Genomic DNA, 41349 nt, shown 5'->3' on the forward strand with positions numbered 1-41349 from the left:
TCCAGAATGCTGCGTCTCGATATTCCATTCCTTGATATGTGCAAGCAGCACCGACGGCACCTATCAACCCGTCCAGGCGTTTACCCAGAACTGCGGAGAACGTTCTCTGAAATCCATCCATTGTCTGTCGTGACGGAGCAAAGCAGAGGATCAGATCTATCTTGTCTTGCATTAGTAATTGTCTGGCCAGCTCCGCTGCCATTTTGGTCTTGCCGGCACCGGGAGTTGCTTGGCAAAAGAAATGAGGTTGCTGAGTGTAGTGCTGCATAGCCAACGTAATGCAGTCGTGTTGCCATACCCTGAGATCGGTGTTCATGCGGCAGAAATCGCCTTAAGCGTATTCTCAATTGCACGAACGTGCCCCAGGAGCTTTGAGCTCCTGTCACGGACTTCCAGATATACCCCTTCAAAACGCCCCTTCAGGTGAGGAATTTCCTCAAACAACTGCTTGTACCGCTCGGTCTCGCCCAAGGATGAAAGCAGATCAAGCCGGGTCTCTTTTAGCATCGCTTGAAGGCGGACCTGGTCGTCTTGCTCATCCTTTGAGCTAGGCACAGGGCATGGTGTTTCTCTTCCCTCATCTGCTGGACCTTCCAGAGGATCGACACTCATGGAGAAGTTCCCATCTACCAGTACGAGCTGCAGCCGTTGCGGCATCTCCAGCATACGAAACACCTGTCCCCGCTTTTGACGTTGCACTGCCATCTCCACCCAGCCAGCGCGAATTAACCTTCGGATCTGTTCATAAACATAAACGCGCACATCCGCGAGCCGAAAGCTTGAGGGAGGAAGGAGTGCCGCATACGCGTCTCTCAACTGATGGGTCGTGAACCCCCCAGAAAAATGCTCGCAAAGCAGCGAATGGAGCTGCCTGTCGAATTCGAATAAATCTTGTTTCATGCAGGCACCTCAATGATTTTTAAACAAAAATACGGATTATAGTCCGTGGCCGATTCGTCCGCAAACGCTCGATAGTCCTTCCTCATGTGTGTCGAGGCGGCTATGGGGAATCTGGCGGAAGAATTGGGGAAAAAGATCAGGCAAGCGAGGAAAGCGAAAGGTCTATCGCAAGACGTCTTCGCTCTAATTTGCCAAGTAGACCGTAGCTATATGGGGCGAATTGAGCGGGGCGAAGTCAATATTACGGTGGAAAAGCTGTACCAGATTGCCGAAAGCCTTGAATGTGGCCCAGCAGAACTTTTACCGTAGACAAATTATGAATGACGATGTGTTGGGCGATAAAACAATTGTTTAATTCATGCCAACTGAATCATCCAGGCTTTCTTAAGTAAAAATTCCGCCGCACTCTAAAAACAACCAGAAACCGAGGCAAAAAAAATGAAACACTTTATATTAGTTTTTTTGTATCTCCTCAGGCCTCAACTTAACTAAAGCATGAAGATCTAGATTGGGAATTGTGCTTGCATTCAAAAGCATTCTTTCAATCATTCGAAGTTGTTCAGCATTATTTTTTCTTAGTACTTCAACCTCAGCTCTCAGGTTCTCCATCTGTTCAACCAATTTTATATCAGAAGCCGTGATTTTTGTGTACAGCGAGGGCGATGCGCCTCGAAGTTGTGCTTTCTTATTCTTGTATGATGTAGCTATCCCAACATAAGTGCAGAGAGTTTGTCTTGTCGTTTTTATTGCGAGCTCTAGCTCAACCCTTGTTACCAGCGCATCCCAAGTAAGCTTTCCTGTCCATTTGGTCAGCATAATCTCTATCTTTCGTTGTGCCTGAGCAGAAATTTTTGGTTCCACCACGTCATAACTCCTTATTTGCTAAACCGAAAGACGACAAAAGAGAACGTAACTGAGGATTGGTATCAGTCGCAACGTTCGTACTTTTATCTTCAATCAAAGCTTTTAGGCGTTCCTCAAAATTTGGGAGCGCACACGCGACTTTTTTTATGGCCTTCGTGCTTAAATCGATCAGGTTGAATTCTGAACTTCTGTTGGAGTAACGAATCGTGATGCCTGCGGAAGAACTTTTCATCAGATCAATCAGCATCGAAAGAAGATGAACATTCCGAGAGTGCATAACATACCATTGCCTCATCGCCTGGGACGTTGGTAAGCGCAGGTCTCCTGCAACTGACTCTAACCTCATCACTTGAAATGATAAGTCTTTGGAAAGAAGTTTTAGAGCATCCTCATCCCCAGCAACGTGACAACTTTCTGAACACAGGAAGCACTGTGAGACAAAGTCATTCAAATATCCACATGGAGTTACGTTTAGATTTTGGGTGCAAATGCCCGTTGAGGTGAGCGACGCCGGTTGGTTAGTTGTTTTCGCAAGCTGTTCTTGTGAAAAAACCCTGATTGATTTTTTGTCAATTTCGGGTGGATTCATTATCGCACTCACTCGACCCGATTTTTCCTCTTCACTCGTATGAATATAAGTATGAGTTTGTTCAGAGCTTTTCCTCCCCGACCATGCAGTTGTTATTTCAACTGGAATATTACTTAGATCCGCGAGGGTGTTGGCAAAGTGTCGCAAACTATGCGGTGACAGGCTTAACTCTGATGAAAATCCGTAACTTTGAAAAATTGATGTGACATTTTGACTCACGCCAATACGCGTTAGAACAGAACTCCCTATAGACGAAAGCGGTACAACAGAAAAATTTGATTTTTGAAAAGTTTTCCCACCGCTCACTCCTTTCTTGGAGCCCCCATATAGCCAGCTCCCCAGGAAGCAAAACATCGCATTTTTCAGCTGAATACTTGCCTCACCACTAGCAAACGACAGCGGAAACTCGGGAAGAATATTTTTTTTATAGTATGAAATCCACCAATCTTGTACCTCTCCAACCGTGACAGAGATTTTATCGGAGAATACTTTCGGAATCTGGGAGTATCCGAACAAAAATGGCAATGCCGACAACGATGTAGACCCAATAGTTGAAGCCGATAGTCGGTCTTCAGACCGCAAAGACCAAATTGGTTTTCTTTTAAAGCACTTTCCTCTTTGAGTCAAATGAAAGGACGCCAAGTCAGCACCTTCCTTCATTACCGGAACACAATCATTAACCCCATAGAATCCCAATGCGTAACCCAAAGTAAAAAGGTTGGGGATGTGGTTTAAAGATAAATTGCGCTTTAGGTCCGGCGCTATCTCGAATTTTCCGAGCAGTACCTTAAAGCTCTGAGACGGCTTTTCGTAAAATCTACATAACACTCTTGCCGGCTCGCATGCTTTAAAGAAAAAGCTCATAGCTTTCGTGAGTGGTTCGGCAAGAGCCGAAAGCACATGGTTTTTTTTGTTCCCGTAGCCTTTACTTCCAGTCCAATCGAGGTAATAAACGGGCGCTCCGTTTCCTTCGGAATGTGAGTTAAGCTTCTGCTTGGGTAGGAGTGGTATTTCAGCGGAAGTACGATTTGGTGATGCTAGAGACAATGTGGTAAACGTAACAACTAGGGCATCACGCATTATTATTTTTCCACCTGGAAGCAGCGCTCCTTTTTCATCCACGTGCTCAAACACACTTGAAAAAATAGCGCCTAAGGCAAGTACTGTCGTAATATCAGGAAGCTTTTCCAGCGCGTTGTCCAAATACGCGTGCCCCGTTCTATCTCTGTTGTCATTTATCTTTAAGTCAATCTTTCGCATGACCCCATTTTTGGTACAAAAATTAAAAAAACGGCGTAAGCGAGCAACAGACCGCGCCCCAAGGTTAAGATTGTTTACTGTGGATTCTGTTTGGGCATAGAGGTCCCCGTCCATAAGTGACAACATTTTTCTAACTGCCGATGTCTCAGCTTGCTTTTCGTTAGCGGATAAATTTGTATTTGCTACTTCGATAATCCACACTTTTACCAGATAACTATAGGGATAAGGGAAAGCGTCAGAAGGTAAGCTACCTGCACTGCCTTTTCCTTTTCGCCCATGCACTCCGCATAGATACCTAGTTCGGCGCCCGGTATTAGGATCAATGTGGTACCAAATCAAATCATCAAATTCAGCTTTTTTGCCAGCCCCCTCAAATTGATTTAGTTCTGCGTCACGATATGTGCCGATGAGTGACTCTAGCCGATCGAAGTATTTGTTAATCTTCAATTGCGTTCTGCCTTGAAAGGTTTTCATCACAAACGCTGATTGTCAGCTTAACCCAAGCAATCTGCCGCTCCAATTTTTCAATGCTCCGGGCGTGAAGAGGATTGATTAACGAACTGCGATTGACCGCAAGCTTGTCCTCCGCGAGCTCCAACACCGATCTGTGATCGGCCTCAAGCATTGGACGAAAATTTGGACATCCATAGCAGCCCAACGGTCTCCCCATTACTGTTGAACAAGTAGTACACGAGCGCTTGTTCCTAGGACTTCCGACAGGGTTAAACTTGCTGTCAAATATGGTCTCGTCACCCTCCGAACCTGCTATTAAAGCACTGTTAAACGCTTTTTTTAGAAACTCATTGCCGATATATTTTGAGTCAATCTCCTGCCTGGACTTATAATCCAAGTCTATATAGTGCCTTGCGGCAGGCACAGTAACGCCGGTTATTCTTGCCAACTGAGCAGCAGGAAGTCCATCTTGGGCGCCGCGAGTTAATACAGTATGACGAATCCGATTGGAACTGACTACGCAATCAGCTGATCGATCAGAGGTAACCGAAACCCATCTCATGGCTCTTGTCACAGCCGCCTCAGAAACGTGGTAGGCAGTAGAGCGTGATGTAAAGAGACTCTTAAAATAACCTATAGAGCCAACATGCATTTCAAATAGACTAACATGTGGAAACATAGGCATATCAGCCATTAAACTCAAAAGCTCGGACTCTTCTAATTCGATCCCCGATGACTGCATCAACATCGCAACCCCCTCCAGGATTACCTTTTTATAATCTACAAGTACCTTTGAAAGATTATCGGAAATATAGATAGGGTAACGCTCGGGGCACTCCCTCGAGAAGCTCATCCCTGTAGACTTTGCGACGAACACTCGTAGCTGCAGGGCTTGCCCGCAAAATGCACCAATTTCATCTGCTGCACGGACCCCTGCATCGTTAAAACTTGTACCTACGGGGATCAGGTCGGACCACTTTAAAAGAGAAATTTGAATCGGCCGCCGGACAATTGAAAGCAATAATTTGTTAGTAACTAAATTTCTTAGGCGCCCATAAAGGCTTGAGGACTGATAAAAGGAAAGCTCTCGATCACCGGCCCACTGAAACTCTTGAAGGCAAATATTAATTTGCCTTGCCAGTGAATCAAACTCACTATCGTTTAACGCCCCACTGGAAGAATCAAGTGCGTTTACACGAATCTTATCCAAATTCTTAGAGGTAAACGAATGAACCTCCTTAAACCTCTTGTGGCCCTGTTTTGAGAGAGTTCCAAAAAATTGATTAAGCCCTTTCTTTTGGTTTGTTTTGAGTCCACTCCATATTACCTTTAGTCTGTCTAACGAAGGAATTCCACCGGACATAAATGGCTTTACATTGGTATTTATACCGGACGCTGTGCTAGCAGCCTTGGTTCGAACGTAGTATATAAAAACATTTAAAATCAAATCTTTGTCGTCTTCCCGTATATCCGATGAGCGTACCCATCCTACGTTAAGGCTATGTCCTTTTCCATTATTTGGAAGTAGTACCCATACATCCTCTTCTGTATTTACCTCCAGGCCAGATTTAGCCGTAACCAAAAAAGCTTTTTTATTGCTAACTTTTGCTTGTTCCCGTTTTTTGTTTCGATTCATTTTTCTCGATCTACTTTATGCTGGTGTGCCAGTGATAACTCCCTAGCTTTCAATGCAAGTCTTTTGTCATTATAAATATAATTCATAGTAGTATTTTGCGACCAACCCATAGCATACTTCCTAATATCCTCAAGTCGAGCAGGATCGACACCTTGCCGCTCACCCTTTTCATCGAATATCTCATTCCATTTGTGACGCAACATATGAGGATGTACATGAACCCCCAGTACTTTAGAGATTTTCTGAAAGAGTGAATTGACTGATTTCAAGGACAGCGGTTTACCCGCGGTACCTTTTGAATCATTTTCGCTAATAAACACGAAATCATGATATTGAGCACGAGCAAACGCTGTGCGCACGTGATCAATATAGAACTTAACTTGATGCATTATATTTTTATCAACCGTAGCCATGTGCGCTTTTGTCTTCTGGTTGGGTTTTTCAGCTCGTGGATCTGTTGGATCGTTCCCAGATCGATAGATAGATATCTGATCAAAAGTACCGTGGAAGTTGAAATCTGAAATTTTCAACTTCCCCAGGGCACCTCTTCTGATGCCGCTTTGTGTTAGCAAATTTACAATCAGATAATTTCTGACTCTTGACGCTTTGAATGGATTATTAGGAGAAGAAGGCATTATCAACTCTAACAACTTCAAGAAGATTTCATCAGGAAGGACTGACTCCTCAGCACCGCTTACTTGTTGACCTCCATTTCTGCCAAGCGCATCTTCATCTAATTTTATTTTAACAATCAACTTATTGAATTGCTCTCCTATCACATCGTCAATCTCAAGCGCTGCGTGAAACTGCTCAAACAGCCAATTAAGAAAGCACCTAAGACGCCGAATGCGACCTACCAAAGTCTCGTTAGATACCTTCGCCATACCTTTCTGATTGGCGACTATGACATTTCTCAGGTGTTTATCATCTATCCTAAAGTGTTTTACATTTGAAGCCGCATCCATTGCTCCTTTATTCAAACAACATCTATCATAGAACTGCATATACTCTTTCTGCGAAATAAACTTTCCCGATGCAACTCGTGCGGGCAGGTCGATATTCTTTTCAGAAAAATACTGCAACACGAACAACAGTTCATTCGCGTATCTAAATCTCGTATTCGCCGAATTAGCAGATAATGGGCCATTGAGATAACACGATACATATGGATCGATAGGACAATCCGCGTCATCCACTATGGTCACGAATGGCAACGAATTGAATTGGTATCGTTTGAGCTTCATGTTTGACAAAATACTTAGTCCAATAACTAGTTTATGAATAGACTAGGACAGAAGCGTGCTTTGTCAAACGAGAGGGGGGAGATGATGCTTTAGAACGGGGCTTAGAGAGATGAAGTGCAGAGTTTTCTGCATTACAGAAATTTTGTTGCTTATAACTTGCCACCGGACAGGCAGACCATGACCTTGTCGCCGTCTTCAATCATGTTGAAATCGGCAACCGCCTCACCGGCCTGGCGGCGGAGGCGCTTTTGCAGTTTGTTCTGGTTGACCGTGAGAGTGCCCATGACGCGAAATCCGTGAGGTGTGACGAAAGGCGGGCATTTTACGCAAAAAATCGACCTGTAGGAGCTGCCGAAGGCTGCGATCTTTTGATTTTGATCTTCGGTGGCGCTGAAATCACCAAAGATCAAAAGATCGCAGCCTTCGGCAGCCCTTACAGACGCAACCGCGATTAGGCCTAGTGTTTACAGCGCGATTTGCTCTAAAGCCCCTGCTCCACCCATGGAAACTCCTCCCTATACTGCGACATAAGGTCGCTTACATATTTCAGACCTGTGACTTGCTTGGCCGCATTGGCCCGTAGGCGCTCCACTGGGGGGCGACGGTAAAGACAAGAGGAGTGACTGGCATGATCCATCACGTAGTGGGGCTCTTCACCCACCCTGACCAAGAATGGAAAGAAATCCGTGGCGACCAGGAGGAAAGCATCAGCCACATGTACCTGACCCATACGCTGATCCTGGCGGCCATCCCCGCCGTGTCTGCCTTCATAGGCACCACACAGGTCGGCTGGGTCATCGGCAATCGGCCTCCCGTGATGTTGACCGTAGAAAGCGCGATATGGATGACGGTCATGTCGTATCTGGCGATGCTCGGGGGTGTAGCGGTAATGGGCGCATTCATTCACTGGATGGCCCGCACCTACGACGCCAACCCAAGCCTCGCCCGCTGCATTGCGTTTGCAACCTACACCGCGACCCCCTTGTTCATCGGCGGCCTCGCGGCCTTGTACCCGCACCTGTGGCTGGGGATGATCATCGGCACCGCAGCCATCTGCTACACGGTGTACTTGCTGTATGTGGGCTTACCGACGTTCATGAACATTCCATCTGACGAGGGCTTCCTGTTTTCAAGTTCAGTGCTCGCCGTAGGCCTGGTGGTGCTGGTCGCCATCATGGCGTTCACTGTGATTGTCTGGGGACTCGGCGTGGGGCCGGTCTACACCAACTAGCCGCTCATCACTGAAAATCAGAAATGCCGATAAAGGCCGCCGCGAGGCGGCCTTTTCATTCTTCAGCAACGAGAAAGCCCATGACCATTCGGCAACCTGGTGATTCGCAAGGCCCGAGGGTTGCGGCATACTCGACCGCTCTGGAGATCCATCAAGCATGCCCGAGCAACTCAATTCCCGCGTCGAAGACTGTTTCCAACTAGCCGAATCCTTTTTCAAACGACCTTTCAAACGCCCCGTGGTGAGCCTCAAGCTGCGCGGACAAAAAGCCGGTGTCGCGCATTTGCACGAGAACCTGCTGCGCTTCAACCCGCAGTTGTACCGGGAGAATACCGAGGATTTCCTCAAGCAGACCGTGGCCCATGAAGTCGCGCACCTGATCGCCCATCAGCTGTTCGGCGACCGCATCCAGCCCCATGGCGAAGAGTGGCAATTGATCATGCGTGGCGTGTACGAACTGCCGCCCAACCGCTGCCACACCTATGACGTCAAACGCCGCAGTGTGACCCGTTACATCTACAAATGCCCGTGCGCCGACAGCGACTTCCCGTTCTCGGCCCAGCGCCACAGCCTGGTGCGGCAAGGACGGCGGTATCTGTGCCGGCGGTGTCGCAACACCTTGGTATTCAGTGGGGAGATGCGGGTCGAGTAGCGAGATTTGCGATGGCTGTACTGGCCTCTTCGCGAGCAAGCCCGCTCCCACACTGGATCTATGCCATACCGGAGGTCCCCTGTGGGAGCGGGCTTGCCCGCGAAGAGGCCAGTACAAACACTAAAGAATCACTTTGTTACTCCGCAGCTCTTCAATTCGCTCAACGTTAAACCCCAACTCCCCCAACACCTGATCTGTATGCTGCCCCAGCGCCACGCCGATATGCTTCGGCTCAGGCAACCCCTCTGAAAACTTCAGCGGACAAGCCATCTGCGCCTGAGCCGAACCATCGCCCCGCGGCACATCGGCCACCAACTCCCGCGCCTGCAACTGCGGATGGCACAGCGCCTCTCCCAGGCTCAACACCGGTTCGACGCACGCATCCAGCTCAGCGAACAGCGCACGCAACTCGGCAAAATCATGCTTTTCGAATTCGACCCTCAGCGCGTCTTTCAGCTGTTTCTGATGCGCCGGTTGCGGTGACAGGCCGAGGCCAGCCAGTTCCTCCAGCCCCAACGCCGCGCACAACTGCTTCATGAACACCGGCTCCAGGCTGCCCACCGACAGCCAGCGCCCATCCCGGGAGCGGTAGTAATCGTAAAAGCTGCCGCCATTGAGCACCTGGTTTTCCGGCCCCGGCTCGACGCCACAGGCCAGATATCCCGCACCCGCCAGTGCATTCAGGCTGAACGCGCAGTCGGTCATGCTGACATCCAGGTGCTGGCCCTGACCGGTTTGCTGCCGGGCGATGACCGCCGCCAGCAGGCCAATCACCCCGTGCAGCGAACCACCGGCCACATCCGCCACTTGCATGCCCAACGGCAGTGGCCCACTGTCGGATCGGCCGGTGTAACTGGCCAGCCCGGACAAGGCCAGATAGTTGATGTCGTGACCGGCGCGGTCCTTGTAGGGGCCGGTCTGGCCGTAGCCGGTGATCGACACATAAATCAGTTTTGGGTTGATCGCCTTCAGAGCCTCATACCCCAGCCCCAGTCGCTCCATGACACCGGGGCGAAATTGTTCCAGCACGATGTCGTAGTCCTGCAACAGCTGCTTGATGACATCCAGCGCCTCAGGCTGCTTGAGGTCCAGGGCGAGGCTGCGTTTGTTGCGATTGAGGTAGGCATGACTGGCCGACACCCCTTGATCGTGGGGCGGCAACACCCGCAGCAGATCCAGGCGGGTGGGTGATTCGATGCGCAGCACTTCGGCGCCCATGTCCGCCAGCAGCAACGAGGCGAACGGCCCCGGCAGCAGCGTCGAGAAATCCAGAACCTTGAGTGATACCAATGGACCGAGCATGAACGTTCTCCGTTAACAATGCCTCCAGCCTAGGCAGCCAACGACATTGCAGCAATTACCTTATGTGCCACTTGCAGTGACCGTTACGCTCAAACGCCGGGCATGAAAAAACCCGCCGAAGCGGGTTTTTCATTACAACGAGGCTTACTTGGCGTTCGTCGGGGTTGCTCCTTCGACGTGGCCCAACACATCGTCTTTAGGCTCGTCGGCGATGCCGCGACCACCCGAGGCCAGCTCGGCCTGCAGCACATCGGTGTCCAGTTCCTTGACCCACTTGGCCACAACGATGGTCGCCACGGCGTTACCGATCAGGTTGGTCAGGGCACGGGCTTCGGACATGAAGCGGTCGATACCGAGGATCAGCGCCAGGCCGGCAACCGGCAGGTGGCCAACAGCGGACAGGGTGGCTGCCAGTACGATGAAGCCCGAACCCGTCACACCGGCGGCGCCTTTGGAGGACAGCAACAACACCACCAGTAGGGTGATCTGGTGCGTGATGTCCATGTGCGTATCGGTGGCCTGGGCAATGAACACTGCGGCCATGGTCAGGTAGATGGCGGTACCGTCGAGGTTGAACGAGTAGCCGGTCGGGATCACCAGACCCACGACGGATTTCTGCGCGCCCAGACGCTCCATCTTGATCAGCATGCGTGGCAGTACCGATTCCGAAGAAGAAGTACCGAGCACGATCAGCAGTTCCTCACGGATGTAGCGGATCATTTTCAGCACGCTGAAGCCGTGCATGCGAGCGATGGAGCCCAGCACGATCAGGATGAACAGCAGGCAAGTGATGTAGAAGCACGCCATCAACTGACCCAGTTGCACCAGCGAGCCGACACCGTAGGCACCGATGGTGAACGCCATGGCACCGAAGGCACCGATCGGCGCGAGCTTCATGATCATGTTGATGATGTTGAACATCACGTGGGCGAAGCGATCGATGAAGTCCAGCAGCGGCTTGCCGTAGGCACCCAGGCGATGCAGGGCGAAACCGAAGATCACCGAGAACATCAGTACTTGCAGGATGTCGCCGGTGGCGAAAGCGCCGACGATGGTGGCCGGGATCACGTTCAGCAGGAAGCCGACGACGCTTTGGTCAGCACCGGCTGCAACATAAGTGGCAATCTTGGAGGCATCGAGGGTGGCGACGTCGATGTGCATGCCATTGCCCGGCTGCACGATGTTGACCACGACCAGACCGACCAGCAGGGCGATGGTCGATACGATCTCGAAGTACAGCAGCGCATAGCCACCGGTCTTGCCGACCGACTTCATGTCCTGCATACCGGCGATACCGCTGACAACGGTACAGAATATGATCGGGGCGATGATCATTTTGATCAGTTTGATGAACCCGTCACCCAGTGGCTTCACGGCCACACCGAGCTGTGGGTAGAAGTGACCGAGGGCGATACCGATGACAATTGCAACGATCACCTGGAAATACAGGGATTTGTACAGTGGCTGACGAGTCGTCATTGCAAAGTTCCTCAAGGGTGCCCGGTGACAACATCCATCTGTTGCCCGCAACACCGCAATTGCGAACCCTCCTGCACTGGAGGGATTTGTTTTTTCGAGCTGCGCAACGGCAGGCATCTGCTCGTTGTATCGCAAGGCCCGTGCCACCTTCCGTAAAGTACCTGCGAGCCTTTTGATATCAGGGGTCGCAGCAAATTCCCTGTCACCAGACGGTTACATGCATGTGGCGGATTTCCGCCCTTCCACTAAAAGTCGTCCTGCAATTTGGCGGATATCCGCCCTGTTCATGCCCGCAGCGCGCAGCTACCATCCGTCGTTCAACGGTCAGGCCTGCTGCCATGCGCGAACGCACCATTGCCAGTCATTTCGCCCGCGCCGTTCTCGGCGGGGCACGTCGACACGGCTACGACTATTCGAGACTGCTGCAACAACTGGGAATCAGCCCCGAGCTGCTGGACGAACCGCGGGCGCGCATCGCTCCGGAACAGTTCACCCAATTGATCAAGGCCTTATGGCTGGCACTGGATGACGAGTACCTGGGGTTCGGGCAAGCCCCGAGCAGACCGGGCAGCTTCGCGATGATGTGCCATGCCGTGATCCACTGCCGCAGCCTGGATAAGGCACTCAATCGCGGCTTATTGTTTTATAGCCTATTCCCCGGGACTCCGCGTTTGACCCTGACTCACGAGGACGAATGGGTCCGTCTGAGCCTGGACGACTCGCAGCTTTGGGACCCTGACCACTTTCTGACCGAGGCTTTGCTGGTGATCTGGCACCGTTTTGGCAGCTGGCTGATCGGCCAGCGCATTCGCCTGGAACAGGCCACGTTCAGCTACCCGCGTCCGGAACACGGCGCCGAGTACGACCTGCTGTTTTCCTGCCCGCTTGAGTTTTCACGCCCCCAGAGCAGCCTGTTGTTTCACAGCCGTTACCTGACCATGCCGTTGTTGCAGGACGAGCGCACCCTCAAGCATTTTCTTGAGTACTCCCCGGCCAACCTGCTTTCGCGTCCGGATGACGGCGACAGCCTGAGCAGCCGCTTACGCCGCTTGCTGAGCCGGGACAGTTCTCGCTGGCCCGACCTGGAAGCCGTGGCCGCACACCTGCACATCAGCCCGCAAACCTTGCGCCGGCATTTGCGCGAAGAGGGTTCGAGCTTTCAGGAATTGAAGGACCAGTTGCGCCGGGACATCGCGATTTACCACCTGAGCCGCGCCGACCTGTCGCTGCAACAGATCGCCGAGCAATTGGGGTTTTCCGAACCGTCGGCGTTTCACCGGGCATTCAAGAAGTGGACCGGGCTGACGCCGGGGGCTTATCGGGCGCAGGAGCACTGAAATTCAAGGCCGATTTTTTTGCTGTCTTCACTGACCTCTTCGCGAGCAAGCCCGCTCCCACATTTGGCCCTGTTCCGTCAGAGGGAACGCGGTCGAATGTGGGAGCGGGCTTGCTCGCGAAGAGGCCAGTAGAAGCACTATCAAACTCCCGGTTAAACCACCGGAAAATGAATCCGGAACGCCGCCCCGCCCATCGGTGAATCCCCCAGGGTCAGCTGGGCGCTGTAGCTCTCGATGATGTCCTTGACCACCGCCAGGCCGATGCCCTGCCCCGGATGCTGACGGTCCAGGCGCTCACCGCGCTCGAGAATCCGTGCGCGCTGATCCGGCGGTACACCGGGGCCGTCGTCCTCGACACACAACTCGGTGCCGCTGAGGGTTTCACGCACGCTAATGCGTATTTCGCCGAGGCACAGGCGATAGGCGTTTTCCAGCAGGTTACCCATCATTTCCAATAAAGCGCCCTGCTCGATCGGTACATAGCAGGGGTCGGGCAGGTCGAACGCAACGTGCACGCGCTTGTCGCGATAGACCTTGTCCAACGTGTCGCACAGACTTTTCAGCACCGGGTGCAAGTGCACCTGATGACGTACCAGACCGCTCTTGCGCAGGCTGGCGCGCTGCAATTGGTAGCTGATCTGCTGGCTCATGCGCTCGATCTGGGTTTGCAGCACCCAGGCCTGATCGCGATCCTCGGGACGCTGGGCCATGTCTTCACTGACGCCCTGCAACACCGCCAGCGGCGTTTTCAGGCTATGGGCCAGGTCGTCGAGGGAATCACGGTAGCGACTGCGCTGCTCACGTTCACTGTGCAGCAGACGGTTAAGGGAGCCAGTGAGGCGCAGCAATTCCCGGGGATGTTCCTCGCTGAGGCTTTCACGGGTGCCACCTTCGATCTGGTCCAGCTCCTGGCTCAAGCGCCGCAATGCCTGCAAGCCCCAGGTCAGGCCGATCCACAGCAACGCCAGCAGTACCAGCAGTGCCGCCCCAAAACCCAGATAGAGATTTTCCCGCAGACCTTCGAGGGTCAGTTCGTACTCGCGAACCGGTTGCAGGGCCACGATGCTGAAGGCTGCACTTTTGCCGCCGAGCAACTTGACCTCGACGTCGTAGACGAAGAATTCCTGGCCATTGGCTTCGCGGATCCGCGCAAACTCGTTACCACGTCCGTCATAACGTGGCTTGTAATTGATGCGCTCTTCCCGGGTCGCCTTCGAGCGCCAGACCAGATGCCCTTCGCGGTCATAGATATAGCCGAGCAGTCGGCTGTCGGTGAGGTTGAAGCGCTCGTCGGGCAATTGCGCCGGCATCTGCAGGCTGTTGTTCTCCACCCGGGCGGCGGAGATCAACGTGGTCACGTCCGATGCCAGACGCTGCTCGATGGAGTCCTGCAACGCCAGGCTGAAGGCACCCTGCATCGCCGGCAGCAACGCCAGCATGAACAACACCGCCAACAGTGTGGCGGCGAGCATCAAGCGAATGCGCAGCGAACGGATCAAGTGCAACGCTCATTGAACAGATAGCCCAGGCCGCGCACGGTGTCGATCGGCTTGAAGCCGCCAGGCCCCTCCAGTTTGCGGCGCAGACGGCCGACCAGCACCTCGATCACATTCGGATCACGCTCGTCGTCATCCGGGTAGAGCTGTTCCATCAAACGGTCCTTGGGCACCACTTGCTGATGGTGGCGCATCAGGTATTCGAGAATGCGGTACTCATACGCGGTCAGTGCCAGCGGCTGTTCGTCGAGGGACGCCTGCTTGCGATTGAGGTCCAGCAGCAAGGGACCGGCGACGATGGTCGACTGGGTGAAACCGCTGGAGCGGCGCAGCAAGGCATTCAGGCGAGCTTCCAGCTCTTCGAACTGGAACGGCTTGACCACGTAATCGTCGGCGCCGGCGGCCAGGCCCTCGACCTTGTCCTGCCAGTTGCCGCGCGCGGTGAGGATCAGGATCGGGAAGGTCTTGCCACCTGAACGCAACTGGCGAATCAGGTCGAGCCCGCTCATGCCCGGCAGACCGAGATCGATCACCGCCAGGTCAAAGTTGAATTGCGCGGTCTGGTACAACGCCTCCTCGGCGTTGGCCACGGACTCGACCACGTGGCCGCTCTCCGTCAGGCGGGTTTTCAGGTGATGACGCAGCAACGCTTCATCTTCGACGACCAGCAGTTTCATAACGCTCTCCCGGGCAAATCAACATCTCCAGAGGCGCAACCTCGCACCTCGATAGCTAACATGGCAACGCCGGATCGTCACTCGGAACGATCCGGCGCAGGCCGCTCACGAAACGCTTGTCAGAAAGCGTAGTTGGCGGACAGGTAGGTCTGGGCGCTGCTGGTCAGGTCCAGCGAACCCTGCTTGCTGCCACCACGCTCACTCATCTCGGTGCTGGCGTTGCTGCGCAGGTAACGGTAACCCAGTTCAACCGAGGTGTTCTGCGAAACCTGTTGCAGCACACCCACCTGGCCACCAATGGCGTAGCCGATATCGCTGTCGCGACTGAAGCCTGGCGACTCCTGGGTCATTTTGGTCAGGCCCGCCGTGGCGCCGCCGAACAATTTGGTGCTGCCGCCCACCGGGTAGAACAGATCGTAGCTGCCCAGGAGGTTTTCCTGACGCAGTTTAATGCCGTTGTGCGAGCCCGACACGTTGTCGTAAGTGGCGTAGTAACGGCCCTGGCTATTCTGCTGGCCCAGACGAACACCCCAGGTGGTGTCCTTGCCGATCACACCATCGGCGTTCGGGTGATTGAGGTTGTCGTTCAGTGCGTGGGATTTTTTGACCTTGTCGCTGGTCTGTCCAAGAGTAAGGCTGGCGAAGTTGTCGTCGGAGGCGAGGGCTGCGGTGCTTGCGCCCAGAACCGTGAATGCCAGAAGCAGTTTTTTGAATGCAGTCATTGGGGAGTTTCCTCATGTGCCGTTTGTTTTTTGGGTACGAGGCAAGGTTACGCACCGCGCCCTGAACTCCCCCTGAACGCACTCTGAACCTGGGCTGAACCGCCCCTTCCCGAATGTTTCGACACGTTTCAACAGGAGTTCCGACCATGCGCATGTTCTTCGCTGTCCTCCTGCTGGCCTTGAGCGGGCTCAGCCAGGCTGCCATCCAGACCCGGGAAATCCCCTACCAAAGCGCCGATGGCACAAAAATGATTGGCTACTTCGCCTACGATGACGCCCTCAAGGGTCCGCGCCCCGGGGTCGTGGTGGTGCATGAGTTCTGGGGCCTGAACGACTACGCCAAGCGCCGCGCCCGGGATCTCGCCGGCCTGGGCTACAGCGCCCTGGCCATCGACATGTACGGCGACGGCAAAAATACCGAGCACCCCAAGGACGCAATGGCCTTCATGCAAGCCGTGGCAAAAGACAGTGCCGTATCCAGCGCGAGGTTTCAGGCGGGGCTCGACCTGTTGAAAAAACAACCGCAGACCGATCCGCATAAAATCGCCGCCATCGGCTACTGCTTCGGCGGTGGCGTGGTGCTCAATGCCGCCAGACAGGGCGTGCCATTGGCAGGCGTGGTGAGTTTCCATGGCGCGTTGGCAACCAATACGCCGGCAACGCCAGGCAGCGTCAAGGCGAAGATTCTGGTGGAACACGGGGCGCTGGACAGCATCGTCACCCCGGAAAACATCACGGCTTTCAAAAGTGAGATGGACAAGGCCGGTGCCGACTACACATTCGTCAGCCTCGACGGCGCCAAGCATGGGTTCACCAATCCGGATGCCGATCGGTTGAGCCATGGCGATCATGGCGGGCCGGACATTGGTTACAACAAGGCGGCGGATGAAAAGTCCTGGGCGGACATGCAGGCTTTCTTCAAAAAGATCTTTGGTTGAGACACAGCAATTGAAGTCGAGCAGTGCTCCCCGTGGCGAGGGAGCTTGCTCCCGCTCGGCTGCGAAGCAGTCGTAAATCCTGCAACCACGCCCTGTCTGACACAATGCGATTGCAGGTTATGGGGTGGCTTCGCCACCCAGCGGGAGCAAGCTCCCTCGCCACAAAAGCTATCGGCCACTACCCAGTCTTGCTGCTTAACTGCAAAATGCCGACATGAATCCAGCCCTGCCCATCTGCTGCACCCCTCTCGATGACCACTGGCCGCTGCCGTTCGTGCTGCCCGATACGGTCCTGTTGAGCACTCACTTCGATAGCACCCGACTGGCCAGCGATGACTTTCAGCGCAGCGCAGTGGAGGTGCCGGCGAGCATTCAGCGCTCTGTCGCCAAACGGCAGGCGGAGTTTCTCGCCGGGCGGGTGTGTGCCCGGGCCGCGTTGCAGCGCCTGGAAGGTTTGAGCGTCATTCCGGCCATTGGTGAAGACCGGGCACCGGTCTGGCCTGCTCATATCACGGGCTCGATCACTCATAGCACGGGCCGGGCCGCGGCGATTGTCGCGAACAAAAGCCATTGGCGCGGCCTGGGCATGGACCTGGAAAACCTGCTCAATGTCGAACGCGCCGAACGCCTGGCCGGGGAAATCCTCAACCCGCCGGAGCTACAACGCATGGCGCTCGGTCCTCGCGAGCAACGGGCCTTGCTAGTGACCCTGACGTTCTCGGTCAAGGAAAGCCTGTTCAAGGCACTCTATCCGATCGTTCAGCAACGGTTTTATTTCGAGCATGCCGAAGTGCTGGAGTGGCGTGAATCCGGTGAGGTGCGGTTGCGACTGCTCACGGATTTGTCCGGCGAATGGCGCAACGGCACCGAGCTGGATGCGCAGTTCGGGGTCAAGGATGGGCAGTTATTGAGTCTGGTCAGCATCAAGGCCTGACGATTTTCGGTGCTTGGTATGGCCCCTTCGCGAGCAAGCCCGCTCCCACAGTTGACTTGTGTACGACACACAACCTGTGGGAGCGGGCTTGCTCGCGAAAGCGGTTGAACATTCGCCGGAAGGCTCAACGCTTCTCCTGATTGCGCGGCCAGCTCAGGCTGAAACACGCCCCACCCAGACTCTTGCTCTTGCCGATCAACGCACGCCCGTCGTGCCAATGGATGATGCGCCGCACGATCGACAACCCCAGCCCATGCCCGCCAGACGCACGGGTGCGGCTGTCGTCCAGACGCAAGAACGGCGTGAAGATCTTTTCCCACGCCGATTCCGGCACCCCCGGCCCGTCGTCCTCGATATCCACTCGGCAGCGCTGTTGCCCCACCTGATAGCTGATGGTCACCCGTGATTGCGCATGGCGCATGGCATTGCTCACCAGGTTCTGGATCGCCCGGTGCAGATAACGCGGTTCGGCCTCGACCCAGGCATCGTCGTTATCGGCGGCCGACAGGCACAAACCCCGCTGTACCGTGACGTCGGCACGCAACGGCGCCAGCTCCTCAATCACCTGGTTGACCAAGGCATCCAGATCGATTCGCTGGAAATTCAGTGCCGGAGAACCCTGTTCGAGCCGCGCGTAGGTCAGCATCTCGTCCACCAGCCGGTCGAGATCCTCGATGTCGTTGTCCATGCCCTGGCAGTATTTTTCCAGGGCTTGCGGCGTGGTGGCCGAGCCGATCATCTCCAGGCCAAAGCGCAGGCGCGCCACCGGCGTGCGCAATTCGTGGGACACCGCGCGCACCAGTTCGCGCTGGATCGCCAACAACTGCTGCAAGTGCTCGGCCATGCCATTGAACGCCGAAGCCAGCCGTCCCACCGAGTCCGCGCCGCGCGCCGGCACGCGGGTTTCCAGGCTGCCCTGGGCAATGCGCGTGGCGGCGGCCTCCAGGCCACGCAAACGGCGCTCGAGCTGGCGCACCAACAGATAAACGATCAAACCGATCAGCGTCAGGCCCAGCGCGGCGATCAGCACCAGCCATTGCGGGGGATAAGGATTCATCTGATACAACGGGCCGATTTCCAGGACCCACGGCGTGCCGACCATGCCGGCAAACACCCGGATTGAATCGCCCTCCTTGCCCAGCGCCATCACGGTGTCGCCCTCGGACACCCGGCGGCTCTGGTCTTCGTCCATGTCCGCCTCGTCAACCGTGACCAGCCGCAGGTCGAAGCCAAAGCCCTTGTCTTGCTTCAATTGCGCCAGACGCATGGGCTGATCGGCTACGGGGGTGCGCACCAGCTCATCGGTCAACAGGTAGATGGTCGCCCGGGCCAGTTGCTCGCTGATCTGCTGCACTTCCCCGGTCAGCATCAACTGCTCCTTGTCGCTGACCAGCTTGTAGACCTTCGCCGCGTGCGGGCCGGTCTGTTCCACCAATGCCTGGCCGCGCAACACACGGGTGCGCTGGGTCAGGTCCAGGTCAGTTTCGGCAAAGGTTTTCAGCGCCAGCGGAATGCCCAGCAACCGCTCCCACACCAGCAAGGCCCGATGGCGCTCGGTCTGGTTCATCGGTTGCAGGTTGTCGGCCATCAGCGAAAACGTGCCGTGGGCCAGACGCTCGCGGTATTGCTCGCTGCGCACCTGATTGAGCAGGTGCAACGCCAGCACACCGAGCACCGCCACCAGAATCAGCGCGGCACACATGCCGCCATAGATACGCAGGAAGATCGAGTTCACAGGGTCTGGTCTACGCAAGCCTCGGGAACGAACAGATAGCCTTTGCTGCGCACAGTCTTGATCAGCCGTGGATGCTCCGGGTCATCGCCGATCTTGGGACGGATGCGCGAGATGCGCACATCGATGGAGCGGTCCTGACCGTCATAACCGATACCTCGCAGCGCAGTGAAGATCTCTTCCCGGGAGAGAATGCGCCCGGCATTGGCCACCAACAGCCAGAGCAAGTCGAATTCGGCGCTGGTCAGCTCGATGCCGTTGCCCTGCAACCAGGCTTCGCGCAAGGCGTTGTCGACGATCAGCGGGCCGAACTGCAGACGCCGCTGTTTTTCCGGGGCGACTTCGGGCGTTTCGCTGCGGCGCAGCAGGGCCTGGATGCGTGCCAGCAGCAGGCGCGGGCGTACCGGTTTGCAGACGTAGTCGTCAGCCCCCAGGTCCAGGCCGAGAATCTGGTCGGTATCATCGGTGCGAGCGGTGAGCATCAGGATCGGGCCGTCATAACGGGCGCGGACCTTGCGGCAGATGCTCAAGCCATCTTCGCCGGGGAGCATCAGGTCTAGGATCACCAGGTCCGGTTGTTCCTTGATAATGCGGTTCGCAGCGAGGGCACCATCCCCTTCGATCGACACACGCAGGCCGTTGGCTTCCAGGTAATCGCGGGTCAGTTCGGCCAGTCGCTGGTCGTCCTCCACAATCAATACCTGCCAGGCTTCTTGCTCCACGGGTGACCTCTACTTGCCAAAAACACTAATAAGGAAGGATCCGCCCGTTTTTTTGTAATGATTCGGGGGGACAAATATGTATACACGCTGGGCCGAATGTATAAACGCCGCTCGTCGAGAACACAAGCGGGTAAATGCGTTCGGACAACGCGGTTTTTTGTGATAGGGTTCGCGCCCTTAAAAATCTGACCGAGCGTTTTCGAACGCAGAAATTCGCTGAAAAAAGGTCCGGTCCAGCAGCGTCGCGGCCTACACGCCGGTTCCCTCTTTCACACACAATTTACGCACAGGTTTATCCACAGGTAGTACGTTGCAATCCTCCCCTAAAACGCATTATCTTGTAGCCCGGCGCTAAAAAAACCCTAGATATAGGGTTTTTCGCAAAAAACCAAACACAAACCAGACACCAATTTCAAGCGCTTTTATTGCCTCTGTCCGGTTGAACCAAACGTATTTTCGAAAGACCAAACCGCGCATGCGGATGGCTACTGTGTTTCGGCCCCGAGTGGTGAAAACGGTACGGGTGTTGCAGTCCCAACTGTCACCTGCAAAGGACCAAGGTTTCAGGCCCAAGGCGTGAGACCAAAGACTTCGGCATGGAAGCGGCGCCCCATAAAGCCCCCTTCCTACTGTCCCGAAGTTGTTATGCCCGGCGCTCGCCGGTTGTAGTGCTTCAGGACGGAACGGTGGGCACCGTGATGGTGCCCAAACAAACATAGAGAATGTGGAGACACTCCCCCATGCAAACCGACACAACTCGCGAGAACCCGCAGGGCACCTTGCCGCAGGCCGCTGATTCGAATTCGGATCTGTCCGCCACCGCGCCTGGCCAACTGCGCGTGATCAAGCGTAACGGCACTGTCGTTCCCTACACCGATGACAAAATCACCGTCGCCATCACCAAAGCGTTTCTCGCAGTTGAGGGCGGCACCGCTGCCGCCTCGTCGCGAATCCACGACACCGTTGCCCGCCTGACCGAACAGGTCACCGCGACCTTCAAGCGTCGCATGCCATCGGGCGGCACCATCCACATCGAAGAAATCCAGGACCAGGTCGAACTGGCCCTGATGCGTGCCGGCGAGCAGAAAGTCGCTCGCGACTACGTGATCTACCGTGACGCCCGTTCCAAGGAACGTGCCGTTCGTACCACCGAAGAGCCGGTACAAGCGCACCCGTCGATCCGCATCACCCGTGCCGACGGCAGCCTGGCGCCGCTGGACATGGGCCGCCTGAACACCATCGTCACCGAAGCGTGCGAAGGCCTGGAAGAAGTCGACGGCGACCTGATCCAGCGCGAAACCCTGAAAAACCTGTACGACGGCGTGGCCCTGACCGACGTCAACACCGCTCTGGTGATGACTGCCCGTACCCTGGTCGAGCGCGAGCCGAACTACTCGTTCGTGACCGCCCGCCTGCTGATGGACACCCTGCGTGCCGAAGGCCTGGGCTTCCTCGGCGTCGCCGAAAGCGCCACCCACCACGAGATGGTCGACCTGTACGCCAAGGCGCTGCCGGCCTACATCGCCAAGGGTATCGAATACGAGCTGCTGAACCCTGAACTGGCCTCCTTCGACCTGGAAAAACTGGGCAAGGCGATCAACCACGAGCGCGACCAGCAATTCACCTATCTTGGCCTGCAGACCCTGTACGACCGTTACTTCATCCACAAGGATGGCGTGCGTTTCGAACTGCCGCAGATCTTCTTCATGCGCGTGGCCATGGGCCTGGCGATCGAAGAGAAAGACCGCGAAGCCCGTGCCATCGAGTTCTACAACCTGTTGTCGTCCTTCGACTACATGGCTTCGACCCCGACCCTGTTCAACGCCGGTACCCTGCGTCCACAGCTGTCGAGCTGCTACCTGACCACCGTGCCGGATGACCTGTCGGGCATCTACCACGCGATCCACGACAACGCCATGCTGTCGAAATTCGCAGGCGGCCTGGGCAACGACTGGACCCCGGTTCGTGCGTTGGGTTCGTACATCAAGGGCACCAACGGCAAATCCCAGGGCGTGGTTCCGTTCCTGAAAGTCGTGAACGACACCGCCGTAGCCGTTAACCAGGGTGGCAAGCGCAAAGGCGCTGTGTGTGCCTACCTGGAAACCTGGCACATGGACATCGAAGAGTTCATCGAACTCCGTAAGAACACCGGTGATGACCGTCGTCGTACCCACGACATGAACACCGCCAACTGGATCCCTGACCTGTTCATGAAGCGCGTCTTCGATGACGGCAAGTGGACCCTGTTCTCGCCATCCGAAGTGCCGGACCTGCACGACCTGACCGGCAAGGCCTTCGAAGAGCGCTACGAGTACTACGAAGCCCTGACCGAGTACCCGGGCAAGGTCAAGCTGTTCAAGACCATCCAGGCCAAAGACCTGTGGCGCAAAATGCTGTCCATGCTGTTCGAAACCGGCCACCCGTGGCTGACCTTCAAGGACCCGTGCAACCTGCGCAGCCCGCAGCAGCACGTCGGCGTGGTCCACAGCTCGAACCTGTGCACCGAGATCACCTTGAACACCAACAAGGACGAGATCGCCGTTTGCAACCTGGGCTCGATCAACCTGCCGAACCACATCGTCGACGGCAAGCTGGACACCGCCAAGCTGCAACGCACCGTGAACACCGCCGTGCGCATGCTCGACAACGTGATCGACATCAACTACTACTCGGTGCCGCAAGCGAAGAACTCCAACTTCAAGCACCGTCCGGTCGGCCTGGGCATCATGGGCTTCCAGGACGCCTTGTACCTGCAGCACATCCCTTACGGTTCCGACGCAGCCGTCGAGTTCGCCGACAAGTCGATGGAAGCGGTCAGCTACTACGCGATCCAGGCTTCCTGCGACCTGGCCGACGAGCGCGGCTCGTATGAGACGTTCCAGGGTTCGCTGTGGTCCAAAGGCATCCTGCCGCTGGATTCGCAACAGATCCTGATCGAGGCCCGTGGCCAGAAGTACATCGACGTCGACCTGAACGAAACCCTGGACTGGGCACCGGTTCGCGCCCGTGTACAGAAAGGCATTCGTAACTCCAACATCATGGCCATCGCACCGACCGCGACCATCGCCAACATCACCGGCGTATCGCAGTCGATCGAACCGACCTACCAGAACCTGTATGTGAAATCGAACCTGTCGGGCGAATTCACCGTGATCAACCCGTACCTGGTTCGCGACCTCAAGGCTCGCGGTCTGTGGGACTCGGTCATGATCAACGACCTGAAGTACTACGACGGTTCGGTGCAGCAGATCGAGCGCATCCCGCAAGAACTCAAAGAGCTCTATGCGACTGCCTTCGAAGTGGACACCAAGTGGATCGTCGACGCTGCCAGCCGTCGCCAGAAGTGGATCGACCAGGCTCAGTCGCTGAACCTGTATATCGCCGGCGCTTCGGGCAAGAAGCTGGACGTGACCTACCGCATGGCCTGGTACCGTGGCCTGAAAACCACTTACTACCTCCGTGCCCTGGCCGCAACCAGCACCGAGAAGTCGACCATTAACACCGGCAAGCTGAACGCTGTTTCCAGCGGCGGCAACCACGGTGAAGACTCGGTCCTGGCAGCGCCTGCCGGCCCTGCTCCAGTGCCGAAGGCTTGCGCCATCGACGAGCCGGATTGCGAAGCTTGCCAATAAGCTGAGCCGGTAAGCACTGAAAGGTGCTGACTAAAAACCCCCGATGAGCCTCTGGTTTATCGGGGGTTTCTTTTGCCCATGAAAAAGATCGCAGCCTCGCTTCGCTCGACAGCTCCTACATTGAAATGCGATCCCTGTAGGAGCTGTCGAGCGAAGCGAGGCTGCGATCTTTTAATTTGTATCTTGCACTCACAAAAAAGCCCCTCTCACGAGGGGCTTTTTATGCAGCGCCGCCCAGCATCAAGCCATCTGAATGATGGTCTGCATGATGGTGCTCTCGGTAGAAATGGTCTTGGCGTTCGCCTGGTAGTTGCTCTGCCCCTTGATCAGGTCGACCAGCTCGTTGGTCAGGTTGACGTTGGACTGTTCCAGGGAATTGGAAACGATTGAACCCAGGGTGCCAGTCTGCGGCGCATCGTAGCCCGGGATGCCCGAGGTGTAGGTTTCTTTCCAGCTGGTGCCGCCTACCGGCTGCAGGCCCTGCTCGTTGGTGAAGCTGGCCAGGGAAATCTGGCCGATCGGCTTGGTCTGGTTGTTGCTGAAGTTGGCCAGCAGCACACCGCTGCCGTCGATGGTCAGGTTGGTGATCTGGCCAGTGGCATAACCGTTCTGCGATGGAATCGAGCGCGCGGTGTCGGCGTTGAACTGGGTGGTGTTGGCCATCGCGATGGTCAAACCAGCCGGATCGGCTGCTGCGCCGTTGCCAGTCCAGACGCCATTGGTGACACTACCCGGAGTCCAGTTGGTGATTTTCAGGTCACTGCTGATCACCGAAGTCGGTGGCGTGGTTGGCGGCGTCACAGGTGTGCTGACCGAAGTCAGTTTGCCGGTGGCATCGAACGACATGGTCGAAGCAACCGGCGCGGTAACGGTAGGATCACTGCCGTCCGGGTTGCGACCATCGATCAGGGTGTAGGTATCCCAGGTGTTCGCGCCAGTCTTGACCATGTATTGATCCATACTGTGCTGGTTCCCCTGAGTATCGAAGATCGGGGTACTGAACGACTTGGTAAAGGTCCCGGTCTTGGACGGGTCGAACTTGTTGGTCGCAACCGCCTGGTCGATCACCGGCGACGTGGAGTTCAGGTTGATCGTCGACGACACGTTGCTGGTGGACTTCGGCGCCAGGTTGGAGGTGTCGATCCGCAGGTCGGTCAGCACGCCGTTGACGATCTTGCCGCTGGAATCCACACCGTAGCCTTGCAGGCGGGAAGTGCCGTCGCTGTTGGTGACGTAGCCGTCCTTGTCGGTCTTGAACGTACCGGAACGGGTGTAGGTCAGCGAACCGTTGTCGCTCAGGACAAAGAAACCGTTGCCCTGGATACCCATGTCGAGCACGTTGCCGGTGTTGCTCACGTCACCCTGGGTGAACTGTTGGGAAACGTTGGCCAGGCGTACGCCGTTACCGACGGTCTTGCTGCCGGTGCCCAGGCGGGTCGCCGAGTACACGTCTTCGAATTCTGCACGGGACGATTTGAAACCGGTGGTCGCGACGTTGGCGATGTTGTTGCCGGTCACGTCCAGTTGTTTGTTGGCTGCAAAGAGACCGCTAAGGCCGATATTGAAAGACATCTTCCACTCCTTTATGCCGGGTTAGTCGGCTTTACATACCAATGGTTTGTACTTTGGACAGGGCAACGCTGCCCAGCCCGGCCAGATTGAGCATCAACTCACCGCCGGTCTGGCTGATGGTCACGCTGTTGACGGTCGCCGGCAGGTTGGTGATCAACGCGACGGAAGTGCCATCGATCGTGGTCGTGGCACCGAAGGTGTAGGTGCCGGCAGGTACCGTCTCACCCGCATCGTTCTTGCCGTCCCAGATGAAGCTGGCGTTGCCGGCCTTCTGCGAACCGAGGTCGATGGTGCGCACGGTCTTGCCGGCTGAGTCGGTGATCTTCAGGGTGGCCGACGCCACCGAAGACGGCACCACCACCGTGCCGCTCAGGCTCTTGGTGGTATCGACCACGGCCTTGTCGCCCGGCGCAATGACCGAACGGCCCACCAGCGACGACGCCTGCAAGGCCTGGGACGAGTTGTAATTGCTGGCCAGGCCGCTCACGGTGTCGTTGAGCGTGGTGATGCCTTCCAGGCTGCTGAACTGCGCCAGCTGGGCCACGAACGCACCGTTGTCCTGAGGCTCCAGCGGGTTCTGGTTTTTCAGCTGGGTTACCAGCAACTGCAGGAACGCATCCTTGCCCAGGGCCTTGTTGCCCGAGGTGCTGCCGGCTGCAGAGGCGAGGCCGTCAGTCGTGGCGTTGGTCTTGATCGAAGAGTTGGCCAGGATGTCGTTGAGGCTCAAACCGCTGGTGGAATCGGTAACACTCATCTGAGTCGCCCCTTATCACTGACCGAGGGTCAGGACTTTCTGCATCATGGTTTTGGCGGTGTTCATCATTTCGGCGTTGGTCTGGAACGAACGGCTCGCGGAAATCATGTCGGCCATTTCTTCAACCACGTTGACGTTCGGGTAGTAGACGTAACCCTTGGCATCGGCGGCCGGATGGTTCGGCTCGTAGCGCGCCTCGAGATTGCTCTGGTCTTCGACCACACCCAGCACCTGCACGCCTTGACCGGCGGCGTCCTGGCTCTGGAACAGCGAGTCGCTGCCGCCGCTCTGGCCGCCCTGGAACATCGTGGCGAACACCGGGTGACGCGCGCGGTAGGTCTGGTCGATGCTCGACGAGACGGTCTCGGCGTTGGCGATGTTCGAGGCGACGGTGTTCAAACGCGTGGTCTGCGCACTCATGCCGCTACCGGCAATGTTGAAAACACTGGATAGAGACATGGCTTACTCTCCGCGCAGGGCTGACACCAGCCCTTTGAATTTGCTGTTGAGCAGGGTGAAGCTGGCCTGGAAGTTGACCGCGTTTTCCGCGTAGTTCGACTGTTCCAGCTGAGCGTCCACGGTGTTCTGGTCGATCGACGGTTGCATCGGTGTGCGATACAGCAACGACTCGTCGCCATTGCCCAGGCCTTCAGCTTCGATATGACGACTGTTGGTCATGTTCAAGGCGAAGGTGCCGCTTTTGGTTTTCTCGTTCTGCTCGGCGAGCACTTTCGAGAAATCCAGGTCCCGAGCCTTGTAGTTCGGGGTATCGGCGTTGGCGATGTTATTGGCCAGGACTTCGGCACGCTGGGCGCGGAAGCCCAGGGCTTGTTCGTGGATACCGAGCGCTTTATCGAAGCTGATGCTCATGTCGGGAAACCTTCGGGTGACCTGATTTTTCGTAGGATCGACATAGCAAGCCCCATGCCAATTCAAAAAAGCCCGGAAACCGGGGCTTTGCCGGACATGGCAACGCGGCAATGCCAGAAAAGCGGCAACGGTTTTCCGCCGCCTGCCGCTTTTCTGCCGCTTGGCACCGCTTACGAAGACACCAACTGACCCTGTGGGAGCGGGCTTGCCCGCGAAAGCGGTGTGTCAGGCAAAGTTGATATCGACTGACACGACGCCTTCGCGGGCAAGCCCGCTCCCACAAGGGGTGTGGTGATTTCAAATGATCATTTGCAGACATAAAAAACAGGAGCCCTGAGGACTCCCGTTTTTTGACAACACCAGCGAAATCACTTCGCCTGGTAAATGATCCCCGGGCTGCACTGGACCATCTGGTAATGATCCGGCAAACCGTTCAACGCTTCGGAAGCACCGAGGAACAGGTAACCCCCCGGCTTCAACGTGCTGTGGATGCGCAACAGGATGTCCTTCTTCACCTCGGCGGAGAAGTAGATCAGCACGTTGCGGCAGAACACGATGTCGAACTTGCCGAGGCTCGCGTAACTGTCCAGCAAGTTGAACGAACGGAACTCCACCCGGCTCTTGATCGGCGCCTTGATCGCCCAGCGCCCCGGCCCTTTCGGGTCGAAATAACGCTGCAGGCGCTCGGGCGACAGACCGCGGCCGATGGCCAGGCTGTCGTACTCGCCGGTCTTGCAGTTGTTCAGCATGGTGCCGGACAGGTCGGTGGCAACGATCTGTACGCCCATCCTCAACTGGCCCATGTTGACCCGCTCGAATTCGTCGATGGACATCGAAAGCGAATACGGTTCCTGGCCCGACGAGCACGCCGCCGACCAGATACGCAGGCGCTGGCCGGGGCTGGCCTTGATCGCTTCGGGCAGGACCTTGTTCTTCAAGACTTCAAACGGGTAAGTGTCACGAAACCACAGGGTTTCGTTGGTGGTCATGGCATCCACCACCTGTTCGCGCAAACCGCTGCGCGGCTGGGTCTGCATGCGCTGAACCAGCTCACCCAAAGACTTGATGCCTTGCTGTTCCATCAGTTTGTTGAGACGGCTGGAGACCAGGTACTGCTTGTTTTCACCGAGCAAAATGCCACAGGCTTTTTCCAGGAATACCCGGAACTGTTCGAAATCCAAATTACCCGTAGACAATGATGCCGCCTCTTAAATCGTGTTGACTGCCAGGGGCGCAGGCCCCTAGCTGATATCTGCTGCTTTGATCCGGTCGACTACCCGGGATGCCAGGTCATCAGGACGGAACTTGGCCAGGAAGTCATCGGCACCGACCTTCTTGACCATCGCCTGATTGAATACCCCCGACAACGAAGTATGCAGGATGATATGAAGCTTTTGCATGCGCGGGTCGTTGCGGATTTCCGCCGTCAGGGTGTACCCGTCCATCTCCGGCATCTCGATGTCGGAGATCATCATCAGGAACTCTTCTTCCGGCTTCTTGCCCTCGTCGACCAGTTTGCGCAGGTAATCCAGCGCTTGCCGACCATCGTTCAACGCCACTACTTCGACGCCGACCGTTTGCAGGCAACGTGTGACCTGCTTGCGCGCCACCGAGGAGTCGTCGACCGTCAGCACGCGCAACGAAAGCGCCTTGTGCTGGGTTTCGACATCCACCACGCCGACGGAAATCGCTTCCGGCGTCGGTGCCACTTCCGCGAGCACCTTCTCGACATCGATGATTTCGACCAACTGATTGTCGACCCGCGTCACCGCCGTCAGGTAGTGATCGCGCCCGGTGCCCTTGGGTGGCGGATGGATCTCTTCCCAGTTCATGTTGACGATGCGCTCCACCGAGCGCACCAGGAAACCCTGGGTCTTGGTGTTGTACTCCGTGATGATCACGAACGGATTGTTCTTGTCCTTCAACGCACCGGAGCCGGTCGCCATCGCCAGATCAAGGATCGGAATGGTTGCCCCCCGGATGTTCGCCACACCGCACACGACAGGACTGGACTTGGGCATCAACGTCAGTTTGGGGCATTGCAGCACCTCCCGAACCTTGAATACGTTGATCCCGTAGAGCTGCTGGCCGTCGAGACGGAACAACAACAGCTCAAGGCGATTCTGCCCCACCAGTTGCGTGCGCTGGTTTACCGAATCCATTACACCAGCCATGCCCAGACTCCTACACCAACGCCAAGTGTTGTTGCGACGCGCCTTCATCACTAAACGGCACGGCGCTTGCTTTTTTAATCGTTATGAACACAGAACCGACATTTTTTCGACGCCTGACCACACCCTACCGCAAATTGCTCGGCGTGCTGGCGGCTGTTTGCCTGTTCAACGCTGGCAGCCCTGCCCTTGCTGACGCGGTTACCTTGCCTGACATGCTTATCGGCGTCACTCAGGGCTTTCTTGAATTCACCGTAGAAGACTATTTGGCAACCAGTCAAACGGAAGGTCGCTACGAGATCCAGGTCAACCCGCTCGACCCGCGCATGCACATGCCCATGTGCGACAAGGAATTGACAGCAACGCTCGAGAGTCCCAAGCCACTGGGACGGGTCACGGTCAAGGTCCGCTGCGAGGGCGCCTCCCCCTGGACTGTCTTCGTACCCGCTCAAGTCCGCCTGTTTCGCGATGTCGTGACCAGCGCCCGGCCACTGCGCCGTGCCGCCATTGTCGAGCCTGAAGATGTGGTGCTGCGCGAGCGCGATATCAGCCTGATCAGCCAGGGCTACCTGACGTCCCTCGACCAGGCGATCGGGCAGCGATTGACCCGACCAATGGTCACCGACCAGGTGATTACCCTGGTACATATCGAACAGGCCGAGGTGATCCGCAAGGGGGATCAGGTGGTGATTACCGCCCGCAGCGGTACGCTCAGCGTGCGCATGCCCGGCGAAGCCCTGTCGAACGGCAGCCTTAGCGAACAGATCCGGGTGAAAAACCTCAACTCCCAGCGAGTCATCAAGGCGCAGGTCATGGCGCCGGGGCAGGTGGAAGTGTCCATGTAAGGCGCTCGGCTCATCGGAATGTGGCGCTCGTCGCGGCTGTTCCCTAGACTGTGCTCCATGCAGGGCAAGCGCTGACGCGCGCGAGGTTCATTGATAAATGAGCCTAAAGTTTTCCAGGGAATGGCCGAAACCATGGCAAGCGTCCAAATTCCCAGAGGTTTTTTTATCATGGTCATCGATTTCAGCCGTTTGAACAGCTCCTCGTCCCTGACGGGCAGTACACGTACCAGCGCCAGCAAGGAAAGCGCCGAAGCCGGCAAAACCGCGCCGCTGGAATCCGCGGCCGAACAGGCCGGTACCGTCAACAGCGGGGAATCGGTACATATCAGCAATGAGGCTCAACAGTTGCAGAAGGTCACTGACACGCTGCGCGATCAGCCTGCCGTCGACAAAGCCCGCGTGGCCGAGTTGAAAGCAGCGATTGCCGATGGCAGCTATAAAGTCGACAGCAACCGTGTAGCCAGCAAACTGCTCAACTTCGAAGCCCAGCGCTAGGCCACCGCCGGCGCCAGGCTTTTGGACGCTTAAAACCCAAGGCCAGCCATGCACGACACTCAGCTACTGCAACTGATCACCGATGACTTTGCTCCAGCGCAACACCTGCTGGAATTGCTGCAGACCGAATCCCTCGCCTTGCATGGCCGTGACATGCCATTGCTCGAGGGCATCCTGGCGCAGAAACAGGCATTGGTCGTCTTGCTCGAACAGCATGGGCGCAAGCGCAGTGAAATTCTCGCCAGCCTCAACCTGCCGACCAACCGCGGCGGGCTGGAGCAACTGGCCAGCCAGTCGAGCATTGGCGACCAGTTGCTGACGCAAAGTGACGTGCTGAGCGATCTCCTGGTCCAGTGCCAGGCCAGCAATGCCAGCAACGGTCAATCGATCCTCACTCAGCAGGCCGCTACGGCCACCCAGCTGAGAATTCTCAACGGTGGTGAAACCCCGGCGCTCTACGATGCCAGCGGAACATTCTCCAAGCTTGCTAAGCCGCGCCCGCTCAGTCAGGCTTAGGCCGCTTGATGCGCCCGCTCTATCCAAGACGCGAAAGATGCTGGCAAAATGCTGGCCAGTCGTAGTCAAATTTTGTCTGGAGATTGATTAACCGTGTCCAATGCCTTATCCGTGGATGATGCTCCGCAGCCCCCCAAGGTGCTCTCCACGCCCTTGGAAATCTCCAGCAATCTGCGCCAGCTGCTCGAAAGCCATGACCCGCTGATCATCACGTTCCACGAGCGCAGCCAGCGCTTCCAGAGCTATCTGGTGGACCTGGACCGTGAAAACAACATGATCGCCCTGGACGAAATGATCCCTCGCGATGGCGAGCGCTACCTGATGGCGGGCGAACCCTTCAGGGTCGAAGGCTTCCACGAAGGTGTGCGCATTGCCTGGGAAAGCAACGGCCAATTGCAGATCGACGAATCCGGTGGCAGCCGCTGCTATCGCGGCACTCTGCCCGATGAAGTGGTGTACCACCAGCGCCGCAATGCGTTCCGCGCGGCCTTGAAACTCGCACAACTGGTCAACGTCAATCTCGACGGCGAAAAGATCAAGGCCCCCATCAGCGGCAAGCTGCTGGATATTTCCGCGACCGGCTGCAAACTGCGTTTCGACGGCGACATCACGGGCAGCCTGCAACTGGGTCAGGTGTACGACCGCTTCAACGCCGACTTGCCCTTTGGCAAGATGACGGCGCCGGTCGAGTTGCGTTATCTGCACTTCGAAGAAAAGATCTCCACCACCTTCGCCGGCGTTCGCTTCCACAACATGAGCGGGCTGGTGCAGCGCCAGGTCGAACGTTTCGTCTACCAGTTGCAACGTGAAGCGCGCCGCTTCGACAAAGACGACATCTGATAGAGCTTCCAAAAAAACGGGCAGTCCCTTGCGGTGACTGCCCGTTTTTTTGTGCCCCGGCTTTAAGGCCTGGCCTCGCTGAAGTTAGGGTCCCGCCCTGTATCAGGGTCTTGCGGCGGCTGATCGGTTTCTGTTTCGGTGACCGATTCAGATTCTTGCTCAGGCTCTGGCCCGGTACTCACCGGAGTGTGCATCTGCTCCTGCACCACCTGCTCATCGACACGCGGGTCGAGGCAGGCCACCAGTGGCGAACTCGTCATATTGTCCGGCATGGCCACGTGATGCAGCGGTGCGTCGTCGACCTGATGCAGGTTGGTCACCGCTTTCGGGCGAATCCGCCACACCAGCACCAACGCAAAGAAACTGAAGAACGCATAGAGCATCTGGCTGCCAAACAGCTTCATCAGCACACCGGCCACCAGCGGCCCGATACTCGCACCCACGCCATAGGTGACCAGCAACATCGCCGTCAGGGACACCCGGCGATCGCCTTCGACGTGGTCATTGGAGAACGCCACCGCCAACGGATACAGGCAGAACTGCACCAGCGAGCAGAGGAACCCGGCGATGAACAAAACCTCCAGCGGCACCTGCGGCATGATCGCCAGCGGCAGTGCAGCCAGTGCCAGGCTGAACGCGAAACTGCGGATCAGCACGGCCCGATCGTAGCGGTCGGACAACCAGCCCAACGGCCACTGCACCAGCAGCCCGGCAAAAATGCAGCTACCCATGAACAAACCGACCTGCTCCGTGGACAACCCTTGCTGCGAGGCATACAGCGGCGCCAGACCGTAGAACGAACCGACAATCAGGCCCGCCCCGAGCACCGTACTCAATGATTGCGGGACACGCTTGATAAAGAACCGTGGCTCCATCGGTGCAGGATGCAAGGGCGCAGGGTGAATCCGCCGGGTCAGGGCCACAGGCACCAGGCACAGGGCAAAACACAGGGCGACCAGCATCAGCAGCTCCAGCCCCAGCGCCGGGTGCATGACCAGTATCAGCTGCCCCAGCACCAGGCCCAGGTACGAAGCGATCATGTAACCGCTGAACACCATGCCGCGCTGATTGGCATCGGCCTGCTCATTGAGCCAGCTCTCGATCACCATGTACTGGCACATCATGCCCAGACCCACTATGACCCGCAGGAACAGCCAGGCCGGCAGCCAATCGACCAGGCCATGGCCGAGCACCGCCGCGCCGACGATCCCGGCACAGGCCGAGTAGGCCCGGATATGCCCGACCCGGGCAATCAAGCGGTGACCGATCTTGCCCCCCAGCACCAGGCCGAAATAGTTGGCGGCCATCAACGCACCGACCCACAGGCTGTCGACATGGTCGGCCGCCAGGCGCAAGCCCAGGTAAGTACTCAACAGGCCCGAGCCGATCAACATCATCAGCGAGGCGAAATACAGTGCTCGAAAGGATTTCCAGATTTGGCGCATCGGCGTTCCGAGCGGCTCCTTGCAGTGAGAATCGGCTATCGCTAAACGATAGCCGGATGTCGACAGATCGTCAGGCCTGGGCGGCTAAAACACGTCGTTCCCAGGGCGTAATTTCATCATGGAAACTGCTCAGCTCCAGGGTCTTCGAAGCGATGTAGCCTTCGATGAATTCCGTGCCGAACAGTTCCTTGGCCAACTGGCTACCTTTCAGACGCTCAAGAGCCGCATGCAAGGTACACGGCAATGAAAGATTGTCCGGCACTTCGAATTCACCCTGGATCGGTGCGCTCGGCTCCAATGCGTTCTCGATGCCATGCAACCCTGCCGCCAGGCTTGCGGCAATCGCCAGATACGGGTTGGCATCGGCGCCGGGCAAACGATTTTCGACCCGACGAGCCACTGGCAAACTGGCTGGGATACGCAGGCCGGCCGCCCGGTTGTCGTGGGACCAGCAGGCATTGTTCGGTGAGGCGTAAGGGTGGCACAAGCGCTGATAGGAGTTCACGTTCGGCGCAAACAATGCGGTGAAGTCGGCCATGCACACTTGCTGGCCGGCAATGAAATGGCGGAAGGTGGCTGTCTCCTGCCCCGCCTCGTCACTGAACACGTTACGCCCCGAATCGATCTCGACCACACTCTGGTGGATATGCATCGAACTGCCCGGCGTATGCGCCAACGGCTTGGCCATGCACACCACGCTCAGGCCGTGCTTGAGAGCCACTTCCTTGAGCAGGTGCTTGAACAGGAACGTCTGGTCGGCCAGCAGCAATGGATCGCCATGCAGCAGGTTGATCTCGAACTGGCTGACACCCATCTCGTGCATGAAGGTATCGCGGGGCAATCCCAGGGCCGCCATGCACGCGTAGACTTCATTGAAGAACGGCCGCAAGCCGTTGTTGGAACTGACGCTGAACGCCGACTGACCATCCTCGCGACGACCGTCCTGCCCCACCGGTGGCTGGAACGATTGAGTCGGGTCGGTGTTAGGCGCAAAAACGAAGAACTCAAGCTCGGTCGCCACCACAGGCGCCAGGCCGCGGGCCGCGTAACGGGCAATCACCGCCTTGAGCTGGCCACGGGTCGACAGGTTGGAGCTGGTGGTAGTGCCCAGTTCGTTCGCGTCGCAAATGGCGAAAGCGCGCGGTGGACTGCTCCAGGGCAAGCGGTGGATTTGTGCAGGGTCCGGAATCAGCGCCAGGTCGCCGTCATCGCTGCCATAAAAACGCGCCGGCGGGTATCCGCCCATGATGCATTGCAGCAGCACACCCCGCGCCAGCTGCAAACGTCGACCGTCGAGAAATCCCTCGGAGGTCATCACTTTGCCCCGTGGAACGCCGTTCAAATCCGGCGTGACACATTCAACTTCATCAATGCCCGTCAATCGCTGCGCGAGTGAACTCAGGCCAACGGTCGTCATGACGCTATCCTTGTTATTGTGCGGGCCGCGAACGGCGACCGTACAAAATAGGCTCCGCGTGTTCGGAATTTCAAGCAGCCCACATCAATAAAGACGCAAAAACCCGTAGGAGCTGCCGAAGGCTGCGATCTTTTAATTTCCAGGATCAAAAGATCGCAGCCTTCGGCAGCTCCTGCGAGAAACAATCATGGGAGGAAAAGTCTGAACACCCCACCGCCCAACGGACCGCCATTGCTGATTTCGGTGTGCCCGCCCACGCCGTTGCGTTGATGCAGCGCGGCAATTCGTCCGGCAAAGTACAGGCCCAGCCCGGTGCTGCCGGTGCTTTGATTGATGCCCTGGGCGTAATCGGCCTGACGCTCGATCATCGGCGCCGGATAGCCCTCGCCATCGTCATTGATGGTCAATACCAGTTGCCCGGCTTCGTCACTGACACTGATCAGAACAGCATGCCGTGCAAAACGAATGGCGTTGTTGATGCAGTTGGCCAATACCGACGCGATCAACTCACGGTCGAAGAAACCCAGCGGGCTCAGCGGGTCCACTTCATAGGTGGCCATGATGCCGCGGCTGGCGAACACCTCTTGATGACACGCCAGTTGCGCTTCGATGAAGTCGTCCAGCTCATGGTAAGCCGGTTGCAACGGCATCTGGTTGACGCCGAGCTTGTACAGCCCCAGCAACTGCACCAGCATGCCGTTGAGGTGGGCGAACTCGAAGTCGATCACGCCCTGCTCCGGCGTCTGCTGCACCGACTCCGACAATCGCCCCAGCCACTGGCTGTGGGCCTGCATCAGCATGGCCAGCGAGTTCTTCATGTCGTGCACGGTGGAGGCGATCACCGTGGAGAAGTCCAGTGCCTGTTCGTGTTCGTTCATTGGCCAAACGCCTTGCTTTTGAGCTTTTGGTAACGTGGAAAACGCGCATCGGTGTCGGGCATCAGGCCGACCATTTTCAGGCAGGTCCGGCATTCCTCCAACTCCGCCGAAGCAACGCTGGTATCGGTGCCGTGCAACAACGACTGCGCCATGTTCAGGGCGATACTGATGTTCTTCGGTTGCATGGCCAGGGCTTTGCGGAAGACCTGCCGGGCCTCCACCAGATTGCCGGTCTTGTAGACGCGCACCCCCTGACGGTTGAGTTCAGCCGCGGCGTTGCCGGAATTGAGGATGCTCGGGTCGTCGGTCTGCTTGGCGATGTCCTTCATCACCGCCGGATCGTCGCCGTAGATTTCCACGCAGTTTTTCAGCATCGCGGTGCCGGCCTCGGACTGCCCGAGCATTTTCAGTTGCTGGGCCACCAGCAGCGCCGCTTCGGCGCTCATGAACTGCTCCATGCCATCGAGGCGCAACAGTGCCTGCTCGGTGAGCTTGTCGGCCGTTTCCGCATCGTTGATCAGCAGACTGGTGGCCTTCATCAAGCGCGCACGAATTTGCAGGCCAGGGTCGCCAGGGTTGTCCTTGGCCACTGCGCTCAACGTGGTGTTGATTTCCAGCCGGGTGCGGGTATCCAGCCCCCTGTCGCGGCCCTTGCTGATCAAGGCGTGAGCCAGGCCGAGGTTACTTTCAGGGTCCTTGAAACGCGACTGCGCGCCTTGGGCCACAGCCTGACGATAGGCTTTGGAAGCAGTATCGAAGTCTTCATTGGTCATTGCCAGCTTGCCCAGCATCGCTTGCCGGCGCACTGCCAGCGGCGACAGGCGAATCGCTTCTTCGAGAACGCGCTGCGCCCCCTTGGTGTCCCCTTCGGCGACCAGCACGTCAGCCATGCCGTCATACAGCGACGGCATCATCGGAAAGACTTTCAGGGCTTTTTCGTAGATACCTTTGGCCTGCCCGACCTGACCGCGCTTGAACAGCAACTTGCCCAGCCCGGCAAACGCCCAGGGCAACGGACGGTCGGCGATGATGCCGTCGTACAGCCGCTCCAGCGCTTCGTTCTGATTGAGGTCGCGCAAGGCATCGGCACGATAGCGCAGGCATAGCGGCGAGTAACGGATGTCTTGCTTGCACAGGGCGATGCAGGCGTTGAGCACCTCCATCGGCTTGCCCCGGTCGAGCGCCTGCAGGATCGGCTTGAGCAAGGTCTTGCGCTGTTCCAGGCGCTCCAGGCGCTGAGCCAGGCTGGAACGGTTGAACGGCTTGGTCAGATAGGCATCGGGCTCATGCTCCAACGCACTGAGCACCATGGCCTGGCTGGTTTCGGCGGTGACCATCACGAACACCGACTCATGGCTGATCAACTTTTCTTCCATCAGGTCTTCGAGCACCTGCTGGCCGTTCTTCTTGCCGTCGCCCAGGTGAAAGTCCTGCAGGATGAAATCGTAGGCCTTCTGCGAACACATTTTCAGCGCCTGTTCGCCGGTATCGGCAGTGTCCACTTCCTTGACGCCCAGTTCACGCAGCATCGAGCGAACCGAACTGCGGAAGTCCGAGAAATCATCGACGATCAGAAAACGCTTTTGGTGATACGACAGCATCGAAGATTTCCAGGCAATTTAAGAAGGAGAACCCAAAGGCAAATACACGGACGGACTCAGCTTCGCAGCCCTTGATTTGGCGCGCAGATGATAACTGGTAGCCCTTGGCCATCAAACAGCTTCTCATCGCCAGTCAGCACATGCACCGACCGCCACAGATGAAGAAGCTTGTAACTGTCCGGGTTATCGGCCAGCCATGGCATTCCCTTGAGAACCACCCCCAATGCTCACTCTGAATAGGTAAAGGCGTTTCTGGAAACGAGACATCGCGCACAAAAACGTGCTGATTCATGAACACCGGCAATACATGAACACCCGCAATTACTGGCGGCTGGCAAAGCGTATTTCGCCGAAAAGTTGACTAGGTTGATATTAGCGCTCCTAAGTTATCGCCATTCGTCGATTAATTGACGACCATGATGTGGATCCGATCTTGGCAATTGGCCATCTATGGTGGGCCTAATACCTTGATTTTCGAGAGTTACTCCCGCTTCTCGAGAGCATCGAACAGGCCTTGCCGCACCGGACCTGGATCGAGGACTGACGGACGGGTAGGCGGGTAGCGCTGCGCGTTGACCTAGAATCAGTTAAGAGCTGGGAGGGAGCACATCATCATGCGCAAACCACTGATAATTATTCGTATTTATCTGATCTCTCCGGCTTTGGCTGCCTTCTGGAAACGTTCGCGCCGCCTGCTGAGGCCGTTGATGGAAATGGCTCCGGGGTCGGTGATTACCGATGATCGCGGCTGCCTGGCGAGCAAATGGTTGGCCCGGGGTAATTTGCGGGTGGAATCCATCATTGGCTTTTCAAGGGGGTCAGGAAGATGATGACCGCCCCAAAAGAGCCAATTGGCGTGATGCTGATCGATTGTCGCCCCCTCGTACTCATGGGCCTTCACGACTTGATCAATGCCAGAAAGCCCCGGATGGAAGTGACAGGACAGGCCACCACCTATACCCAGGCGCTGGATCTTGCCGATCAGATGCGGCCCGATGTCATTTTTTTCAGTTTCTTTCCGGATGCGCTGAATCCCCTGGATGTCGTCGCCGAGCTCACCCGTAGCGCCGAAATGAAGGTGCTGCTGCTCAAGGGCCTTTACGAAGTCGTCCCCGCTGCCCAGGCGATAGAGGCCGGCGCTCGCGGCATCGTGTTGGCGGAAGACCCGACGGAATCGATTATCCAGGCCATTCTCAAGGTCCACCATAGCGACTGCGCAATGGATAGAGCCTGGGCCGGCGGCCTTTCCGGCTATGCCGCGAACGGGCATATCCCCATGAAGTGCAATCTGGAGCGGGCAAAACAGGCGCGGTTGACGCTGCGCGAGAGAGAGCTGATTCGCGCCATCGTGGGTGAGCCGTCCGCCAAATATGTAAGTATCGCCGGGCGCCTGGGGATCAGCGAGCACACCGTGCACAACCACCTCAGCAACATCTATCAAAAGCTTAATCTGATCAACCGCATCGACTTGCTGATGTATGCGCTGAAACACGGGCTCACCAACGAAGCGCCGACCGAGTCCGCCTGGGTGGAACTGGATTGAGTTTCAAGTCGATAGAAGGCGGTCTGCCCCTCACTTTCAAGGGCCAGGCCGTCACTATTCCCCCATCCTTGTCGCTGATCCGGGACAGAGTGCCCCCGCAAGACTGATGTCGTTCTCGGTAAATCCTGCCTCGCCCACCTGCACCTACCCTGCGCTCTTCAAGCCTTGTGCTGTTCGCCAGTCCACAGCGCATGGGAACATGGGGATCTCGCATCAGAACTGCAAAAAGAATGCGAGGGTGGTTTCCTGCGCCACCCTCGCCTCCGTTCATGCGCGCAAAGCCTCAGGCGCTGCCAAAAAAGATGTCGGTACTCTGAACATGAGCCCCGACCAAGGTGATGGTCGTTGTTTGTCCGCCAGTCTCGGCAACCGTCACGACACTGTCTGCGCCGGTGTTGTTGATCGATTGGACAACGGCGTTCGGGTCGCCGTTGAGCACCAGCTTGTCTTGCGTGCCCGAGCCAACATCGAAGCCGCTGACCTGGTACAAGTTCTCATTGACTGACAGATCGATGTTGAACGCATCCTGCTTACCGATCGTGCCCACCAGCGAGAAGTCGAAGGTGGCGTTGGCCGGGTCGTTGGCGAACAGGTTGGCGGCAAACGTACTCGTCGCCGAGTCCCCATCCTTGTCCGTCAGCGTCGCGCTGAACGCCAGCTGGACATCGCTGGCCAGACTCTCGCTCTGCTGAATGAACTGGATCACCGGGATCTTGACATCGCCCCGGCCCATCGTCAGCTGGACAGCGTCGATCAGTGTCGTGCCCTCCTTCTGCACGAGGAAGGACACCTGCCCGCCAGCCTCCGGCGTCAGTGTGTTCACCTCGACGAGGCTCGAATTCGAGCCATCGGCATAGTAGATCCTGTAGTACAGGTCCTCGGTCGCCGTGTTGTAGCCCGCCACGGAGTTGTCGATGAAGACCTTCATTCCCGTCAGCAGGCTCTCCGGATTGATGACGAAACTTTCATCGGCGGCGCTGATTGCCGCCAGGTTATCGCCCTGGAAAACGTTGTTGCCGACGCCGATGCCGGACGTGCTGACGTTCATTGCCGCCGGGTCAATGTACGACGGCAGGGGGTTGGTCTGTAGCGCGGCTTCGGTGGGGTCGGGTGCTCCGAGCCCGATACCGGTCAGAATGTCCGCAGTCGACGCAAGCGCCTTCGCGGAAAAGAACACGATCTCCTCGGATGTCGAAGGAATAGCCGGGTTACTTGTTTGAGGAATCAACAATGTGCGCACCGAGTCCGGGCCGCCCGCAGCGAGCGAGCCGTCGGCACTGCTGAGCACGATCGTCGAACTGAAGCCCTGCACCAGATCCAGTGCATAGCGACCATCGGCATAGGCGGTCAACGTGTAGTCGACGGTGGTATTCGCCGTTGCACCGTTGTTGTCGAAATCACCGGTCAAGGTTCCCGCGAACTGGTACGCGCCATTGACATCCGGTGACTGCGCCAGCTCGGTGAGCGTGCCGGTCCCGGTCGTGGTCGTGTTGTCTGGCCTGACGAGGGTGAACTGGTTATTGACCAACGAGATATCCAGACCGGCCGCACCCAGCCCGTCGGCTCCCGTTGCCATATTCCAGAACCCGGATTGCGCCAGGACACTACCGGTCCCGATCAGGTTGCCGAAACTGAGTGCCGGCCCGTCGTCCTTGAACACCAGGTTTTGCCCTATGTTCAGCGTCGCCTGGGCGCTGTCGCCGTCCCCGTCGGTCTTGATCGCCGTCAGCGTCACCAGGTTGTCCGAGGTCAACGTCCTCGAATCATCCGGATTGTTTGGGTCCGAATGCACCACGGCGCGGAGTTGGTCAAGCGTGACGCTGCCATTGGCGGCTACGCCGACCGTGAACACCAGCAGGTTGCTCGTGGCCGTACGCCCTTCGACCACGGTGCCATTGAGCGACAGGTTCACCGCCTGGCCCGAGGCCGTGTCCGTCAGCCCGGAGGCCCCGGCCGCCACGCCCAGCGCATAGCTCAGCGTGCCCGCCCCATCGGCGCCAAATGCCGAGTTGAAGTTGGCAGCGAAGCTCTGAGTGTCGTCGGTCGTCAGTAGCGTCTCGTCCACTATCAGCGTGGGCTCCACGCCGGTGGTGCTGATGCTCGGCCCGTCGTCCTTGAACACCAGGTTCTGCCCGATGTTCAGCGTCGCCTGGGCGCTGTCACCCTCCTTGTCGGTTATGGTCGCCGTCAGCGTCACCAGGTTGTCCGAGGTCAGGCTCGTCGAATCATCCGGATTGGTTGGGTCGGGATGGACCACGGCCCGGAGTTGGTCGAGCGTGACGCTGCCATCGGCGGCGACGCTGACGGTGAACACCAGCTGATTGCCGAGGGCCGTGCGACCTTCCACTACGGTGCCGTTGAGCGACAGGTTGACCGCCTCGCCCGAGGCCGTGTCCGTCAGCCCGGAGGCTCCCGCCACCACGCCCAGCGCATAGGTCAGCGTTCCGGCACCATCCGCGCCAAACGCCGAGTTGAAGTTGGCGGCATAGCTCTGGGTGGCGTCGGTCGCCAGTAGCGTCTCGTCCACTGTCAGCGTGGGCTCCGCGCCGGTGGTGCTGATGCTCGGCCCGTCGTCCTTGAACACCAGGTTCTGCCCAATGTT

Annotated in this window: 38 protein-coding genes and 1 pseudogene (1 of these 39 cut by a window edge); 14 read left to right on the forward strand and 25 right to left on the reverse strand. The window is 57.1% G+C overall.

Annotated features, from left to right (window positions below; all coding sequences use genetic code 11):
* Together PMI26_RS0129950 and PMI26_RS02175 are read right to left on the reverse strand one after the other, a co-directional pair.
* Positions 1 to 316 carry the beginning of a DEAD/DEAH box helicase gene (locus PMI26_RS0129950; RefSeq protein ID WP_033048422.1) on the reverse strand. Its footprint begins 1085 nt before the window's first position, so 316 of the gene's 1401 nt are visible here — the first part of the coding sequence; it begins with the start codon at positions 314 to 316; its stop codon lies beyond the left edge, outside the window.
* Positions 313 to 900: a hypothetical protein gene (locus PMI26_RS02175; RefSeq protein WP_007980083.1), complete on the reverse strand. Its 588-nt coding sequence runs from the start codon at positions 898 to 900 to the stop codon at positions 313 to 315. The genes PMI26_RS0129950 and PMI26_RS02175 overlap by 4 nt, the downstream gene beginning before the upstream one ends.
* A gap of 102 nt (positions 901 to 1002) precedes the next feature.
* On the opposite strand from PMI26_RS02175, the gene PMI26_RS02170 reads away from it, so the two are divergent.
* A complete protein-coding gene (locus tag PMI26_RS02170) occupies positions 1003 to 1209 on the forward strand; it encodes a helix-turn-helix domain-containing protein (protein WP_007980084.1) in 207 nt (68 codons plus the stop codon).
* A 144-nt stretch (positions 1210 to 1353) separates the two neighbouring features.
* On the opposite strand, the gene PMI26_RS0129955 is transcribed toward PMI26_RS02170, so the two are convergent.
* The 5 genes and pseudogenes from PMI26_RS0129955 to PMI26_RS31075 form a co-directional block, all read right to left on the reverse strand.
* A complete protein-coding gene (locus PMI26_RS0129955) occupies positions 1354 to 1764 on the reverse strand; it encodes a hypothetical protein (protein WP_050549235.1) in 411 nt (136 codons plus the stop codon).
* Position 1765: 1 nt separating this feature from the next.
* Positions 1766 to 4087, reverse strand: a complete 2322-nt coding sequence (locus tag PMI26_RS02165) for a hypothetical protein (RefSeq protein ID WP_007980086.1) — start codon at positions 4085 to 4087, stop codon at positions 1766 to 1768.
* Complete coding sequence (locus PMI26_RS02160) at positions 4050 to 5702, reverse strand: hypothetical protein (protein ID WP_007980088.1); 1653 nt, start codon at positions 5700 to 5702, stop codon at positions 4050 to 4052. Before PMI26_RS02160 ends, PMI26_RS02165 begins: the two co-directional genes overlap by 38 nt.
* Positions 5699 to 6787, reverse strand: coding sequence for a site-specific integrase (locus PMI26_RS02155; RefSeq protein WP_238540849.1), 1089 nt, complete (start codon positions 6785 to 6787; stop codon positions 5699 to 5701). Before PMI26_RS02155 ends, PMI26_RS02160 begins: the two co-directional genes overlap by 4 nt.
* Before the next feature lie 314 nt (positions 6788 to 7101).
* A pseudogene (locus tag PMI26_RS31075) lies at positions 7102 to 7230 on the reverse strand (tRNA 2-thiocytidine(32) synthetase TtcA); the annotation flags it as partial.
* Between the two features lie 344 nt (positions 7231 to 7574).
* Here PMI26_RS31075 and PMI26_RS02150 point away from each other — a divergent pair.
* Together PMI26_RS02150 and PMI26_RS02145 are read left to right on the forward strand one after the other, a co-directional pair.
* Complete coding sequence (locus tag PMI26_RS02150) at positions 7575 to 8177, forward strand: Yip1 family protein (protein WP_007980093.1); 603 nt, start codon at positions 7575 to 7577, stop codon at positions 8175 to 8177.
* Between the two features lie 157 nt (positions 8178 to 8334).
* A complete protein-coding gene (locus PMI26_RS02145; RefSeq protein WP_007980095.1) occupies positions 8335 to 8829 on the forward strand; it encodes a SprT family zinc-dependent metalloprotease in 495 nt (164 codons plus the stop codon).
* A gap of 120 nt (positions 8830 to 8949) precedes the next feature.
* Here PMI26_RS02145 and PMI26_RS02140 read toward each other — a convergent pair whose 3' ends face one another.
* Together PMI26_RS02140 and PMI26_RS02135 are read right to left on the reverse strand one after the other, a co-directional pair.
* Positions 8950 to 10131: a CaiB/BaiF CoA transferase family protein gene (locus PMI26_RS02140; RefSeq protein ID WP_007980096.1), complete on the reverse strand. Its 1182-nt coding sequence runs from the start codon at positions 10129 to 10131 to the stop codon at positions 8950 to 8952.
* Between the two features lie 144 nt (positions 10132 to 10275).
* Positions 10276 to 11610: a dicarboxylate/amino acid:cation symporter gene (locus PMI26_RS02135; protein ID WP_007980098.1), complete on the reverse strand. Its 1335-nt coding sequence runs from the start codon at positions 11608 to 11610 to the stop codon at positions 10276 to 10278.
* A 338-nt stretch (positions 11611 to 11948) separates the two neighbouring features.
* Here PMI26_RS02135 and PMI26_RS02130 point away from each other — a divergent pair, with 338 nt between their 5' ends.
* Entirely contained in the window at positions 11949 to 12947 is a 999-nt protein-coding gene (locus tag PMI26_RS02130) for an AraC family transcriptional regulator (protein ID WP_007980101.1), read from the forward strand.
* Positions 12948 to 13099: 152 nt separating this feature from the next.
* On the opposite strand, the gene PMI26_RS02125 is transcribed toward PMI26_RS02130, so the two are convergent.
* The 3 genes from PMI26_RS02125 to PMI26_RS02115 all read right to left on the reverse strand — a co-directional run bounded on the left by PMI26_RS02125 (position 13100) and on the right by PMI26_RS02115 (position 15842).
* Positions 13100 to 14446, reverse strand: coding sequence for an ATP-binding protein (locus tag PMI26_RS02125; protein WP_007980103.1), 1347 nt, complete (start codon positions 14444 to 14446; stop codon positions 13100 to 13102).
* Entirely contained in the window at positions 14443 to 15120 is a 678-nt protein-coding gene (locus PMI26_RS02120; RefSeq protein ID WP_007980106.1) for a response regulator transcription factor, read from the reverse strand. Before PMI26_RS02120 ends, PMI26_RS02125 begins: the two co-directional genes overlap by 4 nt.
* A gap of 119 nt (positions 15121 to 15239) precedes the next feature.
* Complete coding sequence (locus PMI26_RS02115) at positions 15240 to 15842, reverse strand: membrane protein (RefSeq protein ID WP_007980108.1); 603 nt, start codon at positions 15840 to 15842, stop codon at positions 15240 to 15242.
* Between the two features lie 146 nt (positions 15843 to 15988).
* On the opposite strand from PMI26_RS02115, the gene PMI26_RS02110 reads away from it, so the two are divergent.
* The gene (locus tag PMI26_RS02110; protein WP_007980110.1) at positions 15989 to 16780 is read left to right on the forward strand and encodes a dienelactone hydrolase family protein; all 792 of its coding nucleotides are present in this window, start codon (positions 15989 to 15991) and stop codon (positions 16778 to 16780) included.
* Positions 16781 to 16994: 214 nt separating this feature from the next.
* Positions 16995 to 17714 (forward strand): 4'-phosphopantetheinyl transferase family protein, encoded by a 720-nt coding sequence (locus tag PMI26_RS02105; protein ID WP_007980112.1) that lies wholly within the window; start codon positions 16995 to 16997, stop codon positions 17712 to 17714.
* A 124-nt stretch (positions 17715 to 17838) separates the two neighbouring features.
* On the opposite strand, the gene PMI26_RS02100 is transcribed toward PMI26_RS02105, so the two are convergent.
* Both PMI26_RS02100 and PMI26_RS02095 read right to left on the reverse strand, forming a co-directional pair.
* Positions 17839 to 19449, reverse strand: coding sequence for an ATP-binding protein (locus tag PMI26_RS02100; RefSeq protein WP_007980113.1), 1611 nt, complete (start codon positions 19447 to 19449; stop codon positions 17839 to 17841).
* The gene (locus tag PMI26_RS02095) at positions 19446 to 20168 is read right to left on the reverse strand and encodes a response regulator (RefSeq protein WP_007980115.1); all 723 of its coding nucleotides are present in this window, start codon (positions 20166 to 20168) and stop codon (positions 19446 to 19448) included. Before PMI26_RS02095 ends, PMI26_RS02100 begins: the two co-directional genes overlap by 4 nt.
* Before the next feature lie 740 nt (positions 20169 to 20908).
* Between PMI26_RS02095 and PMI26_RS02090 the strand changes: the two genes are divergently transcribed.
* Positions 20909 to 23800 (forward strand): ribonucleoside-diphosphate reductase subunit alpha, encoded by a 2892-nt coding sequence (locus PMI26_RS02090; RefSeq protein WP_007980117.1) that lies wholly within the window; start codon positions 20909 to 20911, stop codon positions 23798 to 23800.
* A gap of 240 nt (positions 23801 to 24040) precedes the next feature.
* Here PMI26_RS02090 and flgE read toward each other — a convergent pair whose 3' ends face one another.
* From flgE to flgB, 4 genes are read right to left on the reverse strand one after another with little or no spacing between them, the layout of a single operon-like run.
* Complete coding sequence (gene flgE / locus PMI26_RS02085; RefSeq protein ID WP_007980119.1) at positions 24041 to 25372, reverse strand: flagellar hook protein FlgE; 1332 nt, start codon at positions 25370 to 25372, stop codon at positions 24041 to 24043.
* A 31-nt stretch (positions 25373 to 25403) separates the two neighbouring features.
* Positions 25404 to 26126 carry a flagellar hook assembly protein FlgD gene (gene flgD, locus PMI26_RS02080; protein ID WP_007980122.1) on the reverse strand — a complete coding sequence of 241 codons (723 nt, stop codon included), beginning with the start codon at positions 26124 to 26126 and terminating at the stop codon, positions 25404 to 25406.
* A gap of 15 nt (positions 26127 to 26141) precedes the next feature.
* Entirely contained in the window at positions 26142 to 26585 is a 444-nt protein-coding gene (gene flgC / locus PMI26_RS02075; protein WP_007980123.1) for a flagellar basal body rod protein FlgC, read from the reverse strand.
* Between the two features lie 3 nt (positions 26586 to 26588).
* The gene (gene flgB, locus PMI26_RS02070) at positions 26589 to 26996 is read right to left on the reverse strand and encodes a flagellar basal body rod protein FlgB (protein WP_007980125.1); all 408 of its coding nucleotides are present in this window, start codon (positions 26994 to 26996) and stop codon (positions 26589 to 26591) included.
* A gap of 54 nt (positions 26997 to 27050) precedes the next feature.
* Between flgB and PMI26_RS32160 the strand changes: the two genes are divergently transcribed.
* Positions 27051 to 27185, forward strand: coding sequence for a hypothetical protein (locus PMI26_RS32160; protein WP_256358753.1), 135 nt, complete (start codon positions 27051 to 27053; stop codon positions 27183 to 27185).
* 179 nt (positions 27186 to 27364) lie between these two features.
* On the opposite strand, the gene cheR is transcribed toward PMI26_RS32160, so the two are convergent.
* Both cheR and PMI26_RS02060 read right to left on the reverse strand, forming a co-directional pair.
* Positions 27365 to 28192, reverse strand: coding sequence for a protein-glutamate O-methyltransferase CheR (cheR, locus tag PMI26_RS02065; RefSeq protein WP_007980127.1), 828 nt, complete (start codon positions 28190 to 28192; stop codon positions 27365 to 27367).
* Positions 28193 to 28237: 45 nt separating this feature from the next.
* The gene (locus PMI26_RS02060) at positions 28238 to 29170 is read right to left on the reverse strand and encodes a chemotaxis protein CheV (RefSeq protein WP_007980130.1); all 933 of its coding nucleotides are present in this window, start codon (positions 29168 to 29170) and stop codon (positions 28238 to 28240) included.
* Positions 29171 to 29253: 83 nt separating this feature from the next.
* Here PMI26_RS02060 and flgA point away from each other — a divergent pair, with 83 nt between their 5' ends.
* The 4 genes from flgA (at position 29254) to PMI26_RS02040 (ending at position 31863) form a co-directional block, all read left to right on the forward strand.
* Positions 29254 to 30012, forward strand: coding sequence for a flagellar basal body P-ring formation chaperone FlgA (gene flgA, locus PMI26_RS02055; protein WP_007980132.1), 759 nt, complete (start codon positions 29254 to 29256; stop codon positions 30010 to 30012).
* A gap of 168 nt (positions 30013 to 30180) precedes the next feature.
* On the forward strand, positions 30181 to 30507 hold the full coding sequence (flgM, locus tag PMI26_RS02050) for a flagellar biosynthesis anti-sigma factor FlgM (RefSeq protein WP_007980134.1): 327 nt from the start codon (positions 30181 to 30183) through the stop codon (positions 30505 to 30507).
* Positions 30508 to 30555: 48 nt separating this feature from the next.
* The gene (locus PMI26_RS02045) at positions 30556 to 31023 is read left to right on the forward strand and encodes a flagella synthesis protein FlgN (protein WP_007980136.1); all 468 of its coding nucleotides are present in this window, start codon (positions 30556 to 30558) and stop codon (positions 31021 to 31023) included.
* Positions 31024 to 31116: 93 nt separating this feature from the next.
* The gene (locus PMI26_RS02040; RefSeq protein WP_007980138.1) at positions 31117 to 31863 is read left to right on the forward strand and encodes a flagellar brake protein; all 747 of its coding nucleotides are present in this window, start codon (positions 31117 to 31119) and stop codon (positions 31861 to 31863) included.
* 62 nt (positions 31864 to 31925) lie between these two features.
* Here the strand turns inward: PMI26_RS02040 and PMI26_RS02035 are convergent, their stop codons facing one another.
* The 4 genes from PMI26_RS02035 to PMI26_RS02020 form a co-directional block, all read right to left on the reverse strand.
* Positions 31926 to 33308: an MFS transporter gene (locus tag PMI26_RS02035; protein WP_007980140.1), complete on the reverse strand. Its 1383-nt coding sequence runs from the start codon at positions 33306 to 33308 to the stop codon at positions 31926 to 31928.
* Between the two features lie 70 nt (positions 33309 to 33378).
* A complete protein-coding gene (locus PMI26_RS02030; RefSeq protein ID WP_162831827.1) occupies positions 33379 to 34623 on the reverse strand; it encodes a glutamine synthetase family protein in 1245 nt (414 codons plus the stop codon).
* Positions 34624 to 34910: 287 nt separating this feature from the next.
* A complete protein-coding gene (locus PMI26_RS02025; protein ID WP_007980145.1) occupies positions 34911 to 35603 on the reverse strand; it encodes a sensor histidine kinase in 693 nt (230 codons plus the stop codon).
* The gene (locus PMI26_RS02020) at positions 35600 to 37204 is read right to left on the reverse strand and encodes a tetratricopeptide repeat-containing response regulator (RefSeq protein ID WP_007980147.1); all 1605 of its coding nucleotides are present in this window, start codon (positions 37202 to 37204) and stop codon (positions 35600 to 35602) included. Before PMI26_RS02020 ends, PMI26_RS02025 begins: the two co-directional genes overlap by 4 nt.
* Positions 37205 to 37818: 614 nt before the next feature.
* On the opposite strand from PMI26_RS02020, the gene PMI26_RS31080 reads away from it, so the two are divergent.
* Positions 37819 to 38034 carry a hypothetical protein gene (locus PMI26_RS31080; RefSeq protein ID WP_007980149.1) on the forward strand — a complete coding sequence of 72 codons (216 nt, stop codon included), beginning with the start codon at positions 37819 to 37821 and terminating at the stop codon, positions 38032 to 38034.
* On the forward strand, positions 38031 to 38747 hold the full coding sequence (locus PMI26_RS02015) for a response regulator transcription factor (protein ID WP_157222289.1): 717 nt from the start codon (positions 38031 to 38033) through the stop codon (positions 38745 to 38747). Before PMI26_RS31080 ends, PMI26_RS02015 begins: the two co-directional genes overlap by 4 nt.
* A 283-nt stretch (positions 38748 to 39030) precedes the next feature.
* Here PMI26_RS02015 and PMI26_RS0129960 read toward each other — a convergent pair.
* Positions 39031 to 41349: DUF5801 repeats-in-toxin domain-containing protein (locus PMI26_RS0129960; protein WP_007980153.1), on the reverse strand; the 2319-nt coding region annotated here is incomplete at its 5' end.

The organism is Pseudomonas sp. GM33, assembly GCF_000282295.1.
Taxonomy (GTDB): domain Bacteria; phylum Pseudomonadota; class Gammaproteobacteria; order Pseudomonadales; family Pseudomonadaceae; genus Aquipseudomonas; species Aquipseudomonas laurylsulfatiphila.

Excerpts from the sequence above, each read along its gene's own strand:
- PMI26_RS02140 (WP_007980096.1), bottom strand. The coding sequence starts at position 10,131 with ATGCTCGGTCCATTGGTATCACTCAAGGTTCTGGATTTCTCGACGCTG.
- PMI26_RS02045 (WP_007980136.1), top strand. The coding sequence starts at position 30,556 with ATGCACGACACTCAGCTACTGCAACTGATCACCGATGACTTTGCTCCA.
- PMI26_RS02015 (WP_157222289.1), top strand. The coding sequence starts at position 38,031 with ATGATGACCGCCCCAAAAGAGCCAATTGGCGTGATGCTGATCGATTGT.
- flgC (WP_007980123.1), bottom strand. The coding sequence starts at position 26,585 with ATGTCTCTATCCAGTGTTTTCAACATTGCCGGTAGCGGCATGAGTGCG.
- PMI26_RS32160 (WP_256358753.1), top strand. The coding sequence starts at position 27,051 with ATGCCAATTCAAAAAAGCCCGGAAACCGGGGCTTTGCCGGACATGGCA.
- PMI26_RS02170 (WP_007980084.1), top strand. The coding sequence starts at position 1,003 with ATGGGGAATCTGGCGGAAGAATTGGGGAAAAAGATCAGGCAAGCGAGG.
- flgA (WP_007980132.1), top strand. The coding sequence starts at position 29,254 with ATGAACACAGAACCGACATTTTTTCGACGCCTGACCACACCCTACCGC.
- PMI26_RS31080 (WP_007980149.1), top strand. The coding sequence starts at position 37,819 with ATGCGCAAACCACTGATAATTATTCGTATTTATCTGATCTCTCCGGCT.
- PMI26_RS02020 (WP_007980147.1), bottom strand. The coding sequence starts at position 37,204 with ATGCTGTCGTATCACCAAAAGCGTTTTCTGATCGTCGATGATTTCTCG.
- PMI26_RS02035 (WP_007980140.1), bottom strand. The coding sequence starts at position 33,308 with ATGCGCCAAATCTGGAAATCCTTTCGAGCACTGTATTTCGCCTCGCTG.
- PMI26_RS02025 (WP_007980145.1), bottom strand. The coding sequence starts at position 35,603 with ATGAACGAACACGAACAGGCACTGGACTTCTCCACGGTGATCGCCTCC.
- PMI26_RS02165 (WP_007980086.1), bottom strand. The coding sequence starts at position 4,087 with ATGAAAACCTTTCAAGGCAGAACGCAATTGAAGATTAACAAATACTTC.
- PMI26_RS02090 (WP_007980117.1), top strand. The coding sequence starts at position 20,909 with ATGCAAACCGACACAACTCGCGAGAACCCGCAGGGCACCTTGCCGCAG.
- PMI26_RS02135 (WP_007980098.1), bottom strand. The coding sequence starts at position 11,610 with ATGACGACTCGTCAGCCACTGTACAAATCCCTGTATTTCCAGGTGATC.
- PMI26_RS02145 (WP_007980095.1), top strand. The coding sequence starts at position 8,335 with ATGCCCGAGCAACTCAATTCCCGCGTCGAAGACTGTTTCCAACTAGCC.
- PMI26_RS02130 (WP_007980101.1), top strand. The coding sequence starts at position 11,949 with ATGCGCGAACGCACCATTGCCAGTCATTTCGCCCGCGCCGTTCTCGGC.
- PMI26_RS02120 (WP_007980106.1), bottom strand. The coding sequence starts at position 15,120 with ATGAAACTGCTGGTCGTCGAAGATGAAGCGTTGCTGCGTCATCACCTG.
- PMI26_RS02060 (WP_007980130.1), bottom strand. The coding sequence starts at position 29,170 with ATGGCTGGTGTAATGGATTCGGTAAACCAGCGCACGCAACTGGTGGGG.
- PMI26_RS02175 (WP_007980083.1), bottom strand. The coding sequence starts at position 900 with ATGAAACAAGATTTATTCGAATTCGACAGGCAGCTCCATTCGCTGCTT.
- flgM (WP_007980134.1), top strand. The coding sequence starts at position 30,181 with ATGGTCATCGATTTCAGCCGTTTGAACAGCTCCTCGTCCCTGACGGGC.
- PMI26_RS02105 (WP_007980112.1), top strand. The coding sequence starts at position 16,995 with ATGAATCCAGCCCTGCCCATCTGCTGCACCCCTCTCGATGACCACTGG.
- flgD (WP_007980122.1), bottom strand. The coding sequence starts at position 26,126 with ATGAGTGTTACCGATTCCACCAGCGGTTTGAGCCTCAACGACATCCTG.
- PMI26_RS02030 (WP_162831827.1), bottom strand. The coding sequence starts at position 34,623 with ATGACCTCCGAGGGATTTCTCGACGGTCGACGTTTGCAGCTGGCGCGG.
- PMI26_RS02150 (WP_007980093.1), top strand. The coding sequence starts at position 7,575 with ATGATCCATCACGTAGTGGGGCTCTTCACCCACCCTGACCAAGAATGG.
- flgB (WP_007980125.1), bottom strand. The coding sequence starts at position 26,996 with ATGAGCATCAGCTTCGATAAAGCGCTCGGTATCCACGAACAAGCCCTG.
- PMI26_RS02160 (WP_007980088.1), bottom strand. The coding sequence starts at position 5,702 with ATGAATCGAAACAAAAAACGGGAACAAGCAAAAGTTAGCAATAAAAAA.
- flgE (WP_007980119.1), bottom strand. The coding sequence starts at position 25,372 with ATGTCTTTCAATATCGGCCTTAGCGGTCTCTTTGCAGCCAACAAACAA.
- PMI26_RS02110 (WP_007980110.1), top strand. The coding sequence starts at position 15,989 with ATGCGCATGTTCTTCGCTGTCCTCCTGCTGGCCTTGAGCGGGCTCAGC.
- PMI26_RS02115 (WP_007980108.1), bottom strand. The coding sequence starts at position 15,842 with ATGACTGCATTCAAAAAACTGCTTCTGGCATTCACGGTTCTGGGCGCA.